The organism is Plantactinospora sp. GCM10030261, from assembly GCF_042666615.1.
Classification (GTDB): domain Bacteria; phylum Actinomycetota; class Actinomycetes; order Mycobacteriales; family Micromonosporaceae; genus KBS50.
Genome location: NZ_JBHTDD010000007.1, coordinates 57672 through 113911 on the forward strand (window position 1 = coordinate 57672; position 56240 = coordinate 113911).

At 71.3% G+C, this 56240-nt stretch carries 54 protein-coding genes (2 of these 54 cut by a window edge); 32 read left to right on the top strand and 22 right to left on the bottom strand.

The annotated features are described in order from the left end of the window. The 3 genes from ACFQUZ_RS10785 to ACFQUZ_RS10795 form a co-directional block, all read right to left on the bottom strand. On the bottom strand, positions 1–2390 hold the start of the coding sequence (locus ACFQUZ_RS10785; protein WP_377440809.1) for a beta-ketoacyl synthase N-terminal-like domain-containing protein. 3280 nt of this gene lie to the left of the window's left edge; the window shows 2390 of its 5670 coding nt (coding positions 1–2390); its start codon is at positions 2388–2390; its stop codon lies beyond the left edge, outside the window. 60 nt (positions 2391–2450) lie between these two features. Beyond that, the gene (locus ACFQUZ_RS10790; protein WP_377440811.1) at positions 2451–3917 is read right to left on the bottom strand and encodes a tryptophan 7-halogenase; all 1467 of its coding nucleotides are present in this window, start codon (positions 3915–3917) and stop codon (positions 2451–2453) included. A 157-nt stretch (positions 3918–4074) separates the two neighbouring features. Further along, entirely contained in the window at positions 4075–5043 is a 969-nt protein-coding gene (locus ACFQUZ_RS10795) for a helix-turn-helix transcriptional regulator (protein ID WP_377440813.1), read from the bottom strand. Between the two features lie 57 nt (positions 5044–5100). Here ACFQUZ_RS10795 and ACFQUZ_RS10800 point away from each other — a divergent pair, with 57 nt between their 5' ends. From ACFQUZ_RS10800 to ACFQUZ_RS10815, 4 genes are all read left to right on the top strand, one after another. Next, positions 5101–5646: a DinB family protein gene (locus ACFQUZ_RS10800; protein ID WP_377440815.1), complete on the top strand. Its 546-nt coding sequence runs from the start codon at positions 5101–5103 to the stop codon at positions 5644–5646. Continuing rightward, on the top strand, positions 5643–6293 hold the full coding sequence (locus tag ACFQUZ_RS10805; protein WP_377440816.1) for a GNAT family N-acetyltransferase: 651 nt from the start codon (positions 5643–5645) through the stop codon (positions 6291–6293). The genes ACFQUZ_RS10800 and ACFQUZ_RS10805 overlap by 4 nt, the downstream gene beginning before the upstream one ends. Positions 6294–6366: 73 nt before the next feature. Beyond that, positions 6367–7128, top strand: coding sequence for a vancomycin high temperature exclusion protein (locus tag ACFQUZ_RS10810; protein ID WP_377440817.1), 762 nt, complete (start codon positions 6367–6369; stop codon positions 7126–7128). Positions 7129–7167: 39 nt separating this feature from the next. Then, positions 7168–8037 (top strand): LLM class F420-dependent oxidoreductase, encoded by an 870-nt coding sequence (locus ACFQUZ_RS10815; protein ID WP_377440819.1) that lies wholly within the window; start codon positions 7168–7170, stop codon positions 8035–8037. 9 nt (positions 8038–8046) lie between these two features. On the opposite strand, the gene ACFQUZ_RS10820 is transcribed toward ACFQUZ_RS10815, so the two are convergent. After that, a complete protein-coding gene (locus ACFQUZ_RS10820; protein WP_377440820.1) occupies positions 8047–9243 on the bottom strand; it encodes an endonuclease/exonuclease/phosphatase family protein in 1197 nt (398 codons plus the stop codon). Between the two features lie 80 nt (positions 9244–9323). Here ACFQUZ_RS10820 and ACFQUZ_RS10825 point away from each other — a divergent pair, with 80 nt between their 5' ends. The 3 genes from ACFQUZ_RS10825 to ACFQUZ_RS10835 all read left to right on the top strand — a co-directional run bounded on the left by ACFQUZ_RS10825 (position 9324) and on the right by ACFQUZ_RS10835 (position 14518). Continuing rightward, the gene (locus ACFQUZ_RS10825; RefSeq protein ID WP_377440821.1) at positions 9324–11399 is read left to right on the top strand and encodes a type IIA DNA topoisomerase subunit B; all 2076 of its coding nucleotides are present in this window, start codon (positions 9324–9326) and stop codon (positions 11397–11399) included. Between the two features lie 13 nt (positions 11400–11412). After that, positions 11413–13902: a DNA topoisomerase (ATP-hydrolyzing) subunit A gene (locus ACFQUZ_RS10830; RefSeq protein ID WP_377440822.1), complete on the top strand. Its 2490-nt coding sequence runs from the start codon at positions 11413–11415 to the stop codon at positions 13900–13902. A gap of 142 nt (positions 13903–14044) precedes the next feature. Continuing rightward, positions 14045–14518 (top strand): cold-shock protein, encoded by a 474-nt coding sequence (locus ACFQUZ_RS10835; RefSeq protein WP_377440824.1) that lies wholly within the window; start codon positions 14045–14047, stop codon positions 14516–14518. Positions 14519–14537: 19 nt separating this feature from the next. On the opposite strand, the gene ACFQUZ_RS10840 is transcribed toward ACFQUZ_RS10835, so the two are convergent. Then, positions 14538–16295, bottom strand: a complete 1758-nt coding sequence (locus tag ACFQUZ_RS10840; protein WP_377440826.1) for a protein kinase — start codon at positions 16293–16295, stop codon at positions 14538–14540. Between the two features lie 294 nt (positions 16296–16589). Between ACFQUZ_RS10840 and ACFQUZ_RS10845 the strand changes: the two genes are divergently transcribed. The 11 genes from ACFQUZ_RS10845 to ACFQUZ_RS10895 all read left to right on the top strand — a co-directional run bounded on the left by ACFQUZ_RS10845 (position 16590) and on the right by ACFQUZ_RS10895 (position 28655). Then, positions 16590–18338, top strand: coding sequence for a dipeptide ABC transporter ATP-binding protein (locus ACFQUZ_RS10845; protein WP_377440828.1), 1749 nt, complete (start codon positions 16590–16592; stop codon positions 18336–18338). Between the two features lie 11 nt (positions 18339–18349). Then, on the top strand, positions 18350–19963 hold the full coding sequence (locus ACFQUZ_RS10850; RefSeq protein ID WP_377440830.1) for an ABC transporter substrate-binding protein: 1614 nt from the start codon (positions 18350–18352) through the stop codon (positions 19961–19963). A 52-nt stretch (positions 19964–20015) separates the two neighbouring features. Next, a complete protein-coding gene (locus tag ACFQUZ_RS10855; RefSeq protein WP_377440831.1) occupies positions 20016–21017 on the top strand; it encodes an ABC transporter permease in 1002 nt (333 codons plus the stop codon). Positions 21018–21044: 27 nt separating this feature from the next. Further along, on the top strand, positions 21045–21902 hold the full coding sequence (locus tag ACFQUZ_RS10860; RefSeq protein ID WP_377440833.1) for an ABC transporter permease: 858 nt from the start codon (positions 21045–21047) through the stop codon (positions 21900–21902). A gap of 55 nt (positions 21903–21957) precedes the next feature. Beyond that, complete coding sequence (locus ACFQUZ_RS10865) at positions 21958–22680, top strand: ester cyclase (RefSeq protein WP_377440835.1); 723 nt, start codon at positions 21958–21960, stop codon at positions 22678–22680. A gap of 154 nt (positions 22681–22834) precedes the next feature. After that, positions 22835–24430, top strand: coding sequence for an ABC transporter substrate-binding protein (locus ACFQUZ_RS10870; protein ID WP_377440836.1), 1596 nt, complete (start codon positions 22835–22837; stop codon positions 24428–24430). 39 nt (positions 24431–24469) lie between these two features. Then, a complete protein-coding gene (locus ACFQUZ_RS10875; RefSeq protein WP_377440838.1) occupies positions 24470–25390 on the top strand; it encodes an ABC transporter permease in 921 nt (306 codons plus the stop codon). Continuing rightward, positions 25387–26328: an ABC transporter permease gene (locus ACFQUZ_RS10880; RefSeq protein ID WP_377440839.1), complete on the top strand. Its 942-nt coding sequence runs from the start codon at positions 25387–25389 to the stop codon at positions 26326–26328. The genes ACFQUZ_RS10875 and ACFQUZ_RS10880 overlap by 4 nt, the downstream gene beginning before the upstream one ends. Before the next feature lie 25 nt (positions 26329–26353). Next, a complete protein-coding gene (locus tag ACFQUZ_RS10885) occupies positions 26354–26800 on the top strand; it encodes an ester cyclase (protein WP_377440841.1) in 447 nt (148 codons plus the stop codon). Next, on the top strand, positions 26797–27828 hold the full coding sequence (locus ACFQUZ_RS10890; RefSeq protein WP_377440843.1) for an ABC transporter ATP-binding protein: 1032 nt from the start codon (positions 26797–26799) through the stop codon (positions 27826–27828). The genes ACFQUZ_RS10885 and ACFQUZ_RS10890 overlap by 4 nt, the downstream gene beginning before the upstream one ends. Continuing rightward, positions 27825–28655 (top strand): ATP-binding cassette domain-containing protein, encoded by an 831-nt coding sequence (locus ACFQUZ_RS10895; protein WP_377440845.1) that lies wholly within the window; start codon positions 27825–27827, stop codon positions 28653–28655. The genes ACFQUZ_RS10890 and ACFQUZ_RS10895 overlap by 4 nt, the downstream gene beginning before the upstream one ends. Positions 28656–28742: 87 nt before the next feature. Here the strand turns inward: ACFQUZ_RS10895 and ACFQUZ_RS10900 are convergent, their stop codons facing one another. Beyond that, on the bottom strand, positions 28743–29219 hold the full coding sequence (locus ACFQUZ_RS10900; RefSeq protein WP_377440847.1) for an Lrp/AsnC family transcriptional regulator: 477 nt from the start codon (positions 29217–29219) through the stop codon (positions 28743–28745). Between the two features lie 93 nt (positions 29220–29312). Between ACFQUZ_RS10900 and ACFQUZ_RS10905 the strand changes: the two genes are divergently transcribed. From ACFQUZ_RS10905 to ACFQUZ_RS10920, 4 genes are all read left to right on the top strand, one after another. Then, a complete protein-coding gene (locus ACFQUZ_RS10905; protein ID WP_377440849.1) occupies positions 29313–30194 on the top strand; it encodes a PhzF family phenazine biosynthesis protein in 882 nt (293 codons plus the stop codon). Beyond that, complete coding sequence (locus ACFQUZ_RS10910; RefSeq protein WP_377440850.1) at positions 30191–30637, top strand: nucleoside deaminase; 447 nt, start codon at positions 30191–30193, stop codon at positions 30635–30637. The genes ACFQUZ_RS10905 and ACFQUZ_RS10910 overlap by 4 nt, the downstream gene beginning before the upstream one ends. A 116-nt stretch (positions 30638–30753) precedes the next feature. Beyond that, on the top strand, positions 30754–31518 hold the full coding sequence (locus ACFQUZ_RS10915; protein ID WP_377440852.1) for a class I SAM-dependent methyltransferase: 765 nt from the start codon (positions 30754–30756) through the stop codon (positions 31516–31518). Between the two features lie 67 nt (positions 31519–31585). Then, positions 31586–32386 (top strand): alpha/beta fold hydrolase, encoded by an 801-nt coding sequence (locus tag ACFQUZ_RS10920; RefSeq protein WP_377440854.1) that lies wholly within the window; start codon positions 31586–31588, stop codon positions 32384–32386. Here ACFQUZ_RS10920 and ACFQUZ_RS10925 read toward each other — a convergent pair. Then, complete coding sequence (locus ACFQUZ_RS10925; protein ID WP_377440856.1) at positions 32383–33792, bottom strand: PLP-dependent aminotransferase family protein; 1410 nt, start codon at positions 33790–33792, stop codon at positions 32383–32385. The two genes, ACFQUZ_RS10920 and ACFQUZ_RS10925, sit on opposite strands and share 4 nt — an antisense overlap. Before the next feature lie 52 nt (positions 33793–33844). Between ACFQUZ_RS10925 and ACFQUZ_RS10930 the strand changes: the two genes are divergently transcribed. Together ACFQUZ_RS10930 and ACFQUZ_RS10935 are read left to right on the top strand one after the other, a co-directional pair. Then, complete coding sequence (locus tag ACFQUZ_RS10930) at positions 33845–34693, top strand: alpha/beta fold hydrolase (RefSeq protein WP_377440858.1); 849 nt, start codon at positions 33845–33847, stop codon at positions 34691–34693. Positions 34694–34695: 2 nt separating this feature from the next. Then, positions 34696–35511: an LLM class flavin-dependent oxidoreductase gene (locus tag ACFQUZ_RS10935; RefSeq protein ID WP_377440860.1), complete on the top strand. Its 816-nt coding sequence runs from the start codon at positions 34696–34698 to the stop codon at positions 35509–35511. On the opposite strand, the gene ACFQUZ_RS10940 is transcribed toward ACFQUZ_RS10935, so the two are convergent. Beyond that, complete coding sequence (locus ACFQUZ_RS10940; protein ID WP_377440861.1) at positions 35489–36250, bottom strand: class I SAM-dependent methyltransferase; 762 nt, start codon at positions 36248–36250, stop codon at positions 35489–35491. The genes ACFQUZ_RS10935 and ACFQUZ_RS10940 overlap by 23 nt on opposite strands. 176 nt (positions 36251–36426) lie before the next feature. On the opposite strand from ACFQUZ_RS10940, the gene ACFQUZ_RS10945 reads away from it, so the two are divergent. Continuing rightward, the gene (locus ACFQUZ_RS10945; protein WP_377440863.1) at positions 36427–36930 is read left to right on the top strand and encodes a GNAT family N-acetyltransferase; all 504 of its coding nucleotides are present in this window, start codon (positions 36427–36429) and stop codon (positions 36928–36930) included. A gap of 15 nt (positions 36931–36945) precedes the next feature. Here ACFQUZ_RS10945 and ACFQUZ_RS10950 read toward each other — a convergent pair whose 3' ends face one another. From ACFQUZ_RS10950 to ACFQUZ_RS10965, 4 genes are all read right to left on the bottom strand, one after another. Beyond that, positions 36946–37590 (bottom strand): DNA alkylation repair protein, encoded by a 645-nt coding sequence (locus tag ACFQUZ_RS10950; RefSeq protein WP_377441136.1) that lies wholly within the window; start codon positions 37588–37590, stop codon positions 36946–36948. Between the two features lie 117 nt (positions 37591–37707). Beyond that, complete coding sequence (locus tag ACFQUZ_RS10955) at positions 37708–38361, bottom strand: SRPBCC family protein (protein ID WP_377440864.1); 654 nt, start codon at positions 38359–38361, stop codon at positions 37708–37710. Further along, on the bottom strand, positions 38358–38765 hold the full coding sequence (locus tag ACFQUZ_RS10960) for an ArsR/SmtB family transcription factor (RefSeq protein ID WP_377440866.1): 408 nt from the start codon (positions 38763–38765) through the stop codon (positions 38358–38360). Before ACFQUZ_RS10960 ends, ACFQUZ_RS10955 begins: the two co-directional genes overlap by 4 nt. Positions 38766–38881: 116 nt before the next feature. Beyond that, the gene (locus tag ACFQUZ_RS10965) at positions 38882–39865 is read right to left on the bottom strand and encodes an NAD(P)-dependent alcohol dehydrogenase (protein WP_377440868.1); all 984 of its coding nucleotides are present in this window, start codon (positions 39863–39865) and stop codon (positions 38882–38884) included. A gap of 114 nt (positions 39866–39979) precedes the next feature. Between ACFQUZ_RS10965 and ACFQUZ_RS10970 the strand changes: the two genes are divergently transcribed. Continuing rightward, on the top strand, positions 39980–40690 hold the full coding sequence (locus ACFQUZ_RS10970) for a TetR/AcrR family transcriptional regulator (protein ID WP_377440870.1): 711 nt from the start codon (positions 39980–39982) through the stop codon (positions 40688–40690). Between the two features lie 78 nt (positions 40691–40768). Further along, the gene (locus ACFQUZ_RS10975) at positions 40769–41473 is read left to right on the top strand and encodes a VOC family protein (protein WP_377440872.1); all 705 of its coding nucleotides are present in this window, start codon (positions 40769–40771) and stop codon (positions 41471–41473) included. 58 nt (positions 41474–41531) lie between these two features. Here ACFQUZ_RS10975 and ACFQUZ_RS10980 read toward each other — a convergent pair whose 3' ends face one another. Beyond that, positions 41532–42014, bottom strand: a complete 483-nt coding sequence (locus ACFQUZ_RS10980) for a hypothetical protein (RefSeq protein ID WP_377440874.1) — start codon at positions 42012–42014, stop codon at positions 41532–41534. Further along, the gene (locus ACFQUZ_RS10985) at positions 42011–42505 is read right to left on the bottom strand and encodes an NUDIX domain-containing protein (protein WP_377440876.1); all 495 of its coding nucleotides are present in this window, start codon (positions 42503–42505) and stop codon (positions 42011–42013) included. Before ACFQUZ_RS10985 ends, ACFQUZ_RS10980 begins: the two co-directional genes overlap by 4 nt. 90 nt (positions 42506–42595) lie before the next feature. Between ACFQUZ_RS10985 and ACFQUZ_RS10990 the strand changes: the two genes are divergently transcribed. Together ACFQUZ_RS10990 and ACFQUZ_RS10995 are read left to right on the top strand one after the other, a co-directional pair. Next, complete coding sequence (locus ACFQUZ_RS10990) at positions 42596–43120, top strand: endonuclease V (protein WP_377440878.1); 525 nt, start codon at positions 42596–42598, stop codon at positions 43118–43120. 235 nt (positions 43121–43355) lie between these two features. Then, entirely contained in the window at positions 43356–43487 is a 132-nt protein-coding gene (locus ACFQUZ_RS10995; protein ID WP_377440879.1) for a hypothetical protein, read from the top strand. Between the two features lie 96 nt (positions 43488–43583). Here the strand turns inward: ACFQUZ_RS10995 and aceB are convergent, their stop codons facing one another. Together aceB and aceA are read right to left on the bottom strand one after the other, a co-directional pair. After that, positions 43584–45194, bottom strand: coding sequence for a malate synthase A (aceB, locus tag ACFQUZ_RS11000; protein WP_377440881.1), 1611 nt, complete (start codon positions 45192–45194; stop codon positions 43584–43586). Beyond that, entirely contained in the window at positions 45191–46462 is a 1272-nt protein-coding gene (gene aceA / locus ACFQUZ_RS11005) for an isocitrate lyase (RefSeq protein ID WP_377440883.1), read from the bottom strand. The genes aceB and aceA overlap by 4 nt, the downstream gene beginning before the upstream one ends. A 215-nt stretch (positions 46463–46677) precedes the next feature. Between aceA and ACFQUZ_RS11010 the strand changes: the two genes are divergently transcribed. Beyond that, positions 46678–48072: a short-chain fatty acyl-CoA regulator family protein gene (locus ACFQUZ_RS11010; RefSeq protein ID WP_377440885.1), complete on the top strand. Its 1395-nt coding sequence runs from the start codon at positions 46678–46680 to the stop codon at positions 48070–48072. A 13-nt stretch (positions 48073–48085) separates the two neighbouring features. Here the strand turns inward: ACFQUZ_RS11010 and ACFQUZ_RS11015 are convergent, their stop codons facing one another. Next, positions 48086–48868: an SDR family oxidoreductase gene (locus ACFQUZ_RS11015; protein WP_377440887.1), complete on the bottom strand. Its 783-nt coding sequence runs from the start codon at positions 48866–48868 to the stop codon at positions 48086–48088. Positions 48869–49066: 198 nt separating this feature from the next. Between ACFQUZ_RS11015 and ACFQUZ_RS11020 the strand changes: the two genes are divergently transcribed. Then, entirely contained in the window at positions 49067–49426 is a 360-nt protein-coding gene (locus ACFQUZ_RS11020; protein ID WP_377440889.1) for a YciI family protein, read from the top strand. A gap of 21 nt (positions 49427–49447) precedes the next feature. Here the strand turns inward: ACFQUZ_RS11020 and ACFQUZ_RS11025 are convergent, their stop codons facing one another. Continuing rightward, complete coding sequence (locus ACFQUZ_RS11025; RefSeq protein ID WP_377440891.1) at positions 49448–50656, bottom strand: RNA polymerase sigma factor; 1209 nt, start codon at positions 50654–50656, stop codon at positions 49448–49450. Between the two features lie 89 nt (positions 50657–50745). Here ACFQUZ_RS11025 and ACFQUZ_RS11030 point away from each other — a divergent pair, with 89 nt between their 5' ends. Further along, a complete protein-coding gene (locus ACFQUZ_RS11030; protein ID WP_377440893.1) occupies positions 50746–50940 on the top strand; it encodes a hypothetical protein in 195 nt (64 codons plus the stop codon). Positions 50941–51051: 111 nt separating this feature from the next. On the opposite strand, the gene ACFQUZ_RS11035 is transcribed toward ACFQUZ_RS11030, so the two are convergent. The 4 genes in view from ACFQUZ_RS11035 to ACFQUZ_RS11050 are tightly spaced (at most 3 nt apart) and all read right to left on the bottom strand, a layout consistent with a single transcriptional unit that may run on beyond the window. Further along, the gene (locus tag ACFQUZ_RS11035; protein WP_377440895.1) at positions 51052–51852 is read right to left on the bottom strand and encodes an ABC transporter ATP-binding protein; all 801 of its coding nucleotides are present in this window, start codon (positions 51850–51852) and stop codon (positions 51052–51054) included. Positions 51853–51855: 3 nt separating this feature from the next. Beyond that, the gene (locus ACFQUZ_RS11040) at positions 51856–53802 is read right to left on the bottom strand and encodes a dipeptide/oligopeptide/nickel ABC transporter permease/ATP-binding protein (protein WP_377440897.1); all 1947 of its coding nucleotides are present in this window, start codon (positions 53800–53802) and stop codon (positions 51856–51858) included. After that, on the bottom strand, positions 53799–54857 hold the full coding sequence (locus tag ACFQUZ_RS11045) for an ABC transporter permease (RefSeq protein ID WP_377440899.1): 1059 nt from the start codon (positions 54855–54857) through the stop codon (positions 53799–53801). The genes ACFQUZ_RS11040 and ACFQUZ_RS11045 overlap by 4 nt, the downstream gene beginning before the upstream one ends. After that, on the bottom strand, positions 54854–56240 hold the 3' portion of the coding sequence (locus ACFQUZ_RS11050) for an ABC transporter substrate-binding protein (protein WP_377440901.1). The gene runs 170 nt beyond the window's last position; the window shows 1387 of its 1557 coding nt (coding positions 171–1557); its start codon lies off the right edge, out of view — the gene reads right to left on this strand; the stop codon is at positions 54854–54856. Before ACFQUZ_RS11050 ends, ACFQUZ_RS11045 begins: the two co-directional genes overlap by 4 nt.

Sequence of the window (56240 nt, forward strand, 5' to 3'; positions counted from 1 at the left end):
TCTGTCCCGTCCAGCGAGCGGGGGTCGATACCGGCCCGTTCCGTCGCCTCCCACGCGAGTTCGAGGAGCAGCCGTTGCTGCGGGTCCATGGCCGTGGCCTCGCGCGGCGCGATGCCGAAGAACGGCGCGTCGAACCCGGCGGGGTCGGTGAGGAATCCGCCGTGCCGGGTGTACGAGGTGCCGGGGCGCGCCGGGTCGGTGTGGTGGAGCGCGTCGAGGTCCCAACCCCGGTCGGTGGGAAACCCGGACACCGTCTCCCGGCCGTCGACAAGCAGCCGCCACAGATCCTCAGGTGAGCCGACGCCGCCCGGGAACCGGCAGGCCATCGCGACAACGGCGATCGCCGCGCCGCCGGCCGGCCGGCTCGCCGGCCGCGGGTCCGGCTCCGGGTCCGGCTCCAGCCCGTTCTCCGGCTCCGGGGCCGGGGCCGGGGCCGGGGCCGGAGCCGGTGCCTCGCCCGGGTCCGATGGTTCCGGTGGTGGTGAGTCATCGAACATGCGATGGCACAGCAGCCGGGCCAGCGACGCGGGGGTCGGGTGGTCGAATACGACGGTGGCGGCCAGCCGTACCCCGGTCTGCTCCGCCAGGCGGTCCCGCAACCCGACCGCCGCGACCGAGTCGAGACCGAGGTCGGTGAAGGTCTGCCGGTCGTCGCCCGGCGCGGTCATGGCGGGTTCGCCGAGCGCGGCCGTTGCCGCGCGGACGACGGCGAGCACCTCGGCGAACCGCTGCGCGGGAGTCCCGGTCGCCAGCCGCCGGCGCAGGCCGGGGGCGTCGGCCTGCCCGACCCGCCGTGCTGCCGGGGCCCCGGCGCCGTCCGGCGGCGGACCGGCGGCCAGGACCGTCGCCGGCAGGCCGGCCAGCTCACCCCGGCGAGCCTTACCGGACGCCGTCCGGGGGATCCGGCTGACCGCGCGGACCTCGACCGGCACCTTCGGGTACGGCAGGCTCCGGCGGCACCGCGCCAGCAGGGCGAGCCCGTCGACTGGCTCGGACGCCGGCACCACGTACGCCACCGGCACCTCGCCCAGGGTCTCGTGCGGCCGGCCGGCCACCGCGACGTCCGCCACGGCCGGCAGCGGGCGCAGCACGTCCTCGATCTCAGCGGGATGGATGTTCTCGCCGCCTCGCAGGATGACCTCCCTGGTCCGGCCGGTGATGGCGAGGAACCCTGACTCGTCGCGGCGAGCCAGATCCCCCGTGTGGTACCAGCCGGCCCGCAGCGCCGCTGCCGTGGCCTCCGCCCGGCCGTGGTAGCCGATCATCAGGTTGGGGCCGTTGACCCACACCTCGCCCTCGGTGCCGGTCGGTACGTCCCGGCCAGCCCGGTCCACCAGCCGCACGCTCAGTCCCGGCAGCGGCAATCCGCACGAGCCGTCGATCCGGCTGCCGTGCACCTGGTTCGTGGTGATCGCCCCGCAGGTCTCGGTGCTGCCGTAGCTGTCCACCAGCGGAACGCCGAACGTCGCCTCGAAGGAGGAGACCAATGTCCCGCTGCCCGCCCCGGAGACCAGCGCTACCCGGAGGCCGGGCGCGGTGTGGCCGCGTTCCCGGCCGGCCCGAAGCAGGTGGTGGTAGGTGGTCGGCACGCCGGCCAGGACGGTCGGCGCCTCCCGGCGCAGCCGGTCCAGCACCTCGTCGGTGTCCGCGCCGGCGACGATCCGGGCGGTGGCGCCGAGCGCGGTCACGCCGACGACGCAGATCGCGTGACCCATGGTGTGGTGCAGTGGCAACGGACACAGCAGCCGGTCCCGCGCGGAAAGGTCGACCGCCGCCGCGCAGGCCGCGAACGACCACAGGAAACCGCGCTGACTGCTGAGCACGCCCCGCTGCCGTCCCGTGGTGCCGGACGTGTAGAGCAGCCACGCCGGCTCGTCCAGCCCGAGGTCGTCCCGCGCGGGACGGATAGGCTCGGCGGTGGCGAACGCCTCGTACCGCCAGCCGTTCACCCCGTCGTGACCCGCCGGGCCCGGCCCGTCCGTCGCACCGGTCACCACGGTGTGCCGGACCCGCCCGCCGCCCAGGGACGCGGACATCCGCCGCCACCTCGGCGGGTCCGTCACGACCACGCTGGCCCCGCTGTCGTCGAGGAGGTACGCCGTCTCCTCGATACCCGCCATCGGGTCGAGTGGCACGGCGATGGCGCCCGCCCGGCCGACCGCCAGGCACGCCTCCGCGGCGTCCACGCCGGCGCGGACGACGATCGCCACCCGGTCGCCCGGGTGGACGCCGAGCGTGGCCAGGTGGCCGCCCAGCCGCCGGGTACGCACGTCGAGGTCGCGGTACGTGACCGTCCGGTCCAGGTCGGCGAACGCCACCGTGTCGCCCCGGCGCTCGGCGTGCGCCCTGATCAACTCGGTCAGTGGCCGGATCAGTTCCGTGCGCAGCATCGTCACCTCCGAGCCGATGCTCGTCGTTCGGGTCCGCGGTCACCCGGCGGGCCCTGGCTGTCACGCCACCGGTGCGGGCTCCGGGACGGTCCACCGCAGACCGTCCTCGGAGGGGATCAGGCCGCCGGGCCGCGGGCCCTGGTTCGGCACCCCGCCCGGCACCCATTCCTTGGCCTCGAACAGCGGGTGCCGCGCGTCGAACCGGATGTGCCGGTCGGTGTCCCAGTCCGGGAACCGCCCCGCTGGCGTGCCCTCCTCGATTTCCGGCGGGTGCCAGATCGGCCGGTCCGAACCCAGCAGCGCGCCCTCGCCCGAGCCGAGTCCGCTGACCAGGCTGGTGAACGCCTCCAGTTCGGAGGCCGGATAGTTGATGAGCTTCTTGGCGGTCCAGAAGTACGACCGCTCGTCCACGTGCCGGTCATAGAACGAGACGAGAAACTCGTAGAAGTGCGCGTACTCGCGACGGTAACGGGACTCGAACTCGTCGAACGCCACGTCTTCGGCGAGGTCACCGGCGAGCGTGCTGTTGATGGACCGGGCAGCCAGCAGCGCGCTGTACGTCGCCAGATGCACACCGCTGGACAACACCGGGTCCACGAAGCACGCCGCGTCCCCGATGAGCACCATGCCGGGTCGCCAGAACCGGTCGGCGCTGTACGAGTAGTCCTTGCGCGTGCGGATCCGCCCGTAGACGCCGTCGGTCACCCGGCGAGCGGGAGCGAGAAGATCACGGACCATCGGGCATTCCTCGATCAGCGCGTACAACGCCCGTTCGCGGTCGCCCCGCACCTTGTCCGCCATCTCCCGGGACACCACGGCTCCGACGCTTGTGAGGTTCGGGCGTAGCGGGATGTACCAGAACCAGCCACTGGTGAACGCGGCCGTCAGGACATTGCCGGAGTACGGCTCGGGCAGCCGCCGGCCGCCTTCGAAGTAGCCGAACAGCGCGATGTTGCGAAAGAAGTCGGAGTAGATCCGGTTGCCGGTGACGGCGCGGAACGTCTGGCCGGTGTTGCCGGAGGCGTCGACCACGAACCTGGCCCGGGCCAGCCGTTCCCGTCCGGACCGATCCACGTAGCGCACGCCCTCGACCCGTTCGTCGCCGTGTACCACGCCCGTGACCGCGCATTCCTCGCGCACGTCGGCTCCGGTCCGGCGGGCGTTGCGCAGCAGGATGTGGTCGAATGTCATCCGCTCCACCTGGTACGACGGGATCCCCTCACCGAGGCCGGGCACGTCCTTGAAGTCGAGAACCCATGGCTCCGGCGCACTACCCCACCGGAAGTAGCCGCCACGCTTCACGATGAAGCCCGCGTCGCGCAGGTCGTCGGCGACCCCGAGCAGTTGGCAGGTACCCCGGACGGTCGCCGGCAGCAGCGACTCCCCGATCTGGTAGCGCGGGAACCGCTCCTTCTCCAGTAGCAGGACCCGGTGGCCCCGCATCGCGACGAACGCGGCCAGGGACGAGCCGGCCGGACCGCCGCCGATCACCACAACGTCGACGTCCTCGACACCGGGCTGTGTCATCGGCCATCTCCCATCCCGTAATCCATGGCCTGACGGGGGTCAACCCCGCCGGGTAACCCGTGACACGCGCGTCGACGTCGCTCGATGTAAGTCTAGTCCGGTCAGGCGTCCGGTGGACCTTGTCGCGCGGCAGGCCGCACGCTGGGAGAAGTCATGGTCACGCCGCGGGCTCCGCGATCGCCGCCAGCATGCGGCTGCCGACGGTCCGCAGCGCCTCGCGGAGTTCGGGGCCGCGGACGATCCGGTACGGCACGGGCAGCATCGCGAGCTGCCCGGCGTACCAGGTCGGGTTGCTGGTGCTGGCGATCAGCCGGCAGGTCCCGGTGCCGGCCGGCTCCAACCGGCCGAGCGCCGGGGGCAGCCACCGCACCACCGTCTCCACCGGCGCCTCGATGACAACCTCGACGTCGTACTCCCAGCCGACGGACAGGTGCGTCTCCAGGAGGGCGACCGGTTCCAGGCCCGCCGGTGGCTCGACGAGATCGTCCAGCACCGTCACGTCCGCGACCCGGTCGATCCGGTACGCCCGGGTGGCGGCCACGGCCAGTGACCGGCCGAGCAGGTACCAGCGGCCGTGCCGGACGACGACCGCCCACGGCTCCACGTCGATGACCCGTTGGGAGCCGGCCGCCGTCCGGTAGTCGACCCGTACCCGGCGACGGTCCGCGCAGGCCCGTACCAGGACGGTGGCGGTGCCCGGGTCGGGGCGGACGGCGCTCCGGTCCGGCGCCGGCGCGGCGGACCGGCGGACCAGCTCGGCCTGGGCGGCCACCGGCTCCGGAAGCGCCCGCACGATCTTGCCGAGCGCGCCGCCCACCGCGTCGGTCGGGTCGGTGGGGTCGTGGTGGCCGTCCAGCACGGCCATCACCAGGCCGAGTGCCTCCGTTGCGCTGAAGATCAGCGGTGGCAGCCGGAGGCCACGACCGACCCGGTAGCCACCGTGCGGCCCGCGGACCGACTCGATCGGGATGTCCGCCTCGCGCAGGATCTCGACGTAGCGCCGGACGGCCCGCGCGGAAACCCCCAGCTTGTCGGCGAGCCGGTCCGCGGTGATGCCCGGACTGGCCTGGACCAGTTCGAGCGCGAGCAGCGCCCGAGCGGTGGGGCTCGCGTCCGTATTCGTCATGTCGGGGTCGCCAATCCGGAAGTGGAACGTCCGGAACACAGCCTAGGCTCCCCGGCCATGGACGAGATCGAGCCGGTGCCGTTCACCCCTGCCGGCGACGAGACGCAGACCCTGCTGAGCACCCTCGACCGCATCCGCGCGACGTTCGCCTGGAAGTGCGGCGGCCTCGACGCCGCCGGCACCGCCGCGCGGCTCGGCCCCTCGACGATCACCCTGGGCGGGCTGCTCAAGCACCTGGCGCTGGTCGAGGACCACTACTTCTCCCACCTGCTGCTGGGACGCCCGTACGGGCCGCCGTGGAACCCGGAGTACGACGACACGGTGCCCGACTGGGAGTGGGTCTCAGCCGCCGACGACACCCCAGAGGAACTGCTCGCGCTGTGGCGGGCGGCGGTGGCCCGGTCCGGGGCGGCCGTCGCCGAGGCGCTCGCCGACGGCGGCCTCGACCGGCTCGCCGACCTGCCGGCGCACGGCGATACCAGGCTGAACCTGCGGCGGATCATGGCCGACATGATCGAGGAGTACGCCCGACACACCGGCCACGCCGACCTGATCCGGGAATCGGTCGACGGGCTGGTCGGCGAGGACCCGGCACGGCCATGACCACGGGCCCGAAACCGACATCAGGTCCGAGCCCGATCGCGGCGGACCAGGTCCGGATCGTTCCCGCCAACGAGGCATCCTGGGACGATCTGGGCGCCGTTCTCGGCACCGCCGACGCCGGCCGGTGTCAGTGCCAACGGTTCAAGGTCCTCGGTTGGATCTGGCGCGACTCCACGCAGGAGGAGCGGACCGCGATGCTGCGCGCACAGACCGCCTGCGACGACCCGGACGCGCCAGCGACAAGCGGACTGGTCGCCTATGTCGATGGCGAGCCGGCGGGCTGGGTGGCGGTCGAGCCACGTACGGCGTACCCCAAGCTGCGCACCACGCCGGTTCCGTGGAAAGGTCGCCACGAGGACAAGGACGATCACGACGTCTGGGCGGTGACCTGCTTCGTCGTCCGCAAGGGCTACCGGGGTCGCGGCCTCACCTACCTGCTCGCCCAGGCCACCGTCGACCACGCCCGCCGGCACGGCGCCCGGGCGGTCGAGGCATACCCGATGATCGTTCCGCCGGGCAAGAAGATCACCTGGGGCGAGCTGCACGTCGGTGCCCGACAGGTGCTCGAGGACGCCGGCTTCGTCGAGGTCAGCCACCCCACCCTGAGGCGGGTCGTGATGCGGGTCGACTTCCCGTCGCCCGGGTGACCCGGCCGCTACGATGGCCCGGGTCGACGGGCCGGTTCACGGGGGAGGACGGCGTGCGAGTCAGGATCGAGGCGTGACCTCGCCCAGGGACGAGGTGCTCGCCGAACCGGATGGCCCCGACGGGGCTGCGCCCACGGCCCGGCGGCGGCGCCTCCCGCGCCGGCTCCTGGTGTCGGCCGCCGCCGCCGCGCTCGCGCTGGCCAGCGGCCCCTGGCTGTGGACGACGGGCGCCGCGCGCGGCCACCTGTACGACGCCGCCGGCGCGCCGACGGCGGACGTCGTCATCGTGTTGGGTACCGCCGTCGCGGCCGACGGTCGGGGACCCAGCCCGCGGCTCGCCGGCCGGCTGGAGACCGCGGCCCACCTGCTGGCCAGCGGCCGGGCCCGGGTGATCCTGGTGTCCGGCGACGGCGCGGGAGCCTCCGGCGACGAGCCCGCGACGATGACGGCGTACCTGGTCGAGCGGCTCGGCGTCGATCCGCGTCGCGTCGTCGCCGACCCGTTCGGGCTGGACACCTACGACAGCTGTGCCCGGGCGCGCGAGGTGTACGGGATCGACCGGGCGCTGGTCGTGACGCAGTCCTACCACCTGTCCCGGGCGGTGACCCTGTGCCGGCACCTCGGCATCGACGCGGACGGGGTGACCGCGCGCTGTCCCGACTGCCCCACGACACTGGTGGTCGGCAAGTCCGTCCGGGACTACTTCGCCAGCGGCAAGGCGGCCTGGGACGCGGTCCGCCGCCGACCGCCGGCGGTCAACTCGCCGCAGAACTCCGACGTCCGGGACGCGGTTGCCGCGGCGGCGGGGACGGCGCGCCGGTCCGCCGGCGGCTAGGGTTGATCTATCGACGACGACGGCGGAGAGGTCCCGCGAATGAAGCTCGGCCTGCACTACTGGAACTTCACCACCCCGACCGAGCCATCGGCGATCGCGCCCACCCTGGCCGATACGGCGCGGCTCGCCGACCAGGCCGGCGTCGCGTCGTTCACGGTGATGGACCACTACTTCCAGATGGAAGGCTCGGCAGCTGTCGACGAGCCGATGCTGGAGGCGTACACCACGCTCGGCTTCGTGGCGGGGCTGACCGAGCGGATGACGCTCGGCGTCCTGGTCACCGGCGTGATGTACCGGCACCCCGGCCTGCTCGCCAAGATCGTCAGTAGCCTGGACGTGCTTTCCGGAGGCCGGGCCCGGCTGGGCATCGGCGCCTCGTGGTACGAGCGGGAGCAGCGCGGCCTCGGGGTGCCGGTGGTGCCGGTCGCCGAGCGCTTCGAGCGGCTGGAGGAGACGCTGCGGATCTGCCGCCAGATGTGGAGTGACGACAACGGGCCGTTCGCCGGCCGGCACTACCAGCTGGCCGAGACGTTGAACGTCCCGCAGCCGCTGCGCCGCCCCCATCCACCGATCATGATCGGCGGCGGTGGCGAGCAGAAGACGCTGCGCCTGGTGGCCCGGTACGCCGACGCGTGCAACCTGTTCGGCACCGGACCCGACGAGTTGGCCCACAAGTTCGACGTGCTCCGTCGGCACTGTGCCACCGAGGGTCGCGACTATGCCGAGATCGAGAAGACGGTGCTGGTCACGCGGCCCCCGTTCGCGGACCTCGACGCCTGGCTGGCGGAGGTCGCCGCGTACGCGAAGCTCGGGGTGACCGAGGTGCAGACGATGCCCGACCGGCATCCGGTCGAGTTCACCCAGCGGCTCGCCGACGAGGTCCTGCCGCGACTGGCCGACCTCGACTGAGGGCCGTCCCTATCGGTGCCGGCCGAAGACCACCAGGGCCGCCACGTGCCCCAGGTGGTCCGATGCCCAGCGGCCGTCCGGGGTCTGCCGCTCGGTGCCGAACCGCCGGCTCCACACCGGGACCACCGCACCGCGGATCATGATCATGTCTAGCCGGTGTTCGAGACTGGTCGCCGGTTGGTCCAGATCCTCGCCGAGGTCGGCGGTGAATCCCGGGTCGCGCGGGTGCAGTAACGGCCAGGTGTCGCGCATGCCGCCGGCCAGCAGCGTCAGGTACGCCGCCCGGTCAGCCGGGCTCGGCAGATCTGGTCCCGAGTTCAGGTCCCCCACGAGAACCGTCGACGATCGCCGGCGCAACGGCCCGCGGGACAACTCCGCCGCCTGCCGGGTCCGCACCGCCGGGTCCACGGCCTCCAGGTGGGTGTTGACGAACCGGATCGGGCGACCCTCGCGGGTCGCGTCCACCGCCGTCCAACCCCGGGTGAACGTCACCGTGTCCCCGGTGGCCCGGATGGTGGCGACCAGATTGCGGGTGAAGTGCGCCGCCGACGTTCCGGTCACCCGCAGCCGGCCACCACGCCGCACCAGGATCACGTCCCGCAGGGTGAGCCTGGCGTCCAGGTTGTGCGGTGCCCCGGCGGGAGCCTCCAGATCCGCCTCATCCAGTGCCACCGCGACGTCGTAGCGCAGACCCGCGCCGGCCAGTTCGGCCAGCAGCAGGGCCAGGTAGTCGTAACGCACCGTGGTGGCCGGTGCCGGATCCCCGATCGGTCCGGTCCGCCACAACGCCACCTCCTGAAGCCCCACGAGGTCGGGGCGGTGCTCGCCGATCTCCGCGGCGAACAGCCGGGCTCGGGCCGGAAAGTCGACCAGGTCCACGTGGTTGAGCAGGGCGGCGTTCGCCGCGAGGAACGTCGCGAGGTCTGGCGCCGCCACTGACGGGCCGAGGTCGCCGCCGAAGTAGAGATTCCGGGTCAGCACCCGCACCGTGCCGGGTGCCGTCGCCTGAGCGGGCAGCGGCGGCGGGCCGACGCTGGCCATGGTCGCCACGACGACGACGGCGACCAACCGCGTCGTCCGGTCCCGGATCCACCGCGCCACGTCGGTCACGCCAGCTCCCTCCGACGGCCACCGCGCCACCGGCGACGCGCCGGTGGCGCGGGAGGGCTCCCGGACGGTCAACGCCGTATCCGCCACGGTGGTCACGGGCACTTCCTGCCCCGGTGCCGCCCGCGATGTCGGTCGCGCCCGTTAGGCTCACCGCGCCGGTCCCGCCCGGGAGCCGGTTGACGACCTGGGAGTACGACGAGTTGACCGCACAGCCCGAGATCCTCTACGGCGCCGACGACCTGACCCATCTCGAGGGTCTGGACGCGGTGCGCAAGCGGCCCGGCATGTACATCGGCTCGACCGACAGCCGTGGCGTGGGTCACCTCGCGAACGAGATCATCGACAATGCGACCGACGAGGGCGTCGGGGGGCACGCCACGCGGGTCGAGGTCACCGTGCATGGTGACGGATCGGTTCAGGTGGACGACGACGGGCGGGGTATCCCCACCGACATCCACGCCCGGTCCGGCATCTCCGGTGTGGAGCTGGTGCTGACCCGGCTACACGCCGGCGGCAAGTTCGGCGGTTCCGGCTACAAGACCTCGGGCGGGCTGCACGGCGTCGGCGCCTCGGCCGTCAACGCGCTGTCCCACCGCTTCGACGTCACCGTGCGACGCGACGGCGTCGTGCACGAGCTGTCGTTCCACCGCGGCGTGCCGGGCGAGTTCGACGGACCCGGACCCGACGCCGCCTTCACCCCACGGCCCGGTCTCCGGGCGGGGCGCCGGATGCGACGTGGCGAGCCCACCGGCACCTCCATCCGGTACTGGTACGACGCCCGCTACTTCGAGGCCGGCGCGGCGCTGGACGTCGACGCGGTCCGGGTGAAGCTGCGTAACACCGCGTTCCTGGTGCCCGGGGTGACCTACGTGTTGCGCGACGCGACCGGCGACGACGTGGCCGAGGAGGTGTTCCACTTCCCGGACGGGCTGGTCGACATGGTGGACTTCCTCGCCCCCGACAAGCCGGTCTGCGGCACCCTGCTGATCCGCGGCGAGGGCAACTACCGCGAGAACGCGGCCGACGCCAACGGCGTGATGCAGGCGAACGTGGCCCGGCGGGCGGAGATCGAGATCGCGCTGCGGTGGGGCACCGGCTACGAGCGCACCGTCGAGTGCTTCGCGAACACCATCCGCAACGTGCACGGTGGCACGCACCGTCGCGGCTTCGAACGGGCTGCCGTCCGGGCGCTGGCTGACGCCATCCGGGGGACCCGTGGCCTGCTCAAGCCCAAGGAGGACCCGCCGACAATCGACGACGTCCTGGAGGGCATGACGGCGGTGATCCACGTCCGCCTCCCGGAGCCGCAGTTCACGTCCCAGACCAAGGACGAGCTGTCGACGGCGGGCATCACCAAGGTGGTGCAGACCCTCGTCGAGCAGCATCTGAAGGCGTGGGTGGAGGGCCGCCGGACGAAGACCGAGGCGCGCACGGTCCTCCAGAAGATCGTCGACGCGGCTCGGGTCCGCCTCACCCAGAAGCAGCAGAAGGACGCCGCCCGGCGAAAGACCGCGCTGGAGAGCGCGGCGATGCCCGCGAAGCTTGTCGACTGCCGGTCGACCGGGGTCGAGCGCAGTGAGTTGTTCATCGTGGAGGGTGACAGCGCGCTGGGGACGAGCAGGATGGCCCGTTCCTCGGAATACCAGGCGTTGCTGCCGATCCGCGGCAAGATCCTCAACGTGCAGAAGGCCACCCTGCAACAGGTGCTGGACAACGCCGAGTGTTCGTCGATCGTGCAGGTGCTGGGCGCCGGTTCGGGCCGCACCTTCGACCTGGCCGCGATGCGCTACGGCCGGGTGCTGCTGATGGCCGACGCGGACGTCGACGGCTCACACATCCGTACCCTGCTGATCACCCTGTTCGCCCGCTACATGCGTCCCGTCATCGAGGCCGGCCGGCTGTACGCGGCGATGCCGCCGCTGCACAAGATCACCACCAAGGGACGCAACCCGGAAACCATCTTCACCTACACGCAGGCCGAGATGGAGCGCACGGTCGCCCGGCTGGGGGCGCGGGGGCGGCAGGTCGTCACCCCGGTTCCCCGGTTCAAGGGTCTTGGTGAGATGGATGCCGACGAGTTGTGGGACACCACGATGAACCCGGCGACCCGGTCGGTACGCCGGATCACCCTGGACGACGTGGACGCGGCCGAACAGACCCTCGAACTCCTGATGGGGGAGAAGGTCGAGCCGCGCAAGAACTGGCTCATCCGATCCGCCGGCCGGATCGACCAGGAGGCGATCGACGCGTGAGCGAGGAGCACTGATGGCACGCCGCAAGACAGGGTCCGCGCGGGTGGACCTCACCGCCTTCGACCAGGCGGGCGCGCAGGTCTTCGACAACTCGCTGACCACCGAGGTCGAGGACTCCTATCTCGAGTACGCGTACTCAGTGATCCATTCCCGCGCCCTGCCGGACGCCCGGGACGGGCTCAAGCCGGTGCATCGCCGGATCCTGTACTCGATGAGTGAGCAGGGCCACCGGCCCGATCGGGCGCACGTGAAGTCGGCCCGGGTGGTCGGTGACGTGATGGGTAAGTTCCATCCGCACTCCGACGTGGCCATCTATGACACCCTGGTCCGGCTCGCCCAGGACTTCTCGCTGAACGTCCCACTCATCGACGGGCATGGCAACTTCGGGTCCCCGGACGACGGCCCGGCAGCGAGCCGGTACACCGAGGCCCGGATGTCCCAGGCGGCGATGTTGCTGGTCGGCGAGTTGGGCGAGGACACGGTCGACCTCAAGCCCAACTACGACGGGTCGCTGACCGAGCCGAGCGTGCTGCCGGCGGCATTCCCGAACCTGCTTGTCAACGGCGCGTCAGGGATCGCGGTCGGGATGGCGACCAACATGATCCCGCACAACCTCGGGGAGGTGGTGGCCGCCGCCCGCTGGTTGATCGAGCACCCGGACGCCACACTGGACAAGCTGATGGAGTTCGTCCCGGGGCCGGACCTGCCGACCGGCGGTCTGCTGCTCGGCCTCGACGAGGTGCGCAGGGCGTACGAGACGGGCCGGGGCGTGGTCCGCATGCGGGCCCGGGTCCGGACCGGTCCGCTGGAGGGCAGCCGGGGTCGCCAGGCCATCACCGTCACCGAGTTGCCGTACGGGATCGGTGCCGAGAAGGTCATCGAGAAGATCACCGACGAGGTGACCCGGACGAAGCGACTGCAGGGCATCGCCGACGTCAAGGACCTCACCGACCGGGAGAACGGCATCCGGTTGGTGATCGAGTGCAAGGTGGGGGTGAATCCGCAGGCGCTCCTGGCCGATCTCTATCGGCTCACCCCGCTGGAGCAGTCGTTCGGGGTGAACAACCTGGTCCTCGACGGCGGCCAGCCGCGCACTCTCGGGCTCAAGGCGCTGCTGGAGGTCTTCCTGGCACACCGCTACCAGGTGGTGACCCGACGGACCGCGTACCGCCGGCGTAAGCGGCAGGAACGGCTGCACCTGGTGGACGGCCTGCTGATCGCCTTGCTGGACATCGACCGGGTGGTGCGGTTGATCCGCGGCAGCGACGACGCGCAGGCCGCCAAGGACGGGCTGATGCGCGAGTTCGGGCTGTCCGAGGTGCAGGCCGCCTACATTCTCGACACGCCGCTGCGGCGGCTCACCCGGTTCGACCGGCTGGAGTTGGAGGCCGAGCAGGACCGGCTCCGCTCGGAGATCGCCGAGCTGTCACGGATCCTGGACGACGAAGGCGTACTCAAGGGGGTGGTCTCCGACGAACTGGCCGCGGTCGGCGAGCAGTTCCGGGCCCCCCGGCGCACCACGCTTATCGACGGTGACCTCAAGGAGGTGCTCGCCGCGTCGGTGCCGACCGGGCCGCTGGAGGTGGCCGACGACCCCTGCCAGGTGATCCTGTCGGCGACGGGTCTGGTGGCCCGCACCGCCGCCGAATCCGAGGAGGCGTCCGAGGGGCAGCGGCGCAACGGTCGGGTCCGGCACGACGCCGTACGGTCGGTGGTGCACTCGACCGCGCGCGGGCAGGTACTGCTGGTGACGAACCGGGGCCGTGCCTTCAAGACGGACGTGTTGCCGTTGCCGGTGCTGCCCGAGCAGCGCGGCACGGTGTCACTGCGTGGTGGGATGTCGGCCGCCGAACTGGTGGCGCTGGAGTCGGGTGAGCGGGTGGTGGCGTTGGCCCCGCTGACCGGGCCTGACACCGCGTCGCCCGGGTTGGCGCTCGGCACCCGGCAGGGAGTGGTGAAGGTCTGTGCTCCGGAGTGGCCGGTGCGCTCCGACCAGTTCGACGTCATCGGGCTGAAGCCCGATGACGAGGTGGTCGGGGCCGGGTGGCTGGCCGACGGCGCCGAGGAACTCACATTCGTCACGTCCGACGCGCAGTTGCTGCGGTTCCCGGCACGCCTGGTGCGTCCGCAGGGGCTCAAGGGTGGCGGCATGGCTGGCATCAGCCGGTCCTCGGACGCCGAGGTGATCTTCTTCGGAGTGGTCCGGACCGACGACGCGGAACATGGTGAACCGCTGGTGGTCACCTCAACGGGGCTCGGGGTCAAGGTGACCCCGTTCGCGGAGTACCCGCCCAAGGGACGGGCGACCGGTGGTGTGCGGGCACACCGGTTCCTCAAGGGGGAGACCCGGCTCGCGGTGGCCTGGGTGGGGCCGCGGCCAGCCGCGGCGAGCACCACCGGGGAGCCGGTGCAACTGCCGGAGCGCAGTCCACGCCGGGACGGTTCCGGCACGCCGGTGCTCCTCGGCCCCGAGGTGGTGGGTCACCTGGTGGAGCGCGGCTGACCCGGCACGCTGGCCCGTCCGGCGACGACCGGCACGCGGCGGACCCGTTGGCGGCCCGAGGCGTGCGAGCGCCGGCCGGAGCCCCACGGACGGGTCGTATGGTGGTCACCGGGAGAGATGCGTTGCGGCGGATGGGGATGGCGTGGTGGCGGTCGGCAAGATACTGCGGTTCGACGAGGTCCGGGGTTACGGGTTCATCGCCCCGGCCGCCGGTGGGGAGGACGTGTTCGTCCACGCGAACGACTTCGGTGAGCATCGGCATCTGGTGCGGCCCGGGCTTCGCGTCGAATACGAGGTTGAGCAGGGCGAACGGGGTCTGAAGGTGGCGAGCGTCCGCCTCGTCGACGAACCCGTCACGCCCGGTCGTTCGGGTGTCGACGACGCTGGACCAGGTCGGGCCGACGCCGACCTGATGCCGCCCGATGCCGGTTTGACGCGCGGTGGCGTCGTGGGGGACGACGACGGCATGTGCGACGTGTTGGCGGCGCGGGCGTTTCTCGCCGAGGTCACCGAGGTGCTGCTCCGGCACGCGCCGTCGCTCACCGGTACCCAGATCACCCAGGTCCGGCAGCATCTGGTCGACTACGCCCGTTCCCACGGGTGGGTGGAGGGCTGACCACCGGAGGTCGTTCCGGTCAGGTCGGGTCCAACTCGTCGTCGACGGGTGCCGTGGGGGTTGGCTCGCCCCCGTCCGGTGGGTCCACGGGGTTCGACGGTCCGGAGGGTTCCGGTTCGGCCGTGGGCTCCGCGGTCGGCGGGTCGGTCGGTTCGGCTGGTGGCGGGGTGCCCGTCGGCGGCGGAGGCGTACGGGTTGCCGGCGGGGAACCGGGGGTGGGTGATCCGGTCGGGGTGGCCCTCGGGGTGGGGGACGGCGTGCCGCCGCCACCCGTCTCGCCGGCCACGTCGACGGTGTCCACCTGGTCGCCCCCGCCCTCGGTCGTGACGTTCGGTACGCCGTCTGTCACGGGTGTCTGGGGCGTGGACACCACGGACGTGGACGCCCGTTCGCAGGAGACCCCGTTCACCGTGAAGCCGGTCGGCGCGCCCCCACCGGTGACGTCGTAGGTTCCGCTCAGGTCGAGGGTTACCGTGCCCGCGGCGGCGATCGGGTCATCGGGCGTGACGGTCACCGTCCTGCCCTGCTGTGCCACGCCGGGCCCACCGTCCGTGAGCCGGTGACCCGCCGGCAGGGAGAACGACAGCGACCAGTCGGGCAGGGTTCGTCCGCCCGTGTTCGTGACGGCGAGGGCGGCGGTGAAGGTGCCGTCGGTGACGTGCCGGGCCGTGTACCGGGCCACGCAGCCCTCGGTGCCGGCGGCACCGGCCCCCTCCGCGGCGTCGTCCGTCGAGGTGAGGCCCGGAAGCTGGGCGACGAGGAGGGCGGCCACGGCCACCGTGGGCACCGCGGCGACAAACGCCTGGCGCCGGGTGGGCCGCCGTCGCCGGCTAGCGCGGTCTGGCCCAGCGGCGGCCGTCGAGACCGACCGGACCGGTCGCGGGACCGGCCGGGAAATCCGGACCGTGCGGGCCGCGTCGTCGGGTTCCGCCCTCACCGGCGTACGGACCGGGCTCGCTAGGCCCGCCACCTGCGCGAGGAGCGCGGCGACGTACTCGCTGCTGGGCCGGTCCCCGGGTGTCGGGGCGAGGCAGCGCTGACACACCTGGGCCACCTCGTCCGGCAGTCCCGGCATGATCGGCGTCGGCAGCGTGGCGGTCTCGGGGGGTGGTTGCCGGAGCAACTCGGCCGTGCTGGCGCCGCGCCGCAGCGGCTCTCCGGTCAGGCACTCGTACAGCAGCAGACCCAGTGCGTACATGTCACTGTCCGGCGCCGCGGCCTCGCCGCGCAGTTGCTCGGGTGCCATGTACCGGGGGGTGCCGAGCACCTCGCCGTGTCTGCCGGCCGACTGCTTGCCGATCGGCAGGGCGATCCCGAGGTCCACCACCTTGACCCCGCGCGGGGACAGCAGCACGTTGCCGGGTTTGACGTCCCGGTGGACGAGGCCTTCGGCGTGCGCGGCGGCCAGCGCCACCGCCACGTCCGCGACCACCCGCACCGCCTCGGGCCAGGGCAGCGGACCGCCCGCGCGCAGCCGCGCCGCCAGCGTCTCGCCCTGGACGAACTCCATGACCAGGTACGGCAGGCGCCGGTAGCCGCGCAGCCTGGCCTCGCCGTAGTCGTACACGTTGGCGATGTGTGGGTGGTTGAGCCGGGCCGCGGCGTACGCCTCCGAGCGGAGCAGTTCGCGGGACGCTCGGTCGGCGGCCAGCCGGGGAGCCAGCAGCTTCACCGCGACGGTCCGGCGGAGCAGCAGGTCGTCGGCCCGCCAGACCTCCGCCATTCCGCCACTGCCGACCGGCTCGACCAGTCGGTAGCGGCCGCCCAGCACTCGCACCGGTCGCACCCCCACAGGTGACTCGGATCCGTTTCCGTCACGGCGACGTACCCGGCTGGATGCGCTGCCGCCGATGCTTTACCCGAGCCCGATCATGGGAAAACCGGGCGGGCTGCGGCGGTGCTGCCGCGCCGTGCGGTGCTGGAAGGCCGCGCGGGACTCCGGTGGCGCCGGGTTGATGATCTTTCCGTGCCCACTTGTGCGGATGTGGCTCGGGTCACTATGGTCAACGATTATGCAACGCCGTTGCATATAGCGCAACCATATGAGTCTGTGAGATCACCGGGAGTCCCGATGGCGCTGCCTGCCCCGGCCGCACTGCTGGCGGTCGACGACCTGACCGTCGCGTTCGACGGGCACGGCCGGGCGCGACCGGTGCGACCGGCGGTCGCCGGAGTCTCGTTCGAGGTCGGTGCGGGCGAGAGCGTCGCTCTGGTCGGCGAGAGTGGCTCGGGCAAGACGTTGACCGCGTTGTCCGTCATGGGGCTGCTGCCACCGACGGCACGGCTCGCCGCCGGTCAGGTCCGCGTCGGCGACGTGGATGTGACGGCCGTGCGGCAGGGGGACCGGCGCCGGGAGCGGCGCGACTACCGGCGCCGCCGGGCGTCCATGATTTTCCAGTCACCGCGCAGCAGTCTGAACCCCGTGCACCGGGTCGGCCGACAGGTCCGCCGGGTCATGGACCTGCATCGCGGTCAGGTGTCCCGGTCCGACGCGGAGGCCCGGACGCTCGCACTTATGGAATCGGTCGGACTCGGCGACCCGGCCCGGATCGCCAGGTTGTATCCGCACCAGCTCAGTGGTGGCATGGCCCAGCGCGTGATGATCGCCATGGCGCTCGCCACCCAACCTCGACTGCTGATCGCGGACGAGCCGACCACGAGCCTGGACGTGACAGTCCAGGCCCAGATCCTGGAGCTGCTCCGGGACGTCCGCGCTCGCCACGGGATGTCACTTCTCATGATCACGCACGACCTCGGGGTGGTGGCGGAGACCTGCGACCGCGTGATCGTGATGAAGGACGGGCAGGTGGTGGAGGACACCGATACCGCCTCCATGCTGTCGTCGCCCCGGCACGAGTACACCCGCCGGCTGGTCGCCTCCCTGCCTCGGCTGCGCGAGTCGACGCGTCGTACCGGGCCGTCGCCAGAGCCGTCCGCGGCAGAGCCGTCCGCGCCGGAGCCGTCCGCGCCGGAGCCCCTGCTGGCGGTCTCCGACCTGCGCAAGGTGTTCCAGGACGGTCAGCGACGGACCGTCGCGGTCGACGGACTGTCCTTCGAGGTCCACCGTGGCGAGACGGTGGCCCTGGTCGGCGAGAGCGGCTGCGGCAAGACCACCACCGGGCGGTGCGTGCTCGGCCTCGAACGGCCGGACGGCGGCCACATCCGGGTGGGGGACCACGAACTGGACGCGCGGGAGCATCGCGTGGACCGGGCCTTCCGGCGGGACGTGCAGATGGTCTTCCAGGACCCGACCACCAGCCTGAACCCCAGCCTGACCGTGGCGCAGACCCTGGGCGAACCACTGCGGTTGCACGGCGTCGTCGCACGGTCCGGGGAGCGGGCGCGGACGGTCGAACTGCTACGCCAGGTCCAGCTCCCGGAATCGCTGCTGTCGCGGTACCCGGGTGAGTTGTCCGGCGGGCAGAAGCAGCGGGTCTGCGTCGCGCGGGCGCTGGCCACCGAGCCCGCGTTGATCGTGCTGGACGAGCCGACATCGGCGCTCGACGTGTCGCTGCGGCGCAGCCTGATCGAGCTGTTGCGGTCGCTCCAGCGCCGACACCAGCTTTCGTACCTGTTCATCACGCACGACTTCTCGTCGCTGTCGTTGATCGCGGACCGGGTCGTCGTGATGCACCAGGGGCGGGCGGTCGAGTCGCGGCCCACCACCGAGGTCATCGAACGACCGGAACATCCCTACACCCGGCAGCTCATCGCCGCCATTCCCCGCACGGATCCGGACCGGGAACGTCCGAACGGACGGGCAACCGAGACCGCCCCCGTCACCGGTGACCGCGCCGACCAAGCTGCCACCGAGCAGTGAGAGGAGACCTGATGACCGGTCGCTTGTTACGCGGTCTGGCCCTGACATCCGTGGTTGCCCTGCTGGTCGGGGCATGTACCACCGGTGGTTCGACGAACCGTGGCGCGGACGCGCAGGGCGGTGGACCGGTGGTCTTCGCGCTCTCCACCGACGTGGACCTGCTCGACCCGCAGCAGTTCCGCAACGACACCGCCTACATCGTGACGTCCGCGTTGTCCGGAACCCTCATCACGGAGGAGTACGAGGAGACCGGCGACGGCACCATCAAGGCCGATGGCGAATACCGGTCGTCGATCGCCGAGTATCCGCCGACCTACTCGGCCGACCGCAGGACGGTCACCTTCAAAATCAACCAGGACGCGAAGTTCGCCGACGGCACCCCGATCACCGCCGAAGACTGGGTCTACACCTGGCAGCGGATCTTCGAAGGTCCGGGATACCTGAGCGCGCTCCTTCCCCTGATCGGCATCGAATCGGCCGCCTCGGTCCGCGCGCCGGATCCCGAGACGCTCGTCGTCGAGCGGGCGTTCGACAGCCCCATGTTCGAACCGTTCATGGCCTCGCCCTGCTGCTTCGGCGTGATGAGCAAGGCCGCCGGCGAGAAGCAGGCGACCGCCGACGACCCGTGGGCGGGGAAGTGGTTCGCCCAGAATCCGGTCTCCAGCGGGCCGTTGATGATCGACTCCTGGAAGAAGGGCCAGGAACTGGTCATGAAGAAGAACCCGCACCACCCGGACGCCGAGCGGGTTCGGGCCGACCAGATCGTGCTCAAGGTGGTGCCGTCCCAGGAGGACCGGCTGGCCCTGATCTCCCGCGGCGCGGTGGACGTCACCCTCGACCTCGCCCTGCGCGACGTGCAGCGGCTGGAAACGAACGAGCGGGTCAAGGTCCACGACCTCGACGGTCGGCGCGTGCACTACCTGGGGTTCAACGTCGCGTCCGGTCCGCTGGCCGACCGGAAGCTGCGGGAGGCCATCAGTCAGGCGGTTCCGTACTCGACACTGCTGGAGCAGGTGCTGTTCGGCTACGGCCAGAGCGTCCACTCCGTGATCAGCAAGGGGATGCCCGGGTACCAGGACGTCTTCCCCACCACCCAGGACCTGGATGCCGCCAAGCGACTGGTGGCCGAGTCGGGCTACCGAGGTGAGAGCCTTCCGCTCGCGGTCCGCCAGTCGCAGCCGCTCGACCAGGCGGCGGCCACAATCGTCCAGGACGTGTTGCGGCAGATCGGCGTCACGGTGGAGTTGCAGACCGTCCCGGACTCGAGCTTCCAGGAGCAGGTGGGCCAGCGGAAGCTCCCCTTCTTCGTCATGGACTGGCAGTCGCTGGGCAACGACGGGTTCTACCAGCTCTCCTGGGTCGCTCAGTCGGATTCGCCAATCAACTACACGGGATTCGCCAACGCCGAGGTGGACCGGATCATCAAGGCTGGCGTGCCCGAGGCGGACGGTGCCGGTCGGGCGCAGCTCGTCGAGCAGGCGGCCCGGGCCTTCGCCGAGGACATGCCCTGGGTGCCGCTGTTCCAGCCGGACAACGTGGTCGTCACGGCCGCCCAGATCAAGAGCGTCAACGATTTCTACGACCCGCTGCGGCGTATCGAGTTCCTGCACCGGGGAGCCTCGTGACGCTCCGGGATACCGGGTCGTCTCCATCGTGGCGATGGGGGTGTCGACGCACATGCTGAGGTTCCTCGGCCGGCGGAGTCTGATCTCGCTGCTGACGCTGCTTGGGGTGCTCCTGCTCACCTTCACGCTGGTGCGGGTGCTACCTGGGGATCCGGCGCGACTGCGGGCGGGTCCGTATGCCGGACCGGAGCGCCTGGCGGAGGTCCGGCGGCAGATGGGTCTGGACGAACCGCTGCTGACGCAGTTGGCCCGGTACGTCGTCGACGCGCTGCGGCTGGACCTGGGCGCCAGCATCCGGACGCAGCAGCCGGTACGCGACGAACTGTTGGACCGGCTGCCCGCCACCCTGGAACTGTCGCTGTACGCCCTGGTGTTGGCGACGCTTGTCGGCATCGGGCTCGGCGTCCTGGCGGCGGTGCGTCCCGGTCGGCTCGTCGACCACCTGGTGCGGGGGGCCATCGTGGTCGGCACCTCGATGCCGGTCTTCTGGGTGGGCATGATCCTGCTCTTCGTCTTCTTCTCCACGTTGGGGTGGGTGCCGCCGCCACTGGGCCGGGTGCCTCCGCTTATGGACCCGCCGAGCCACGTCACCGGCTTCCACACGCTGGACGCCGTACTGACGCTGGACTGGCTGGGCCTACGGGCCAGCATCTCCAGCCTCACCCTGCCGGTCGTCTCACTGGCGCTCGTGGTGTTCGCCCCGATCGCCAACGTCACCCGGTCGGCCGTGGAGCGGGAACTCAACTCCGACTACATCCGGGCCCAGCGGTCCCTGGGTCTCCCGGTGACCCGGGACGCGCTGCGCACCGCGTTGCCGCCGATCATCACCACGGTCGGTGTCGTGCTCGGCTACCTGATCGGCGGCAACGTGCTGATCGAGACGCTCTTCGCCTGGCCGGGGCTCGGGCAGTACTCCTGGGAAGCGCTCGGGAACAAGGACATCACGGCTCTGCAGGGCGTCGTGCTGCTGGTCGGTTTCTCGTACATCGTCCTGAACATCCTCGTCGACGTCGTGTACGTCGCCACGGACCCACGGGTCCGGCTTCGTGCCTGATCCCGACGAATCGAGAGGGGACACCACGTGACCACCACGGCACCGCGCACGCAGCCGTCGGCTCGGCTGACCCGGTGGAAGGCCGCCTGGTCGCGCTCTCCGGTGAAGGTCCGCGTCGGCCTCTGCCTGCTCGCGGCCCTGATCACCCTGGCGGTGCTGGGTCCGCTGCTGCCGAGTCCGGATCCGTTGAGCACCAACCCGGCCGACGCGCTGCATCCGCCGTCCGCGGGTGCCCTCTGGGGTACCGACCAGTTCGGCCGCGACGTGTTCAGCCGGGTGGTGGCCGCCGCCCACCTCGATCTGCTCATCGCCGGCGCGGTCGTCCTCCTGGCGGCACCGGTGGGCACGATGCTCGGTCTGGTGGCCGGTGCCACCGAGGGGCCGGTCAGTTCGCTGATCCTGCGCGCGGCGGATGTCCTCCTGTCGTTCCCGGCCATCATCCTCGCGCTGGTCATCGTGTCGATCGTCGGCAACGGCACCTGGGTCGTGGTGATGGCGCTCGCGGTCGCGTACCTCCCGTACTTCATCCGCGTCGCCCGGTCGCGGGCCCTGTCCGAGCGGACGAAGGACTACATCGACGCGGCGGTCGTCGCCGGTGCGTCACGGACCCGGATCATCTTCTGGCACCTGTCCCGTAACTGTCTCGGTCCGTCCCGGGCGCAGGCGATGCTGGCCTTCGGGTGGGCGATCCTGGACACCGCCGGGCTCGCGTTCCTGGGGGTGGGGATCGTCAGACCGACGCCGGAGTGGGGGCTGATGATCGGCGAGGCCACGCCGGACGTCCTCGCCGGGGTGTGGTGGACGAGCGTCTTCCCGGGCGTCTTCGTGGCGCTCACCGTCCTCGCCGCCTCCCTGGTCGGCAGTGGCGCCAGAGAGCGGGTCTGAATGCCCGATCAACGTCCCCGTCCCACGCTGTCCCGGTTTGGAAAGGAACAACGACATGGCTCATCTGCTCGTCATGGAGATCGACTGCGCGACCAGCGGTCCGGCTGCCGCCCTCGACGCCCTCGAGAGCGGACCGGAGTCGCTGGCCGGTACGCCGGGACTGGCGCGTAGCGACGTGTCGCGCGACGGCGACGGCGCCGTCGTGGTCCACCTGTGGTGGGACAGCCGCCGGGAGGCCGAGCGGTTCGAATCCACCGGCTGGGAGGCCCTGTCGGGTCACCTGGCGACGCTTACCGGGAGGACTCCGACGTTGCGGTCGTTGTCCGTCGTGACGTCCGGCAAGGCCCGCCAGGAGGTGGCGAACGAGGCGCTGGTACGCCGGGCGAACGAGGCCTTCACCCGCAAGGACCTGGAGACCCTGCTCGCCTGTTATGCCGACGACGCGGTGCAGTACGAGCCGTTCATCGACGAACCGATCGCGGGCAAGCAGAAGCTCCGGGAGTACTTCGAAGGTTCGTTCCGCTACTTTCCCGACGAGTCGATCACCATCGAGCAGTTGATTTCCGATGGGCCGTGGGTGGTGGGGAAGTGGCGCTGCCGGGGCACCCACTCGGGCGACTTCCTCGGCATGCCGGCGACCGGCCGTCAGTTCGACGTGCCGGAGGCGACGATCTATGAGATCCGCGACGGCAGGGTGCAGAACCTCTGGGTTTTCGTCGACTCCGGCACGATCGCCAAGCAGTTCGGCTTCGGTCTCGACGACATCGCCCGCGGGTAGGGCGGGCGTGCGGGAACGACAAACCGCAGGCCATTGACGTTCAGACCGCGATCGGTCTAACCTCAGGCAACGCGATGTGCAACAGCATTGCATATTACGCAACGCCCCGGGAGGGTGGCATGGCGGCACGACGAGACGGCACGGGGACTCTCCGATGAGCGGGGTCCCGCGCCGTGCGGCGACCTGGAGCCGGCGACAGCTTCTCCTCGGAGCCGGCGCACTGGCCGGTGGTGTGGTGCTGGGTGGCTGCACCACGACCCGCCGATCGTCCGACGCCAATGTGGACGGCCCACTCGTCATCGCCCTCGATGGTGAGCCGCCCACCCTCTTCCAGAACCTGGAGTACCACCAGAGCGGCTTCACGGTCGGCTCGGCCATCATGGAATACCTCGTGCAGGCGGACCCGCTCCAGCCGGACGCCGGGCAGCAGCCCGGCCTGGCTGTCGAGTGGAAGCCGGTCGGGGACCGGCAGTGGGAGTTCACGCTCCGCGAGGGCGTGCGGTTCCACAACGGCGAGGAATGGGACGCCGAGGCGGCGAAGTTCAACATCGAGCAACTGTTCGAGATCCAACCGCCCTCACCCATCCTGTTCCGGATCCAACCGTTCGCCAGCGCTCAGGTCCGGGACAGGTACACGCTGCTCATCAACACGAAGGAACCCTGGGCGATGTGCCCCGTCGGGCTCTCCCAGGTGCAGTTCGCGCCGCCCGCCCACCTGCAGTCCGTCGGCCCGGAGAAGTTCGCCCAGGAACCGATCGGCACCGGCCCGTACCAGCTCGCCGAGTGGCGCAAGGGCGAGGCCATCGTGCTGGAACGGTTCGAGGACTACTGGGGCGACGCCCCCTCGGTCCAGCGGATCGAGTTCCGCGGCATCCCGGACCAGGCGACCAGGCTGGCCGCGCTGCGTTCCCGGGAGGTGCACCTCGCGGAGAAGATCGGCCTGGCCGACCTGGCCGGACTGAGGTCCGACGGGTTCGTCGTCGCCGACACTCCCGAGGCCCGGTCCAACCTGCTCAGCCCCTACATCGCCAAGGCCGCCAAGGACGGTCACCCCACCGCGGACCCCCGGGTCCGGCTGGCGATGAACCTCGCCATCGACCGCCGCGTCATCGTCGACTCGGTCCTGGAGGGCATGGGGCAGGCGACCGAGGGGCAGGTCATCGGCCGCGACGCGTTCGGCTGGAACCCGGACGTCAAGGAATACCCGCACGACCCACAGCGGGCCCGGGAACTCCTGGCCCAGGCCGGTCACCGCGACGGAGTGGACCTGGGCGCCCTCTACCGGGGCGAACCGTCGGCCGGGCTGATGGAGGCCGACTTCACCGAGGTCATCCGCTCCCAACTCGCCGAGGTCGGCATCCAGATCACGGTCCAGCCGATGGAGCAGTCCACCTTCCTCAAGCGGGCCCTGCAGGACATCGACCTCGACTACTGGCAGGTGGGTGGCTGGGACTACTTCCCCGTCATGGACGCCGCGTTCGGCCTCATGTGGTACGACACCGAGGCCTTCCTCGGCATGGACCTGAACAACCCGGAGTACGACAAGGTGTTCCGCGCATCCAACCGGGAGTTCGACGTCACCAAGCGCCGCGACCTGCTACGCGAGTGCAGCCGACTCGTCCACGAACAGGCGGGATCGGTCACCCTCTGGCAGAACCACAAGACCTATGTCCACGTCCCCGAGGTGCAGGGGTTCCGACCGACCCCGGACAGCAGGATCCACCTGGACGGCATCAGTCTCGGCGCGTAACGGCACCCGCACCGCCACTGTCGGACATTCGGAGGATGAATGCTGAGCTTCGCCGTGGGCCGGCTGGCGCGCTTCGCGTTCGTGCTGTTCGCGACCAGCCTGGTCGCCTTCGTGCTGCTGCGCTTCGCCGGGGACCCGGCGTCGGTGCTGCTGCCCGTCCAGGCGTCCCCGGCGGACCGGGCGGCACTGCGCGAGGCGTACGGCCTGAACGACAACGTGCTGGTCCAGTACTTCGCGTACGCCTGGCAGGCGCTGCAGGGCAACTTCGGTATCTCCTGGGGCTACCGGCGTCCCGCCATCGAGGTGGTCCTGGAACGCCTGCCCGCCACCCTCGAACTGGTCTTCGGCGGCCTCATCGTCGCGCTCGTTGTCGCCGTCCCGCTGGCCCTGCTGAGCGCCCGGCGCGCGGGCGGGCGTACCGACTCGGTCATCCTGTCCTCGGGCCTGGTCGCCCGGGCGATCCCCAACTTCTGGTTCGGCACCGTGCTCATCCTGGTGTTCTCCGTGCACCTCGGGTGGTTCCCCACCTCCGGCGCCGGAACGGCCGGGCACCTGGTGCTGCCCATCGCCACCATCGCGTTCTTCTTCGTCGCGGAGTTCACCATGGTGCTCCGGGCCAGCCTCATCGACGCGCTCCACTCGGACCACGTCCTGGCGGCGACCGCCCGGGGCGCCACCGGCCGCGGCGTCCTGCTCCGGCACGGCCTGCGGAACTCGCTGAACCCCCTGGTCAGCGTCATCGGCGTCAACTTCGGTGCGCTGCTCGGCGGCACCGTCATCGTGGAGGCGGTGTTCGGCTGGCCCGGACTGGGCCGACTCGCCGTGGAGGCGGTCACCCGGACCGACTTCCCGGTCCTGCAGGCCGCCGTCCTGGTCTTCGCCGCGGTCATCGCCGTCGGCAACATGGTCACCGACCTGCTGTACGGGGTGCTCGACCCCCGCATCCGGAGGGCCACATGAGTGACCAGGTCACCATCGGCGCGGCCGGCGCCGCCGCCGCGCCCCCCGCCCGGGCCGCCACCGAACAGGCCCGTCCCAAGGCCCCGAGAATCGGCACCGCGCTCGGCTACGCCGGCGCCGCCTACCTCGTCCTGCTCGTCGCTCTCGCCGCCGCCGCGCCACTCGTCGTACCGGTCGGTCCCGAGGTCCAGGACCTGCGCAACCAGCATTTGCCGCCGGCGTTCCTCGGCGGTGACTGGAGCCACCCGCTCGGCACCGACAAGCTCGGGCGGGACCTGTTCAGCCGGCTGGTGTACGGCAGCCGCGTCTCGCTGACCATCGGAGTCGGCGCCGTCGCGGTCTCCGCCGTGGCGGGCACCCTGCTCGGGCTGGTCGCCGGGTACGGCACCGGCGTCGGCAGCCGGCTCGGGACGCTGCTGGATCGCGGCATCATGCTGCTCACCGAGATGGCGCTGGCGATCCCCGCCGTGCTGCTCGCGATCGCGGTCTCCGCCGTCTTCGGCACCAACCAGCTCGTTCTCGTCCTGATCCTGTCCCTGTTCGGCTGGGTGGTCTTCGCCCGGGTGGTCCGGGGAGCGTTGCTGTCGTTGCACGGCCGCGGGTTCGTCGAGGCGGCCCGCGTGCTCGGCGCCGGCCACCTGCGGATCGTGTACCGCCATATGTATCCGCACGTCGTCGGCCAGATCCTGGTCATCGCCCCGCTCCAGATCGGCTTCATGATCCTGGTCGAGACGGCCCTCGGCTACCTGGGACTGGGGATCCCGCCGCCGGCTCCCACCTGGGGCAACATGGTCGCCGAGGGTCGGCTCACCCTCTCCGCCTCACCCTGGACGGCACTGCTGGCGGGGCTCGCCATCACCGCCACCGTGCTGTCCGTCAACTTCGTCGGGGATCTGCTTCGACGCAGGACCGCCGCCGGGCGGACGTTCCACAGCTAGCTCGACGAACAGCAGGAGGCACCGCATGTCCGAGTCCAGCAACGAAGCGACCGTTCACCGGGTCGTGGACGCGTTCAACCGCAAACACCTCGACGAGGTGCTCGCGGAGTTCACCCCGGCGGCGGCCCTGCGCGAGCCGTTCATCGAAGAGCCCATCGCCGGCATGGACGCCCTGCGGGACTTCCACGCCGGACTGTTCGAATCCTTCCCGGACGAGATTCTCACAATCGTCCAGCTGATCTCCGCTGGCGACTGGGTCGTGGCGCGAACCACCGCCAGCGGCACCCACACCGGGGACTTCCTCGGCATGCGCCCCACCGGACGGCCCTTCAGTGTGCCGGAATGCCTGGTTTACCAGTTCGACGCGGACGGCCGGATCGCCAACCAGTGGACCTATGTGGACTCGGGCTCCATCGCCAAACAGTTCGGCTACACCTTCGCTCCCGCGTCCGACGACGCCGTCCCGTCGTGAGCCCGGACACCCGGACCGGCGGCCTGGATGTCGCGGCCGACGCGGACGGCTCGACGGCGTCACCGATCCTGCGCGTCCGCGACCTGCACACCCGGTTCTGGACCGGTCGAGGCACCGTACATGCCGTGCGCGGCGTCTCGTTCGACGTACGGCCCGGTGAGATCGTCGGCGTGGTGGGGGAGAGCGGCAGCGGAAAGTCCGCCACCGCCATGTCGGTGCCCGGGCTCCTCCCACCGGGACAGGGCGCCGTCGTCGGCGGATCCATCGAGTTCGAGGGCGTCGACCTTCGGGAGTGCTCCGAGGAGGAACGACGACGAATCCGCGGACGTCGGATCGGCGTCGTCTTCCAGGACGCCTCGACGGCGCTCAACCCCGTGATGACCGTCGGCGGACACCTGCGCGAGGCCCTGCGGTCGCACCAGCGGCTGACGACCAGCCAGGTGCGGGAGCGCAGCCTGGCGATGCTCGACCAGGTCGGCATCGCCGAGCCCGAACGCGTCGCCAGGTCCTATCCACACCAGCTCAGCGGCGGAATGAAACAGCGGGTGATGATCGCGGTCGCGGTGATAGCCGAGCCGACCCTCGTCATCGCCGACGAACCCACCACGGCGCTCGACGTGACGATCCAGGCGCAGATCCTCACCCTGCTCACGCGGTTGTCCCGGCAGCGGCGGATCGCCACCCTGCTGATCACCCACGACATGGGCGTCATCGCCCAGTACACCGATCGGACGGTGGTGATGTACGCCGGACAAGTGATCGAGGCGGCACCCACCTCGACACTGTTCCGGCGTCCCGTCCACCCGTACACCCGGGCCCTGCTGGACTCCGTACCGCCGTTGACCGAACGCCGCCCCCGGCTGACGGCCATAGCCGGAGCGCCACCGGACCTGTCCACACCGCCCACGGGCTGCGCTTTCGCCACCCGTTGTCGTTTCGTGCAGGACATCTGCCGCCAGGAGGTCCCGCTCGCGGCCGTGTCGCCGGGACATGCCGCCGCGTGCGTCGTCCGCCCGGAGTTCCGATGACCAGCCAGCCCGCGACCCAGGACGTGAACACCGGATTCCTGGAACTTACCGGAATCAACGTTTCCTACCGTGGCCGGCGCGGTGGTCTGCCGGGCCGCGGCGGACCGCCGGTACGGGCCGTCGACTCGGCCAGCCTCCGCGTCGACCGTGGCGAGAGCCTCGGCCTGGTCGGGGAGAGCGGCTGCGGCAAGAGCACCCTCGCGCGGGTTCTGCTCGGTCTGGTGCGCCCCGCGGGCGGAACGGTGTCGGTCGACGGCGTCGACCTGCTCGCGTTGTCCCGGCGCGACCTGCGAGCGATGCGCCGGCGGGTTCAACTGGTGGCCCAGAACCCGTACGACAGCCTCGATCCCTACATGTCGGTGGGCGACATCGTGGCGGAGGGCATCGACATCCACCGTCTCGCCACCGGTCCGGCCCGGGACGCCCGGATCCGGGCGCTGCTGGAGCAGGTCCACCTGCCGGCGGGGTACGTCACCCGCCGTCCGCACGAACTCAGCGGAGGCCAACGCCAGCGGGTGGCCATCGCCCGGGCGCTGGCCGTGGAGCCGGAGGCCCTGGTGCTGGACGAGCCGGTCTCCGCGCTCGACGTCTCGGTCCAGGCCCAGGTCCTCAACCTGCTAAACGAACTGGCCGAGGCACGCGGGCTGACCTACCTGTTCATCTCGCACGACATGTCGGTGGTGCGCCAGGTGTGCACCCGGATCGCGGTGATGTACCAGGGCCGCATCGTGGAGACGGGCCCGGCCGCGGACATCATCGACCGGCCCGAGCATCCCTACACCCGGACCCTGATGGCCGCCGTACCGCTGCCGGACCCGCCCGGGTGACGCGCCGCCCAGGCCCCGGCCAGGAGTCGCGCCGCCGACGTCGGCCGGCGTACGGTCGCCGGCGCTGAGTCCGACGGACGTGCCGGATCAGGATCGGCTGACCGCCGGCGGTGGGGGCGTCGGTCGGTCCGCCACGATCTCGTAGACCAGGTCTGTGGTGATCGAACCGATCCGGGCCAGGTCGGACGTGATGTCCTCGAGGTCCTTCATGCCGGTGGCGACGATCTCCATCAGGTAGCAGGACTCGCCGGTCACCCGCAGGCAGCGGACGATCTGCGGTCGGCGCTCCAACACCGTGGCGACCTTGTCGTAGAGCGAGCCGTGCACCTTCATCCGGACGACCGCCCGCAGCGCGTAACCGAGAGCCCCGGGCTCGACGCGAGCGGCGTACGCGGTGATCACCCGGTGCTGCTCCAGGGCGCGCAACCGGGCCCGGGTGGCCGAGACGCTGAGCTGGATCGCCGCAGCCAGGTCGGCGAGTGTCGCCCGCCCGTCCGCCTGCACGGCGGCCAGCAACGCGTGATCCACCGCGTCCAGATCCATCGCGGTACCTTCGTTCGCCATCTGGCGATTCTGCCGCAGATCCAACGGCGCGGCGAGGTCACATCCGCAAAAGTGCGCTGCCGTTCGCGGTGCCGAGGAGGAAGACTGAAATACATGATCCGCTTCTACTTCGTCGACGTCTTCGCCGACCGTCCCCTGACGGGTAATCCGCTGGCGCTCGTGCCGGACGCCGACCACCTGTCCGTGCCGCAGATGCAGGCGATAGCCCGAGAGTTCAACCAGTCCGAAACCACGTTCCTGCTCGACGCGGGCGAGGGCGCGGATTGGCACCTGCGCTCGTACACACCGGCCGGCGCCGAGGTCGGTGGCGCCGGCCACAACGCGCTGGGCGCCTGGTTGTGGCTGGCCGACCAGGGACTGACCGGTGACCAGCCCGCCGTGACGATGCGGCAGCGCATCGGCACCGAGGTGCTGGCCGTGGAGATCCTGCGTCCGCCCGGTGAGCCGACCCGCGTGGTCATGGACCAGGGCGTCCCCGAGTTCGGCAAGCAGGTCACCGATGACCGGCGGCTGACCGGTGCGCTCGGGCTCGACGCTTACCAGCTTTCTGCCGACGCCACCCCTCAGGTGGTGTCCACGGGGGTGCCGCACCTGCTCGTTCCGCTCGCCACCCGCGCCGCGGTCGACGCGGCCGTCGCCCACGACCGCGAACTCGCCGCGATCCTGGCCGAGGCCGGCGGTGAGGGCTGCTACGTCTACACCACCGCCGGTGGCGGTGACGGCGCGGCCGCGTACACCCGGTTCTTCAACCCGACCGTGGGCATCGCCGAGGACCCCGCCACCGGGACGGCCGCGGGCCCGCTCGCCGTCGCTCTCCTCCGGTCCGGCAGAGCCGCCGCCGGCTCACCGGTCTTCATCGAGCAGGGGCACCACCTCGGGCGTCCCAGCCGGATCCGGGTCGACGTCGTCGACGACCGGGTGCGGCTGTCCGGTTCGGGGCTGGTCACCGGACACGGCGAGCTGAGGCTGGCATGAGCCCGGACGACGAGAGACTGCTGACGGTCGCGATCGACCTCGCGGCGGCCGCCGCCGACGTGGGCGAGCTGCCCTACGGCTCGCTGCTGGTCGACCGCGACGGCACCATCCTGGAACGCGCACACAACACCGTCACCAGCACCGGCGACATCACCGCACATCCGGAACTCGTGCTGGCCCGGTTCGCGGCAATGACCTATCCACCGCAGCGGCGCGCGACAATCACGATGTACACCAGCTGCGAACCGTGCGGCATGTGCGCGGAGGTGATCGCCCGCGCCGGCCTGCGTCGCGTCGTGTTCGCGCTGAGCACCGCGCAGCTGCGCGCTCTCCAGCCGCCCGGCTCCGCACCCGCCACCGCCGCGGACGTCACCTTCGACGGGCCCGCTCTCGCCGAGAAGGCGACCGAACCGATCCACGCCCACTACCGCCACGGCGGGTAGGGCGGTCCGTCCCAGCGTCGCGCACGCCGGGACGGTGGCCCGGGGCCGCACCGGTGCGGCGTGCCGGCGCCCGGGCGGCACGCCGGCCGATCGAGTTTCGCGAGTAGAATGCGCGGGTGAGCTTCGATGTCGGCGCGGACGCCTACGGTCGCTTCATGGGTCGATACTCCGAGCCCCTGGCAGGCAGGTTCGCAGACTTCAGCGGCGTCGCGCAGGGGCAGCGGGCGCTGGACGTCGGGTGCGGGACCGGCGCGTTGACAGCGGAACTCGTCGGGCGCCTCGGGGCCGGAGCCGTCTCGGCGGTCGACCCGTCGGAGGCCATGGTCGCGGCGGCACGTGCCCGCTTCCCCGAGGTCGACATCGGCCGCGCCGCCGCGGAACGGCTGCCGTTCCCCGACGATGCTTTCGATGTCACCTGCGCTCAGTTGGTCGTGCATTTCATGAACGACCCGGTCGCGGGCCTGCGCGACATGGCCCGGGTCACGCGTCACGGGGGTGCGGTCACCGCCTGCGTGTGGGATCACGCCGGCGGTAGCGGTCCGCTGGCGACGTTCTGGCGAGCCGTCAAGGACCTCGATCCCCACGCCCGCGACGAGTCGGCGCTCGCCGGGGTCCGGGAAGGGCACCTGGCCGAGTTGTTCGGCGCCGCCGGGCTGCGCGACGTCGTGTCGACGGCACTGACGGTTCAGACGACCTTCGCGAGCTTCGACGAATGGTGGGAGCCCTTCACACTCGGAGTGGCACCCGCGGGCGAGTACGTCCACGGGCTCGACCCGAGGGATCGGGAGGCGCTGCGCGATCGATGTGCGGCGCTGCTTCCCCGAGCGGGCACCTTCGACATCGTCGCCTCCGCGTGGGCCACGCTCGGCCGGGTGCCCTGAACTCCAACCCTCGTCACGGCCTCATTTGTCCAAGACGGACGGCGGTCGTCCCAGGCACCATGCCGGAATGAGCGCTTCCGACCAGGCGCCGCGACCGATGCGCGTCGTCCACGATGGCCCGCGACAGGCACCCCCACTGCTGCTCATCCACGGCTCCGGAGCCTCGGGCGCGTGCTGGGGGCCGATGGTGCCGATGCTGGCCCGTAGCCACCACGTCATCCGAATCGACCTGCCGGGCTGCGGCCAGTCTCCGCCCGGACCTTCATACGACGTGCCCGTCCAGGCGAGCGCGGTGGCAGCGTTGCTCGACGACCTGGGCGTCCCGTCCACGACCGTGGTCGGGCACTCCAGCGGCGGTTACGTGGCCACCGCCCTCGCCGAACAACGGCCCGACCTGGTGGCCTCACTCGCGTTGGTCAGCACCGGGCCACGGCTCGACGCGTTCCTTCCACAGCCGCTGCTGCTCCGGGGCCTGTTGACGCCGCCCCTCGGGCCGCTGCTGTGGTCGATACGCACCGATACGATGATCCGCAGGGGAATCGCCGCGACGTGTGCCCGCCCGGTGGCCGTCCCGGACGAACTGGTCACCGACGTGCGGGCCATCAGCTATCGCGCGATGCGGTCGGTGCTGCGGCACAACACCGCGTATCTGGCCGAGCGGGGAGTGCCCGAGCGTCTCGCCGGCCTCGACATCCCGGTTCTGGTGATCTTCGGCGCCGCCGATCCCCGGTGGGAGCCGTCGTCGGCCCATCAGTACGACGCGGTGCCGAACGCGCGGGTCGAGGTCCTGGCCGGCGTCGGGCACCTGCCCATGCTCGAAGCGCCCGAGGCCACCAGCACGCTCCTGCTGGAATCCGCGGCAGCCTAGCCAGCGCGTCCGGATCGGACGGCGTCGGCGACGACCCGGATGGCCTCCGGAACGGCCGGCAGGGGCACCTGCCCGTACCCGAGCAAGAGGGTTGGCCGCCCGGATCCGGGCGGAATCCAGAAGTCGTGCGTGGTCATCAGGTCGACACCCCGCTGACGGGCCTGGCGGAGGATCGCCTCCTCGTCATACCCGTCGGGCAACTCGACCGTGGCGTGCAGACCGGCCGCGATGCCCCGCGCCGTCGCCTCGGGGAGAGCCTCGGCCAGCGTCCGGAGGAGGAGGTCGCGGCGGCGACGGTAGCGGATCCGCATCCGGCGCAGATGCCGGTCGAGTTCGCCCCGGGACAGGAAGGTGGCGAACGCGTGCTGCTCGATGCCGGCGGTGCCGCAGTCGGCCAGGTCCTTGTGGTCGGTGACGGCAGCCAGCAGACGCCCGGGCACGACGAGCCAACCCAGGCGGAGCGCCGGTGCGAGCGTCTTGCTGGCCGAGCCGGCGTAGATGACCCGGTCGGGATCCAGCCCTTGCAGGGCACCGACGGCGGCGCGGTCGTACCGGTACTCGGCGTCGTAGTCGTCCTCGATGGCGATGGCGTCCCGGCGTCGCAGCCAGGCGAGCAGATCGCGTCGGCGGGCGCCGGTGAGCACGGCGCCTGTGGGGTGCTGGTGCGCCGGGGTGAGCACGACGGCGTCCACGTCGGCCCGGTCGAGCGCGTCGACCCGGATGCCGCACTCGTCGACGGCGACGGGCACGACCCGTAGGCCAGCCGCCTCGGCGACGCGCCGCTGCTCCGGGTGACTCGGGTTCTCGAACCCGATCCGCCGCACTCCGCTGTCGACAAGCGCCCGGCAGACGATCCCCTGTCCCTGTGAGTACCCGTTGGTGACGACGACGCGTCCGGGGACGGTGACCACCCCCCGCACGCGGCCGAGATAGTCGGCCAGGGCCGACCGCAGCGCCTCCGTCCCGCGCGGATCACCGTAGCCGAGGTCGGCGTTCGTCATGTTCCGCAGGGCGTCGCGCAGGCAGCGCAGCCACTGCGCGCGGGGAAACCGGGACACGTCCGGTGCGCGCGGGCGCAGGTCGAAGCGGGGCGTCCGAGCGGGAGTGGGCGCGCTGGGCACCGGGTGTGCCGGCGCCTGGACGGTGTCGGCCACGCTCGGCCGGGCGCCCTGTCGCAGGGTCAGGTATCCCTCGGCGGCGAGTTGCGCATATGCCCCGACCACGACCCGGCGGGAGACGCCGAGCTGACGGGCGAGGTCACGGGTCGACGGCACGCGGGCGCCGGCGCGCAGCCGCCCGTCGCGGACGGCGTCACGCACCTGCGTCTCGATCTGCGTGCCCAGTGTCCGGTCACCCTGCCGGGTGACGGTGAGCAGCAGCTCCATCGACTGACTGGTCTCGTCCATGTCCGCTGAACTGGATCCCTTCGGTGAGCCAGTCGGACCCTAGCATCGGGACATGACCGAGCGAATGATCCGATCGAACGGCGTCGAGCTGTGTACCGAGTCCTTCGGCGACCCGACCGATCCGCCCGTACTGCTGATCATGGGCGCGGGCGCGTCGATGATGTGGTGGGAGGACGCCTTCTGTCGGGCGTTGGCGGTGGGTGGGCGGTTCGTGATCCGCTACGACCACCGGGACACCGGCCGCTCGACGGGCTTTCCGCCGGGGCTCCCGCCGTACCCGGGCGACGACCTGGTGGCCGACGCGGTTGGCGTGCTCGACGCGTACGGCGTCCCGGCCGCCCACCTCGTCGGCGTGTCCGCCGGCGGCGGCCTGGCGCAGCTGTTCGCGCTCGACATCCCCGATCGGGTCCGCTCGCTCGTGCTGATCAGCACGACGGCCGCCACCGCCGGGGTGGCCGGGCTGCCACCACCGTCCGAGGCGTTCGGACGCTTCGTTTCCACCACGACGGTGGACTGGTCGAGCGCCGAATCGGTGGTCGAATACCAGCTCGACTACGCGCGCATGCTCGCCGGTGACAAGCGTCCGTTCGACGAGGCGGGCATGCGCGACCTGATCCGCGCGGACGCCGAACGGGCGCGTGACATCGCCGCTGTGCGGAACCACGACCTCCTGGCCGGCGACTCCCGCCCGCGCGGTCCGCTTTCCTCGATCACGGCCCCCACGCTGGTCATCCACGGCACCGCAGATCCGATGTTCCCGCCCGCGCACGGCGCGGCGTTGGCGGAGGAGATCCCCGGGGCGCGGCTGTTGATGCTGGAGGGTGCCGGTCACGGGGTCGAGCGGGCCGACTGGGAGCCGATCGTCCACGCGATCCACGAGCACACCTCGGAGGTGCGGTAATCATGACACGGCTACGGTCCGGGTTGTTCCTGCCGTTGTTCGACGCGCTCGCCGATCCGGCGATCGTCATCCGCCTCGCGGTCGAGGCGGAGGAGGCCGGCTGGCACGGCGTCTTCGTCTGGGACCAGCTGCGCTGGCACGAGCCGGTAACGGACGTGGCCGACGCGTGGGTCACCCTGGCGGCGATCGCGACGGCGACCGAACGCATCCGGCTCGGCCCTATGGTCACCCCGCTCGCCCGGCGCCGGCCGGTCAAGGTGGCCCGGGAGACCGCGACGCTCGACCGGCTCAGCGGCGGCCGGCTGACCCTGGGCGTCGGCCTGGGTAACGACGAAGCCGGGGCCGAACTCACAATCACCGGTGAGGAACGGGACGACCGGCGTCGCGCCCGGATGCTCGACGAGTCACTCGGGATCCTCACCGCCGCCTGGTCCGGCGAGGTCGTGCGGCATCGGGGCGAGCACTACGTGGTCGACGGCATGCGGTTCCTGCCCCGGCCGGTCCAGCAGCCCGGTGTGCCGGTGTGGGTCGGTGGTTATCCCGGTAAACCGAAGCCGCTGCGGCGCGCGGCCCGCCACCAGGGCTATATCCCGGTCAACCTCGACCATCCCGACCAGCTCGCCGAGATGGTCGCCGACCTCACCACCCTGCGCGGACCGAACCCTCCGGCGGCCTTCGACGTCGTGGTCCCGCTCGAACCGGAGCAGGACCCGACGCCGTACGCGGCGGCCGGCGCCACCTGGTGGCTGGTGGGACCCGGCGCGGAGGCGATTTCCGTCGACCAGCTACGCGGCATCATCCGCGACGGTCCGGCCTGAGGCCGGCGGCCTCCCCGTCACCGACCCGTAAGGCTTTGCGCGCCAGGACGAGCCGGAATCGCGGCTCGCCGTCGCGCAGTCGGCCCAGATCGGGCAGGGCGGCGGTGGTCACCGTGAAGCCGGCCGCCGTCAGGTCGTCGTGGATCGCGGGCAGCGGGTTGGTGCGGTAGTACATGACGAACGGCGGGCGCCACACGGCATTGCGGAACCGCATGGCCACGTCGAAGCCGAGCGTGGCCCAGTACGCGACGGAGGTGGGCGGCGGCGGCGCGCCGATCGGAAAGGCGAGCAGCCCTCCGGGGCGCAGGGCGCGGTACACCCCTTCGAAGAGTGCGGGCCGCTCGGCGGGCAGGAAATGCCCGAACGCCCCGAAGCTGACCGCGAGGTCGAAGCCTTCGGTGAACGGTAGGGCCCGCGCGTCCGCCCGTATCCAGGTGGCGTCCGGGTGCGCGCCGCGCGCCCGGACGAGCATGCCGGTGCTGAAGTCGACGCCGGTGATCCGCCGCCGGCACAGCGGCCGGAGAACGAGCATGCCCGCGCCGGTGCCGCAGCACACGTCCAGCCCGTCGTCGAACGGCCCGAGTCCGGACAGCGCGCGGGCCGTCGCGTCGAGGATCGTCTCCGGGGTACGGAACGGGGTGTGGTCGAACTTCGGTGCCAGCAGGTCGTAGCCCCGCTCGACCGAGGACAGCGCCTGGACGCCCAGTTCGCGCAGGGTCGGGCCGTGGCGGGAGAACACCGACCGAGGGTACCTCCGGCCGGTGGCCCGTCCCGGCCGGTCGCGGGCAGGTCGCGGCACCCCGGAACGGCAGCAGCGCGGGGGCCACCGGGGCGACCCGAGCCGCCGCGCCACATTGTCGGATGCCGCTGGTAGCTTCGCGCCGCTGATCGACGTCGGACGGATGGGAGCCAGATGTGACTGAGGTGGCGCTGCGAGCGATCGACGATTCCGACCTCGACGCCCTGTACGAACAGGGGCGGGATCCCGAGGCGGTCTGGATGGCGGCCTTCACCGCCAAGGATCCCGACGACCGCGCCGCGTTCGATCTGCACATGGCGAAGATCCGGGCGGCGCCGGAGGGCATCCTGCGGGCGGTCACCGTCGACGGTCGGCTCGTCGGCAGCGTCGCCAGCTTCGTCATGGACGGTGAGACCGAGGTGACGTACTGGATCGACAGGGCCTTCTGGGGACGCGGCATCGCCAGCCGCGCGCTCGCCATGCTCCTCGAATCGGTGCCCGTCCGGCCGGTGTTCGCCCGCGCCGCGAGCGACAACGTGGGATCGCTGACGGTGCTGCGGCGGGCGGGTTTCACCGTCGCGGGCACGGAGACCGCGTTCGCCAACGCGCGGAACGCGGAGATCGAGGAGACGATCCTGCGGCTCGACGGGCCGGCGCGCACCGAGCCGCAGGACGGGTGAGCGTGCGGAGCGCTCCTACGTGGCGTGCTGCCGGCGCACCATCTCGGTGATCCAGACGGGCGCGTACGGGGACGTGCAGTTCGGGGGAGTCGGGTAGTCCTTGAGCACCCCCAGGCGCTCGCCGATGTCCATCGCCCGGGCGCGGTGCTCGGCGTGGTCGATGCCGATCTGCGCCAGGCAGTGGTTCATCGCCCACTGGAGGCGGTCCGGAGCGTCCTGCATCTCCGCCTCGACGACATCGAGCAGTCCTCCGAGGTCGAGGCCCTCGGGTTTCCGCGCCACGCGGTCGACGGTCAGTGCCCAGCCGGCGCTCGCGACCACCGGATCCGGGTCGGCGGACCAGGCCACCCGCAGCTCTTCGGCGTACGTATTGTTCTTGACCACGTAGTTCACGAGCCAGTCCTGCACCTTGGGCGTGCGTGCCTCGCGCAGCATCGTGTCCAGTTCGTCGCGCTCGAACGCCTTCGGGCGGCAGATCAGGATCGCCAGCAGTCTCGCCGCGGTGTCATCGGTCCGCCAGAGTTCGCGGGCGAGGTCCTGCTGCGTCTTCAGTCGCTTCGCGAGCGCGCGTAGCTTGCCGAGGTTCACCCCGTGATCGTCACCGTGTTTCGCGTTCACCTCGCGGGCCTTCGGGTCCTCCAGCGTGGCCAGTTCGGCCATCACGTCGGCCACCGTCGTCTCCGGCACCTCGGTCTCCTGTCTGTCACGTGGGCGGGTCCATTCTGTCGCCGGTCGGGGACCGTTGGAGCGAGGCCCGGGTCAGGGCGAGGGTGTGCGTCATCGGCCGCCGCTGGCCTCGGGGGCGAAGTGTTGCACCGCGAACGCGATGGCCGCGGCGATGTCGTCGTCACCGGTTCCCCAGGCGGCCTGGATCGCGGATCCCCAGGCATGGGCACTGCGCACGGCGAACTCCTTCACCTCAGGGCTGTCCTGCCAGGTGACGGGGTCGAACGGCGCACCGCGCAGGAGGAGATCGAGACCGAGCAGTGCGAGATCCCAACCGCAGCCGATCCCGATCGTGCCGCCGGGACCGTAGGCGCGTACGAGTTCGTCGACGACCTGGGCGGGTGAGGCGTGTTCCAGTTCGAGGACGGTGCGGTCGCCACCGTCAGGTGCGAGGCGTACCTCGACCTCGGTCGGCATGCCCTCTCCGAGGAGCCAGGTCACCTTCACCAGACGGGGTTCCTCGCAGCGCAGGATCTCGCCGCCGGCATTGTCCTTGATCTGGAACGCACCGCCGACCCTGAGATCGCCTTCGACCGAGCCCAGCCACCGGGCGAGCCGTTCAGGGTCGGTGCAGGCACTCCAGACGTCCGCGATCGGGGCGTCGTAGATCCGGCGCAACAGCACCGATCGCCCCGCACCACTGGCGACGGCCTGACTGCCGATCTCGCGCTGGGCGGCGTTGATCCGATTGATGATGTCGATCATTGGTCCTCCTCGGTCAAAGACTCGGGTTCCTGCCGACGATCCGGCTTCCCGGCGGCGGGTCCGCCGTGCTCGTGTTGGTCTCGGCGTTCGCGTTTCCCGCGGGCGAGTTCGGTGCCCAGCGCGTCCAGTCGCTGGCTCCAGAACTGCCGGAATCGGTCCAGCCAGATGTCGACCTCCCGCAGGGGCGCGGCCTGCACCGCGTAGAGGCGTCGCGTGCCTTCCGGGCGGACGGTGACGAAACCCGATTCCCGCAGCACCCGGAGGTGCTGCGACACCGCGGGTGGGGAGATGCCGAATTCCGTCCGGATGATCTCGCTGACGGAGCCGGCGGCCTGTTCACCGTCGGCGAGCAGCTCCAGGATCCGGCGCCGTACCGGGTCGCCGAGGATGTCGAACGCGTGCACCCGCGAACTATGTCAGGCTGAACTTATTTAAGTCAAGCCTGAAGCATGGGGGCCGGGTATGGATACGCCGTACCGGTTGAGGATCCTCGGCGCCCGGCCTGACCACCCCAGGCCGGTCAGATGGTGATGACCACCTTCGCCCGGGCGTGCTCGCCTTCGAGGTACCGGATGGCCTGCGGCACCTCGTGGAGCGGATAGGTCCGGTCGATGACCGGGGTGATCCGCCCGGCCTCGGCGTGAGCGCGGAGCGTGTCGAGGTATCGCCGGTCGGGCGCCGTCGCCAGGACGACCACGCGGTGTCGGACGAACGGCGCCAGCAGGCGCCCGCGCATGATGAGCCCGACGGGTCCGAGGAGGCTGCCGCCGCGGTAGACGCCTCCGCCGGACAGCACCACCCTCCCGGTCGGGGTCAGCACCCGGCGGAGCGCGGTGAGCGAGCGGTTGCCGACCAGGTCGAACACGACGTCGTAGCGGCGGCTGTCGCGGGTGAAGTCGTCCCGGGTGTAGTCGACGACGTGATCGGCGCCGAGGGAACGGGCCAGGTCGACGTTGCGGGTGCTGCACACGGCGGTCACGGTCGCGCCGTGCAGCGTGGCCAACTGGACCGCCAGGGTGCCCACGCCGCCGGACGCGCCGTTGATGAGGACATGCTGGCCCGACGTTATCCGCCCGGCGTCGCACAGCCCCATCAGGGCGGTGGTGCCGGCCAGCGGGAGGGCGGCGGCCTGTCGGGATGTCAGGTTCACCGGTTTCGGCGCCACCAGTGCCTCGGGCACGCAGACGTACTCGGCGAACGCGCCATTGGCGTCGCCGAGATCGCCGAAGACGGCGTCTCCCGGTCGTACCTGCCGGACGTCGGTGCCGACGGCCTCGACCCGGCCGGCGAAGTCCCGGCCGCGGATCCGCGCCCGGGGGGCCGACCGGCCCAGGGCCAGCCGCGCGATCCGCGGGTCACCGCGCATGGCATGCCAGTCGTACGCGTTCAGCGCGGCCGCCTCCACCCGCACGAGCACCTCGCCGCTGGCGGGCACTGGCGTGTCGACGTCCGCGAGGCTGAGCGTTTCCGGTGGACCGTATCGGTCCTGGACGATCGCCTTCATCGTAGTCCTCCCCTTGGTGTACGGCGTACACCTTGCGGGTTCAGGATGAGGTGTACGCCGTACACCTGTCAAGGCGGTTATGGTTCACCCGTCGCCGGAAAGACAAGGACCGAGATGGTTGAGCAGGCCGAGACGCTGCGCCGGACACCGTTGAACAGGGACCGGATCCTGCGCGCCGCCGTCTCCCTCGCCGACGAAGCCGGGATCGAGTCCCTCAGCATGCGCAACCTCGCCCACGCTCTGGGCGTCGTGCCGATGGCCCTGTACAAACACGTGGCCAACAAGGACGAGTTGCTCGACGGCATGATCGACGTCATCGTCGGCGAGATCGAGCCACCTGTTCCCGACGCCGACTGGAAAAGCGCGGTGCGCCGGCGCGTCCTTTCGGCGCGGCAGGTGTTGCGACACCACCCATGGGCACCGCTCGCGATCGAGTCCCGGACCACCGCGACGCCGGCGGTTCTGGCGTACCTCGACTCGATCGTCGGGACGTTGCGGGCCGGCGGGTTCTCTGTCGACCTCGCACACCACGTCATGCACGCGATGGGCAGCCGCATCCTCGGCTTCAGCCAGGAACTGTTCGACGCCTCCCGCCGCGCCGGTCGGTCCGGTGCGGGCGCCCCGGTCCCACCGACGGACCTGCCGCCGGAGGTCGCGGCCCGGTTTCCGCACCTCGCGGAGGTGGCCACGGCGGCTGCCCACGACGACGGGTCGATCGTCGGGCAGGGCTGCGACGACCAGTTCGAGTTCGAGTTCGCCCTGGATCTGCTGCTCGACGGCATCGAACGACTACGGCGCCAGGGGTGGACGTCAGCGCACCGGTAACTGGCCGACGTGTGGGCGGTGGACCGGGCCGGTGCCTATTCGGTTGTTGCCCGGTCGGTCCCTGTCTACTGTGTGGTGATGCTCGCGCGACCCCTGGCGGTGACCTTCGACGCGCACGACCCGGCCCGACTGGCCCGCTTCTGGGCCGACATGCTCGACCGGGAGATCATCGATGACGCCGGCGGCGTGCTGCTGCCCGGCGACGACACCCAGGTCGGCCTCCGTTTCGCGCCCAGCCAGGCGGAGCGGGTGGAGCCGAACCACCTCCACCTGCACCTGACCAGCTCCGGCGACACCGACCAGCGGGAGACGGTGGCCAGGGCCCTGCGGCTCGGGGCCGATCACCTCGACGTCGGGCAGCGTCCCGAGGAGGGGCACATTGTGCTGGCCGACCCCGAGGGCAACCCGTTCTGCGTAATCGAGCCGGGCAACGCCTACCTCGCCGGGTGTGGCCTCCTCGGGGAACTCGCCTGCGAGGGCAGCCGCGACGTCGGTCTCTTCTGGAGTGCCGCCCTGGGCTGGCCGCTGGTGTGGGACCAGGGCCAGGAGACCGCGATCCAGTCACCGCACGGCGGCACGAAGGTCGCGTGGGGTGGTCCCGCCGAGGCTCCCAGGAAGGCCAGGAACCGGCAGCGTCTCGACCTCGTCCTGGCGGGGGACGACGCCGAGGCGCAGGTCGACCGGCTGGTGACCCTCGGCGCATCGCGACTCGACACCGGTGACAACGGCGTCGTCAGGCTGGCCGACCCCGACGGCAACGAATTCTGTGTGCGCCGAAGCTGAGGTGACCGCGTGGCTGATCACCGTGGGTGGAGATGGCCGACAGCCGGCGGGAGCCGGCTCATAGCTGACGGGGCCCGTCCATGAGGCCGAGGTACCAGCGTCTGTCGGGTTCGGGCGTGGGTGGTAGCTCGCCCCGGACCAGGCGCAGGATCGCATCGGCGAGGTCGGCCACGACCGCACCGTCGACCTGCGACGCGCCGCGAAGGAAGAACGGCTCGCCGTCGATCAGGTAACGACGGGACGCGTCCGCGGCGGTGATGACCCCACGCTCGCGGAAGCGGCGTCCCGCCTCCGCGACGAGCGTCTGGACGAAGTCACGTTCGCGGGTGTCCCAGCCCTTCTGGTCCAGGGCGAAACCGATGGTGGCCAGCAGGCGGGCATGGACCCGCAGGTCTTCCAGGACGTCCGCGGCCCGCCGGGGGAGTCGCTCGGGAGGCATCTCCAGGCCGACGTGGACCGCCTCCAGGAGCAGCACGCCAAGGCTGACGTCGTACGCCCAGAACCACCGGCCACCGAACCGGACGGCCACTGTCCTGCTCATCGGCGCACCCGCCCGCTGGCCGCGTCACCAGCACCGCCTGACGCCGGCCATCCGTCGAGCAGCAGCGGCGTTCGGTCCAGGAAGGCCCGTACGCAGGCGGCGGTGTACGAGTTGGTGTCGGGTGGCAGGTCGGCGATCGGGAACCAGCCGATCTGGGCGCACTTCTCCGGTTCGGCGTTCTCCGGTTCGCCGTGGTGGTGTGGCTCGAAAGCCGCGGTGAAGGCCAGGCCGACGCGGGCGTGTCCGGGTCCGCCGCGATGGTGGACGGTGGCGACCAGGCGCGGCGCCTGCCGCGCCAGCCGGATACCGACCTCTTCGCGTGCCTCGCGGATCACCGCGCTGAGCACGTCCTCGTCGCCTTCCAGCTTGCCCGACGGCAGGTTCCACTGGCCGTCGGCGTAGCCCGTGTTCCTGCGCAGGGCCAGCAGGACGCGATCGCCATGGATGAGCATGAGGAACACGTCGACCGGGTGTAGCGGCGCGGTCGTCATGGGCGTCGACGGTAGCGGCTGAGCCAGCCATCCGCCGAGCATTAAACCCCGGCGGGTGAGGTCGGACGAGGTGACCGGAGACTGATAGGCATGGCCGCCCCGAATCAGCCAGCACCGTATGTAGCAGTCGACGTCCACTATCCGCCGGAGGGCGGCGCTCGTGCGGCGCTCGTCGCGGCGCGCGAGCCGCGGTTCACCCGGATCGCCGAGGACCGGGTGTGCTGGCTGCCCCGGGTGGCCCCGTACCAGCCAGGCCGGTTCTACGCCCGCGAGCTGCCAGCGCTGCGGACCGTGCTGGGTGAACTCGGCCATCCGGTGTCACTCGTGATCATCGACGGCTACGTCGATCTGGATCCGCACGGGCGTCCCGGGCTCGGGGCACACCTGCATGCCGAACTGGCCGTTCCCGTCATCGGTGTGGCCAAGACGGCGTTCCGTACGGCGAGCCACGCGGTCCCGGTGCGCCGAGGGGACGCGCTACGACCGCTGTACGTCACGTCGGCCGGCGTGTCCGTCGAGAGCGCAGCCGCCATCGTGGCGGAGATGGCTGGACCGTACCGGTTGCCGGACGCGCTCCGTCGGGTGGACGCGCTCGCCCGGTCCCAGGTGGGATAGTCGCGGGTCGCGGGCGGCCGAGCTTCGGCGGTGATGGTGGGCTCGACCCCCCCTGCGCGGACGCCCTGCGCCGGCGCCGTACCCGCGGGTTCTCCACGGGTATGCGACAACGGCTGAACCTCGCCACGGCGTTGCTCGGCGATCCACCACTCCTCCCGGCGTCAACACGCGCTACCCGGTCCTGCCGGGCGGCGCCACCGCGGCGCTGACCGGCTCCACCTATCTCACCGACGCCGTGGCCGAACAGCTCGGCACCGCCGCCGTCCAGTTCCTTCCGCCGTCGGCCAGCGCGCTCCTGCTCCTCGCGTACGCGCTCGTCGCCTCGGCGATCGCCGTGCTCGTGCCGATGCGCCGCGACGTCACCTGACGAAGCGGTCCGCCGCGGTGGCCCGCCAGGCACACACCACCGGAGCCGGGCAGGTCCTGGACGACCCACCCGGCTCCGGGACGGCGGTGTCGGCCGTCAGCCGACCGGTACGGCGGGCTCCCGGCCCGGACTGAGATGCCGGGCGTACGCGCCGGTGGTGAAGAACGCCGGCAGGTCCTCACCGAACGCGGTGTCCTCGACGATCCGCGCGGCGTGTTCGGCGCGTAGCCGGTCGTCAGCCTCCCGGTCGGCGACCAGGGCGGCCAGCTCCTCGGCGAGGATCGATCGGACGAGCTCGTCGGTGACGCAGCCGCCACCGGCCAGCGGCGTGCCGTGGTGCAGCCACTGCCAGACCTGGCAGCGGGCGATCTCGGCGGTGGCCGCGTCCTCCATCAGGTTCCACAGCGCCACCGCGCCGGTCCCGCCCAGCCAGGCGTCGATGTAGCGCAGCGCGACCGCGACGTTGGACCGCACCCCCGCAGCGGTGACCTGGCCCGGGGTCTTGTCGACGGAGAGCAGGTCGGCGGCAGAGGCCGCGACGTCGTCGCGGCGCCGGTCGAGCTGGTTCGGGCGACCGCCCAGCACCGCGTCGAACTCCTCCCGGCACGTGGTGACCAGGCCCGGGTGGGCCACCCAGGAGCCGTCGAACCCGTCGCCGGCCTCCCGCCGTTTGTCGGCGCGTACCCGGTCCAGGGCCACCTCGTTGACCCGGGGGTCACGGCTGGGGATGAACGCGGCCATTCCGCCGATCGCGTGCGCGCCGCGCCGGTGGCAGGTCGCGACCAGCAGTTCGGTGTACGCGCGCATGAACGGCACCGTCATGGTGACCTGGGACCGGTCTGGCAGGACGAAGTCCGGCCACTGCCCGAAGTTCTTGATGACGCTGAAGATGTAGTCCCACCGCCCGGCGTTCAGCCCCGCCGAGTGCTCGCGCAGCTCGTAGAGGATCTCCTCCATCTCGAAGGCGGCGGTGATCGTCTCGATCAGTGTGGTGGCCCGGATGGTGCCCCGCGGCAGGTCCAGGTACCGCTGGGCGAAGACGAATATGTCGTTCCACAGCCGCGCCTCGCGGTGGCCCTCCAGCTTCGGCAGGTAGAAGTACGGTCCGGCGCCCCGGTCGAGTTGCCGCCGGGCGCAGTGGAACAGGTAGAGACCGAAGTCGACAAGGCTCGCGGAGATCGGCCGCCCGTCGACGGCGATCCCCTTCTCCACGAGGTGCCAACCGCGCGGCCGGACCACGATCGTGGCCAGGTCGTCGCCGAGGGCGTACCGCTTGCCGCGCGGGTCGGTGAAGTCGATCCGCCGGTCCAGCGCGTCGATCAGGTTCACCTGTCCGGTGATCAGGTTGTGCCAGGTGGGGGCGGTGGCGTCCTCGAAGTCGGCGAGCCACACCTTCGCCCCGGAGTTGAGGGCGTTCACCGTCATCCGGCGGTCGGTGGGCCCGGTGATCTCGACGCGCCGGTCGACCAGCCCGGGTGCCGGTGGGGCGACCCGCCAGGTGGGGTCCGCGCGGATCGCGGCGGTCTCCGGGAGGAAGTCGGGCAGCTGACCGGTGGCGTACCGGTCCCGGCGGGCCCGGCGGGTGTCCAGCAGGGCGACCCGGCGGGCGGCGAACTCGCTGTCCAACGCGACCAGGAACTCCAGGGCCTCGGCGGTCAGGACCTCCTCGAACCGGTCCGCCATCGGGCCGATGATCTCGTACCTCATGCGAACTGTTCCTCTTCCGTGGAGCCGCGCAGCGCGGTGGTCTCGGCGGTCGGGTTGAGTACGGTGCTGATCAGGTCGAAGTAACCGGTGCCCACCTCGCGCTGGTGCTTCACCGCGGTGTAACCGTCGGCCTCGGCGGCGAACTCCCGCTCCTGCAACGCCACGTAGGCGGACATGCCGTCGGCGGCGTAGCCGCGCGCCAGGTCGAACATCGAGTAGTTGAGGGCGTGGAAGCCGGCCAGCGTGATGAACTGGAACTTGTAGCCCATGTGGCCGAGTTCCCGCTGGAACTTCGCGATCGTCGCGCTGTCGAGGTGCTTGCGCCAGTTGAACGACGGCGAGCAGTTGTAGGCGAGCAACTGGTCGGGGTGCCGGTCCTTGACCGCCTCGGCGAACCGGCGGGCGACCTCCAGGTCCGGGTTGGACGTCTCCATCCACAGCAGGTCCGCGTGCGGCGCGTACGCCAGCCCACGGGCGATGCACGGCTCGATCCCGTTGCGTACCCGGAAGAAGCCCTCCGCGGTCCGTTCGCCGGTGACGAACGGCCGGTCCCGCTCGTCCACGTCGGTGGTGAGCAGGGCGGCCGCCTGCGCGTCGGTGCGGGCGACGATCACCGACGGTACGCCGGCCACGTCGGCGGCCAGCCGCGCCGCCTCAAGGGTACGGATGTGCTGGCCCGTCGGCACCAGCACCTTCCCGCCGAGGTGGCCGCACTTCTTCTCGGCGGCGAGCTGGTCCTCCCAGTGCACGCCCGCCGCGCCGGCCGCGATCATCGCCGTCATCAGCTCGTACGCGTTGAGCGGGCCGCCGAAGCCGGCCTCGGCGTCGGCGACGATCGGCGCCAGCCAGCGGGTTCCGTCGGTGTCGCCCTCGGCCGTGGTGATCTGGGCGGCGCGCAGCAGGGCGTTGTTGATCCGCCGTACCACGGCGGGCACCGAGTTGGCGGGGTAGAGGCTCTGGTCGGGGTAGGTGTGTCCGGCGAGGTTGGCGTCCGCGGCCACCTGCCATCCGGAGAGGTAGATGGCCTTCAGGCCGGCGCGGACCATCTGCACCGCCTGGTTTCCGGTGAGCGCGCCCAACGCGTGGATGTAGTCCTCGTTGGTCAACAAGTGCCACAGCCGGTCCGCGCCGTGCCGGGCCAGGGTGTGTTCCTCCTGGATCGCCCCGCGCAGGCGGATCACGTCCTCCGGGCGGTAGCTGCGCCGTACGCCCCGCCAGCGGGGGTCGGTCGCCCATTCGGTGCGCAACTGCTCGACGGCCTTCTGCATGGCGTGGTCCCCTCGGATGTCGATGACCCGGCATCGCCGACGGCTGGCGTCAACGGTCTGGTCGGCGTGCGACTCACGGTCACACGACGTCGGCGGCCGGGTCGAGGCACGGAAGAAGCCAAGTTCTGGGAATTTGCGGCGCCGATTTGCCAACTTGCGAAGGGTTATATTCGCAGTCTGCGAATGGTCTCCTGGCGACTCGGCCCGGTGAGGAGGTGGCGGCGATCACGAAGACGTTCGCCGGCGCCCGGCTGCGCCGGATGCGTGAGGACCGGTCCCTCAGCCAGGCTGATCTGGCCCGCCTGCTGGGCATCTCGCCCAGCTATCTCAACCAGATCGAGCACGATTCGCGGCCGTTGACCGTGCCGGTGCTGATGCGCATCACCGAGGTGTTCGGCGTCGACCCGACCGTCTTCGCCCCCCGCGACACACCAAGGCTGGTGGCCGGGCTGCGTGAGGCGTTGCCGGGCCGGGCCGGGATCGCCGACCTCACCGAACTCGCCACCCGGCTGCCCGAGGTCGCCGAGGCGGTCATCGACCTGCACCGCCGGTACCGGCAGGCCGACGAGCAACTCGCCGAACTGCTCGGCGACCGGGAGACGGCCGGTCGCAGCCCACACGACCGGGTGACCGAGTTCTTCTACCGCCGGCAGAACTACGTACCGGATCTGGACGAGGCCGCCGAACGGTTGGCCGCCACCGTCGGGCTGCGCCGGGGCGAGGTACGCGCCGTGCTGCAGGACCGGCTGGCCGAGCGGCACGGCGTCCGGGTCCGGCACGAGGACGCCGGGGCCCTCGGTGACGAACTGCACCGCTACCGGCCGCAGACCCGCACCCTGCACCTGTCGGCGTCGCTGCGGGCCGGGCAGGCGGCGATGCGGATGGGAGCGCAGATCGCGCTGCTGGAGTACGCCGACGTGATCGACGAGATCGTCGAGGAGGAACGGTTCGACGACGTCCAGACCCAGATCCTCACCCGGGTCGGCCTGGCCAACTACTTCGCTGCCGCCCTGATCCTGCCCTACGAGCGGTTCCTGGCCGCGGCGGAACAGCGTCGCTACGACATCGACCTGCTCACCCAGCACTTCGCGATGGGCTGGGAGACGGTGTGCCACCGGCTCAGCACGCTGCAACGCCCCCGTGCGCGAGGTGTACCGTTCTCCTTCGTCCGGGTCGACCGGGCCGGCAACATGTCGAAACGCCAGTCCGCCACCGGATTCCCGTTCTCGCACACCGGCGGCACCTGTCCGTTGTGGAACGTGTACGAGGCGTTCAGCTCGCCCGGCCGGGTCGTCGTCCAGGTCGCCGCGATGCCTGACGGGCAACGCTACCTCTGGATCGCCCGCACCATCACCCGCCACCACGGCGGCTACAAACAGCCGGGGAAGGTCTACGCCATCGGACTGGGCTGCGAAACCCGGCACGCCGACCGGCTGGTCTACTCCGCCGGGATGGACCTGCACGCCGCGGAGGCCGCCACCCCGATCGGCCCCGGCTGCAAGACCTGCGAACGGATGACCTGCCCACAGCGTGCGGCGGCACCGATCAGCGGGCGGCTGGACCTGGACGAGAACCGGAGCACCTTCATCCCGTACCCGCTGAAGGAGTAGGCCATCCGGGGCGTCACCGCGTCGTGTCGGTCTCCGTCGTGTCGGCCAGCCACTCGTCGAAACGCAGGGTGCCGCGTGGGCCCGGTCCTGTCGGCAGCAGGCCACCGCTGGCCATCGACCGCCCCGCGGCCGACGGCCACGGCCCGGTCAGGACGACCTTGTGCGGGCCTCGGACCGTGGCCACCCGGCGGGCGGCCGACGACATCATCATGACCTCGGGGCCCGCCAGGTCCGCGGCACGCCCCACCGCGGGTTCCTCCGCCAGCCGCACCAGTTCGGTGGCGACCTCGACCGCCGCCACCGGCTGGGTACGCATCCGGGGGACAACGGCGACGGGGCCCGGAAACCGGGTGAGCGACTGGATGGCGAACTCGAAGAACTGGGTGGCCCGCAGCACCGTCGCCGGCACCGGGCCGGTCAGCACGAGGTCCTCCTGACGCCGCTTCGCCTGGTAGTAGCCCAAGCCCACCCGGTCGACACCGACGATCGACAGCACCACGTGATGACCGACCCCGCACCGTTGTTCCGCGTCGAGCAGGGTCCGCGTGGTCGCCTCGAAGAACCGGATCGCCACGCTTCTGTTGAGCGTGGCGATGTTCGACACGTCGATCACGGCCGACACCTCGGTGAGCGCCTCGTCCAGGCCCGCACCGGTGGTCAGATCCACGCCGTGGGACCGGGAGATCACCACGACCTCGTGACCCGCGGCGCGGGCCCGCTCGACCACCAGCCTGCCGACCACGCCGGTACCTCCGGCCACCGCCATCCGCATCGCGTCACCGCTCCCTCGTGTCATCGCCCTGATCCCCGGGGCGTCCTCCACACTGCCGGTAGGACTGCGCCGCGGTCCGTGATGTGACACCCCGACATGCCGAGTGACCGAGACCACACGCGAATCGACACCCCGACGGGAAGATTCGGCGGAACCTGTCGAGGATCGGTGCCGGCCGTTCGTCACCTGGGCGACCCAGTTTCCAAACCACGAGGAGTAACGATGCGGTACGCGATGCTGATCTTCGGTGATGACCGTGAGTGGGCCGCCCTGTCCCCGGCCGAGGAGGAGGACGTGATGCGGCAGATCTACGGGTGGTACGAGCGCTGGCAGCCGACCGGCAAGATCGCGGATGGCGGTGCCGAACTGCAACCCCGGGAGTCGGCGAGATCCGTTCGGGCCGGCGCGGACGGGCAGCCGGTGGTCACCGACGGACCGTACCTGGAACTCAAGGAGGTCATCGGCGCGGTCGTCATGCTGGAGTGTGACGACATCGACGAGGCCACGCGGATCGCGGCCACCTGGCCCCTCGCCGCCGGAATGAGCGCGGTGGAGATCCGCCCGGTGGTGAGCCGGGAGTAGCGGTGATGTGGGGCGCCGGGTTCACGACCGGCGCCTCAGCTCGCCCACCCGGCGCGACATCAGCTCCCGTTCGGCCGGGTTCGTCGCCAGTTCCAGCGCCCGCTCCGCCGACGCCAGTGCCTCGGCGGGACGGTCGAGCGTGGCCAGCAGATCCGCCCGAGCGGCGTGCCACAGGTGGTATCCGGCGAGCCGGTCGCCGAGCGCGTCGACCTCGGCCAGCGCCGGGACCGGGCCCACCGCGAACCGGGTGGCCACCGACCGGTTCAACAGCACCACCGGCGACGGGTCCACCGCGTACAGCCGGTCGTACAGCGCCCGCACCTCGGCCCAGTTGGTGGCCTCGTACGAGGGAGCCAGGGCGTGCAGCGCGGCGATGCCGGCCCGCACCTGGTACGGACCGGGTCGGCCCTGGCGCACCGCCGCCCGTAGCCGCATCGCGGCCCGGTGGATGGTCGCCCGGTCCCACAGCCGCCGGTCCTGCCGGTCGAGCAGCACAATGCGGCCCCATGAGTCGAATCGTGCCCTGGCGCGGGCGTGATGCAACTCCAGCAACGCGGCCAGACCGGCGGCCTCCGGCTCACGGGGGAGCAACTCGGCCAGCTGGGCCGCCAGCTCGACCCCCTCGCGGGCCAACTCGCGCCGCTGGGCGGACCGGCCACTGGACAGGTACCCCTCGTTGAACACCAGGTAGACCACCGCGAGGACGGCCGACAGCCGGTCGAGGTACTGATCAGGCGGTGGCACCTCGAACCGGACGCCGCGCTCCCGCAGGTGGCGCTTGGCCCGGGACAGCCGCTGCGCCATCGTCTGCGGCGACACCAGGAACGCGGCGGCGATCTCGGCCGTGCTGAGGCCGCTGGCGGCGTACAGCGTCAGCGCGACCCGGTCCCGCTCGGTGAGGTCCGGGTGGCAGCACCCGAAGATCGTGGCCAGTCGATCGTCCACGCCCGGTTCCGGTGGGGCCTGCGCGGCCACCTGCGCTACCTTCGCGCGACCGACGGCGTCGCGGCGCAACCGGTCCAGCGCCCTGCGCCATCCCGTGGTGACCAACCATCCGGTGGGGCTGTCCGGCACACCCTCGTCGGGCCAGCGGTTGAGTGCCTCGGCAAGCGCGTCCGACAGCGCCTCCTCGGCCCGGTCGAAGTCGCCGAGCCGCCGGCTGAGCACACCGAGCATGCCGGCCGCATCCCTGCGCCAGACCTGGTCCAACAGTTCCGCCACATCCTCCACCGCACCAGAGTGCCCCAGGCGGTGCTTCGCCCGCCGGCGACGTCCCAGACTTGTTGCAGAGGATATGCAACTGCGTAAGGATGGCGGTAGTGGAGGAACTACTCGGCGCTTTCCCCGGCGAGCTGGCCCGCACCCTCGGCTTCTATCTGCTCGCCGACCTGGCCCTCGGCCTCGTGCGGGCCAGCAGCGGCCAGAGCATGGACGACCTGGTGAGGGAGTTGTCCCTGCTGGTCGCCGCCACCGGGCACGACAGTCCTTCGGAATCACCCAGGAATGAGCGGTGATGCCGTGTAGATGATCGCTTCGGCTGGCCGCCTCCGGCACAGCCCTACCTGTTACGTCTGTCGCGCGAGCCGGCCGGGCCATCCGTTGGCGTTCCGTCGGCAGGTTTCGGCCTACGGGGAAGCGGCCTCCGCCGGGGGCCGGCTTCGCGGGTAGAGGCCGGGGGTCGCCGCGAGCAACAGCCGGGTGTACGGGTGGCGGGGGTGCGTGGTGATGTCCTGTGTTCTGCCCTGCTCGACGATGCGGCCGTCGCGCATGACCGCGATCCGATCCGCGAGTTGCCGGACGACGGCGAGGTCGTGGGAGATGAACAGGCAGGCGAGGCCGAGCTGGTCGCGGAGGTCGAGGAGGAGATTGAGGATCTTCGCCTGGACCGACACGTCGAGCGCGGTGACGGGTTCGTCGCAGACGAGGAGTCGTGGCCCGATGGTCAGAGCGCGGGCAATCGCCACACGCTGCTGCTGTCCGCCGGACAGCTGTCGGGGGCGGCGTGTGCAGACCTGGTGGTCGAGCCCGACCAGGTCCAGCAGTTCCTCGACCCGCGCGGACCGTGTCCGGGCGTCACCGATCCGGTGGATGCGCAGCGGTTCGACGATGGCCTGCCGTACGGTCTGGCGGGGGCTGAGGGTGAGATACGGGTCCTGGAACACCATCTGAACGTGGCGCCGGTGTGTCCGCAGGGCACGGCCCCGCAGGCTGTGGACGTCGATTCCGGCGAACCGGACCACGCCGGAGCTGGGTCGGTGGAGTCCGGTGACGACGCGGGCGAGGGTCGTCTTGCCGCAGCCAGACTCGCCGACGAGCCCGACGATCTCGCCGGGCGCGACGCGCATGGTGACGTCCTCGATCACATTCGGCCGCTCACGGTCGTGGCGGTCGGAGTACCGCGCGGTGACCTGCTCGATTTCCAGCACCGGTCAGGCCCCGTCCCGTCGAGGAGCGGTTCCGCCCACCTCGGTGGTCGCGTCGGACTGGCGGGGACAGGCCGCGTGGTGCTGTGGGCCGAGCGTCAACAGTGCCGGCTGGCGATCGCCGCATTCAGGGACGGCGATCGGGCAGCGGGGGGCGAACGCGCAGCCCTCGGTGTCATCCGGGCCGGCGCCGGGGCGTCCGGGCATGGTGCGGAATCGGGTTCCGGGCGGCGCCTCGACGCGTGGTACGGCGTCGAGCAGCCCGCGGGTGTAGGGGTGAGCGGGATTGCTGATGATGGTGCGGAGTGGACCTGACTCGACGATTCGGCCGGCGTACATGACGGCGACGGTGTCCGCGAGCCGGGTGACGACCGCGAGATCATGACTGATGATGATCATGGAAATGCGAAGCTCCTCGCGGAGCTGGGCCAGTAGGTCGAGCAGTTGCGCCTGGACCGTGGCGTCGAGGGCGGAGGTCGGTTCGTCGGCAACGAGCAGCTCCGGCTCACCGGCGATGGCGATGGCGAGCTGTGCGCGCTGCCGCATCCCGCCGGAGATCTGGTGGGGGAACTGGCCGACGATCCCGGCGGGCTCGGGCAGCCCAGCCAGCCGCAGCAGTTCTTCCGTGACGTGGCGGGTGGTGTCACGTCGGCCGGCGCGACCGGCGTTGCGGACGGCCTCGTCGACGTGCGACCCGATCGTCCGTAACGGGTTGAGCGCGGCGAGGCTGTCCTGAAAGACCACACCCACCCGGCGGCCGTTGATGACGCGTCGTTCCCTCTGCGGGAGTCCGACGAGTTGGCGGGCGTGGGTCCCGGCCGCCAGGGTCGCCGAGCCGGTGACGACCGCGCTGGGATCGAGCAGGCCGAAGGGCGCCAACACGGAGGTGGTCTTGCCGCTGCCGGTCTCGCCGACGACAGCCAGGACGTGCCCCCGAGGTAGTTCGTACGAGACGTCGGCGACGATCCGGCGGTGGCCGCCGCCGCGCGGATAGCTGACGGAGAGGTCCCGTACCCGCAACAACGGGCCTTCTTCCTCGGACCTGGTCGGACACACCGTCGCCGACGGCTCCCCGGGCGATTGCCGGGCGGCGGCACGGCGTGGCCGTGCCGGGAGCACCCACCGCAGGATGGACTGTCGTTCGTCGCCCGCGGCGAAGCGTTCGCCGAGGAGGTTGCTGGCGAAGACGATGGCGGTGATCGCGATTCCGGGTGGGTAGGCGAGCCACCAGGCGGAGGCGAGGTAGGGGCGACCTTCGATGAGCATCTGGCCCCATTCGGGGTGTGGCGGCGGGATGCCGAGGCCGAGGAAACTGAGGGTGGCGACGCCGAGGACGATGGCGCCGATGTCGGTGCTGGCGTAGACCAGGCATGGTGCGAGAGCTGGGGGGAGCAGGTGCCGGCCGACGATGCGGGCGGGCCCGGCGCCGAGAAGTCGCAGGGCGTCGAGGTGCGGGCTGGTGCGCAGGCTGGCGACGCGGGCGCGGGCGATTCGGGCGTACGGGGCCCAGGCCCACAGTGACATCGCGATGATGAGGTTCTCCACTCCGGGGCCGCGAACGCCGATGACCGCGAGTGCGACGAGCATTCCGGGTAGCGAGACGGCCATGTCGATGACACGGGAGATGACCCGGTCGACGAGGCCGCCGAGATAGCCGGCGACGGTACCGGTGAGCACGCCGGTGGTCAGCGAGATCGTCAGGACTGCGGCGGTGACCGCGAGGGAGATTCGTGCTCCGTGGAGGAGCCGGCTGAGCTGGTCGCGGCCGAGTTGGTCAGTGCCGAGCGGGTGGTCCGCCGATGGCGGCAACAGACTCGCCGTCAGGTCGGTCGCCGTCGGGTCAGCCGGGGCGATCACCGGCGCCAGTAGTCCCACGACCATGAACCCGAGCAGGGGAAGTGCGACCACGGTGATCCGCGCAGTCGCCGACATGCCTCGGTGGCCGGTGCTCATGTTGTCTCCGTCCGAGGACGTGCGTCGGCGTTGCCGATAACGGGGCCGGTATGCCTCTGCCGGCTCTGGGGCAGCCGGGGCCGGCGACGGTGGCTGTTTGCGTCGCGGCGGGATCGGGGGTCGATGAGGATCTGCGCGATGTCGGCGAGGCGGTTGGCCAGGATGAAGCCGCCGCCGAGGACGAGCGCGCTGGCCTGCAAGGCCGGCACGTCCCTGCCGGCGGCGGCCTTGACGAAGTAGGCGCCGAGGCCGGGCCAACCGAAGATCTGCTCCACGACGACGGTGCCGACCAGCAGGGTGCCGACGGTGAATCCGGCGACGGACAGGATCGGCCCGGCGGCGTTGGGCAGGCCGTCGCGGAGCACGATCCACGCCGGCCGGCTGCCGCGGGCCAGCGCGGCGAGGACGTACGGCTGGTCCAGGGCTTCACGGAGCGTCACGGCCACCACCCGGCTGAGCGCGCCGGCGGCTGGCAGACCGAGTACCGCCAACGGCATCACCCAGGTCGACGGCCCCGCCATCCCGGAGGTCGGCACCAGACCCATCTGAAGGGCCAGCACCAGCACAAGAAGGTAACTCAGCCAAAACGCCGGCACCGACGTGGCAAGCAGCGCCCCGGTGCGCAGCGCGCCGCGCAGCAGACCGCGCTTCAGCACCGCCCCGGCGACCCCGACGAGCACACCGACGACGAGGGCCACCACGGCGGCGCCGGCGACCAGTCCCAGTGTGACGCCCATCCGGTCGGCGATCTCCGGGCCGATCGGTGTGTTCGTCCGTAGCGACGTCCCGAAGTCGCCGGTGGCGGCGTCGGCGAGCCACCGCAGGTACCGCACCGGGGCTGGGGCGTCCAGGCCGAGTTCGGTACGGACGGCGTCGACCTGCTCGGGGCTGGCGGGCCGGCCAGCCCTCGTCGCCGCCAGCATGGCCGCCGGATCACCGCGTGCCAGCAGGACGAGTGCGAACGCGCCCGCGGACACCGCCAGAAGTACGCCGACGGTGTCGACGACCCACCGCGCGAGGTAGCCTCCGGCGGAGCCCAGGCGTGGTGCCGTCACCTGACGGTGACCCGGGTCAGTTCAAGGTCGACGTCGCTGGGCGGCACGGAGAAGCCGTGCACGCCGTCGCGTGCCGCCCACATCCGGGGCCGATAGACCAGCGGCACGAACCCGGCGTCGGCCGCGACGGCGTCGTAAAGGTTCTGGTAGGCCGCCGCCCGGGCAGCGGGATCGGCGGCGAACAGCGCCTTGTCGACAAGATCCTCGATGGCGGGAGTCGTCCACAGCGGTGCCCGCGCCTCATCGGTGAACAGAGACACGATCGAACTGGACGGGTCGTACGGCGCGCCGAGGGTCTCGAAGAACGTGATGTCGTAGCGACCCTCCGCACGTTCGTCGTAGTAGGCGGCGGCGTCGACCGGGACGATCTCGACCCCGATTCCCACCTTCTTCAGAGCGTCGGCGATGGCGGCGGCCATGGTGCGCGGGTCGAGTTGGCCCTCGGCCGGGGTCGCGGGAACGAGGAGCCGCAGCGAGAGCGGCTTCCCGTCCTTCACCCGGGACTCCCCGTCGCGGAGGTAGCCGGCCGCGTCGAGTACGGCGTTGGCGGCGGCTTGGTCGACGCCGCCGGGCAGGTCGGTGCCGGAGTCCGGTACGCCTGGTGGAAAGACCCGCCGGGCCGGCTTCGCATAGTCGAGGAACAGTGCCTTGGCCATCGCGGCGGTGTCGATCGCGTTGCCGACGGCCTGGCGGACGGCCCTGTCGCCGGCCGGGCCGGCGGGGTTGAACCCGAGCATGATCGCGACGTCCGGGTCGCCGGTGAATAACGTGACGTCGTCGCGGCCGTCGAGGGACTTCGCCTCCACCGGGGTGATCGGGGCCAGGTAGGGGCCGCCGATCAGGTCGACCTCGCCGTTGGCGAGGGCGTCGACGCGCGCCTGTGAATCGGGAATGACTGTGAGTTCGAGGCGTTCCAGGCGCGGCTTCTCGCCCCAGTAGTCGCCGTTGCGTTCCAACACCGCCCCGGTGGCGGAGTTGGATACGAGCTTCCACGCGCCGGTGCCCACCGGGTTTTGAAACGTCCCGTCGGGGGTCGTCGACTTCGGGCTGAGCAGCCGGACCGGGCGTACGATCGACAGCTCCTGCAACAGCGGCTCGTACGGTTCGGACAGGGTGAGCCGGACAGTGTCCGGATCCGGGGCTTCGACAGCGGAGACAACCTGCGACGCGCGGAAGAACGAGAAGCGCTTGTTGCCCACCCACCGGTCGAAGTTCCACTTGACGGCGTCAGCGTCCAGCGGCGTCCCGTCGGTGAAGCGCACTCCGTCGCGCAGGTCGAAGGTCACCTGCTTGCCGCTCTCGGCCACGGTCCAGGACTCCGCGAGGCCCGGCTCCAGCCGACCGTCCTTGCCATAGGTGACAAGCGGTTCGTAGATCGCGTCG

Coding starts and splice junctions, on each gene's coding strand:
- ACFQUZ_RS10790 (WP_377440811.1), bottom strand. CDS start 3,917: ATGACACAGCCCGGTGTCGAGGACGTCGACGTTGTGGTGATCGGCGGC.
- ACFQUZ_RS10795 (WP_377440813.1), bottom strand. CDS start 5,043: ATGACGAATACGGACGCGAGCCCCACCGCTCGGGCGCTGCTCGCGCTC.
- ACFQUZ_RS10800 (WP_377440815.1), top strand. CDS start 5,101: ATGGACGAGATCGAGCCGGTGCCGTTCACCCCTGCCGGCGACGAGACG.
- ACFQUZ_RS10805 (WP_377440816.1), top strand. CDS start 5,643: ATGACCACGGGCCCGAAACCGACATCAGGTCCGAGCCCGATCGCGGCG.
- ACFQUZ_RS10815 (WP_377440819.1), top strand. CDS start 7,168: ATGAAGCTCGGCCTGCACTACTGGAACTTCACCACCCCGACCGAGCCA.
- ACFQUZ_RS10830 (WP_377440822.1), top strand. CDS start 11,413: ATGGCACGCCGCAAGACAGGGTCCGCGCGGGTGGACCTCACCGCCTTC.
- ACFQUZ_RS10845 (WP_377440828.1), top strand. CDS start 16,590: ATGGCGCTGCCTGCCCCGGCCGCACTGCTGGCGGTCGACGACCTGACC.
- ACFQUZ_RS10850 (WP_377440830.1), top strand. CDS start 18,350: ATGACCGGTCGCTTGTTACGCGGTCTGGCCCTGACATCCGTGGTTGCC.
- ACFQUZ_RS10855 (WP_377440831.1), top strand. CDS start 20,016: ATGCTGAGGTTCCTCGGCCGGCGGAGTCTGATCTCGCTGCTGACGCTG.
- ACFQUZ_RS10865 (WP_377440835.1), top strand. CDS start 21,958: ATGGCTCATCTGCTCGTCATGGAGATCGACTGCGCGACCAGCGGTCCG.
- ACFQUZ_RS10870 (WP_377440836.1), top strand. CDS start 22,835: ATGAGCGGGGTCCCGCGCCGTGCGGCGACCTGGAGCCGGCGACAGCTT.
- ACFQUZ_RS10875 (WP_377440838.1), top strand. CDS start 24,470: ATGCTGAGCTTCGCCGTGGGCCGGCTGGCGCGCTTCGCGTTCGTGCTG.
- ACFQUZ_RS10880 (WP_377440839.1), top strand. CDS start 25,387: ATGAGTGACCAGGTCACCATCGGCGCGGCCGGCGCCGCCGCCGCGCCC.
- ACFQUZ_RS10885 (WP_377440841.1), top strand. CDS start 26,354: ATGTCCGAGTCCAGCAACGAAGCGACCGTTCACCGGGTCGTGGACGCG.
- ACFQUZ_RS10895 (WP_377440845.1), top strand. CDS start 27,825: ATGACCAGCCAGCCCGCGACCCAGGACGTGAACACCGGATTCCTGGAA.
- ACFQUZ_RS10900 (WP_377440847.1), bottom strand. CDS start 29,219: ATGGCGAACGAAGGTACCGCGATGGATCTGGACGCGGTGGATCACGCG.
- ACFQUZ_RS10905 (WP_377440849.1), top strand. CDS start 29,313: ATGATCCGCTTCTACTTCGTCGACGTCTTCGCCGACCGTCCCCTGACG.
- ACFQUZ_RS10910 (WP_377440850.1), top strand. CDS start 30,191: ATGAGCCCGGACGACGAGAGACTGCTGACGGTCGCGATCGACCTCGCG.
- ACFQUZ_RS10920 (WP_377440854.1), top strand. CDS start 31,586: ATGAGCGCTTCCGACCAGGCGCCGCGACCGATGCGCGTCGTCCACGAT.
- ACFQUZ_RS10925 (WP_377440856.1), bottom strand. CDS start 33,792: ATGGACGAGACCAGTCAGTCGATGGAGCTGCTGCTCACCGTCACCCGG.
- ACFQUZ_RS10930 (WP_377440858.1), top strand. CDS start 33,845: ATGACCGAGCGAATGATCCGATCGAACGGCGTCGAGCTGTGTACCGAG.
- ACFQUZ_RS10935 (WP_377440860.1), top strand. CDS start 34,696: ATGACACGGCTACGGTCCGGGTTGTTCCTGCCGTTGTTCGACGCGCTC.
- ACFQUZ_RS10950 (WP_377441136.1), bottom strand. CDS start 37,590: ATGGCCGAACTGGCCACGCTGGAGGACCCGAAGGCCCGCGAGGTGAAC.
- ACFQUZ_RS10955 (WP_377440864.1), bottom strand. CDS start 38,361: ATGATCGACATCATCAATCGGATCAACGCCGCCCAGCGCGAGATCGGC.
- ACFQUZ_RS10965 (WP_377440868.1), bottom strand. CDS start 39,865: ATGAAGGCGATCGTCCAGGACCGATACGGTCCACCGGAAACGCTCAGC.
- ACFQUZ_RS10970 (WP_377440870.1), top strand. CDS start 39,980: ATGGTTGAGCAGGCCGAGACGCTGCGCCGGACACCGTTGAACAGGGAC.
- ACFQUZ_RS10975 (WP_377440872.1), top strand. CDS start 40,769: ATGCTCGCGCGACCCCTGGCGGTGACCTTCGACGCGCACGACCCGGCC.
- ACFQUZ_RS10980 (WP_377440874.1), bottom strand. CDS start 42,014: ATGAGCAGGACAGTGGCCGTCCGGTTCGGTGGCCGGTGGTTCTGGGCG.
- ACFQUZ_RS10985 (WP_377440876.1), bottom strand. CDS start 42,505: ATGACGACCGCGCCGCTACACCCGGTCGACGTGTTCCTCATGCTCATC.
- ACFQUZ_RS10990 (WP_377440878.1), top strand. CDS start 42,596: ATGGCCGCCCCGAATCAGCCAGCACCGTATGTAGCAGTCGACGTCCAC.
- aceB (WP_377440881.1), bottom strand. CDS start 45,194: ATGAGGTACGAGATCATCGGCCCGATGGCGGACCGGTTCGAGGAGGTC.
- aceA (WP_377440883.1), bottom strand. CDS start 46,462: ATGCAGAAGGCCGTCGAGCAGTTGCGCACCGAATGGGCGACCGACCCC.
- ACFQUZ_RS11015 (WP_377440887.1), bottom strand. CDS start 48,868: ATGACACGAGGGAGCGGTGACGCGATGCGGATGGCGGTGGCCGGAGGT.
- ACFQUZ_RS11020 (WP_377440889.1), top strand. CDS start 49,067: ATGCGGTACGCGATGCTGATCTTCGGTGATGACCGTGAGTGGGCCGCC.
- ACFQUZ_RS11040 (WP_377440897.1), bottom strand. CDS start 53,802: ATGAGCACCGGCCACCGAGGCATGTCGGCGACTGCGCGGATCACCGTG.